This window comes from Mesorhizobium sp. M0633 (assembly GCF_040320645.1).
Taxonomy (GTDB): Bacteria; Pseudomonadota; Alphaproteobacteria; order Rhizobiales; family Rhizobiaceae; genus Mesorhizobium.
In genome coordinates this window covers 1-53,603 of record NZ_JAMYQC010000041.1, presented here as the reverse complement: position 1 = coordinate 53,603, position 53,603 = coordinate 1, and the positions used below count along the sequence as shown (strand labels likewise).

At 61.1% G+C, this 53,603-nt stretch carries 48 protein-coding genes and 2 pseudogenes; 27 read left to right on the top strand and 23 right to left on the bottom strand.

The features are described from left to right. The 10 genes and pseudogenes from NKI47_RS30180 to NKI47_RS30135 form a co-directional block, all read right to left on the bottom strand. Positions 1-115, bottom strand: a 115-nt coding sequence (locus tag NKI47_RS30180) for an FAD-dependent oxidoreductase (protein ID WP_352594353.1), incomplete at its 3' end; no start/stop codon positions are given. A 54-nt stretch (positions 116-169) separates the two neighbouring features. Beyond that, positions 170-1,219, bottom strand: a complete 1,050-nt coding sequence (fni, locus tag NKI47_RS30175; protein WP_352594709.1) for a type 2 isopentenyl-diphosphate Delta-isomerase — start codon at positions 1,217-1,219, stop codon at positions 170-172. Between the two features lie 85 nt (positions 1,220-1,304). Continuing rightward, the gene (locus tag NKI47_RS30170) at positions 1,305-2,207 is read right to left on the bottom strand and encodes a terpene synthase family protein (protein WP_352594707.1); all 903 of its coding nucleotides are present in this window, start codon (positions 2,205-2,207) and stop codon (positions 1,305-1,307) included. Further along, positions 2,204-3,754, bottom strand: coding sequence for a hypothetical protein (locus tag NKI47_RS30165; RefSeq protein ID WP_352594705.1), 1,551 nt, complete (start codon positions 3,752-3,754; stop codon positions 2,204-2,206). Before NKI47_RS30165 ends, NKI47_RS30170 begins: the two co-directional genes overlap by 4 nt. Before the next feature lie 149 nt (positions 3,755-3,903). Then, the gene (locus NKI47_RS30160; protein WP_352594721.1) at positions 3,904-4,902 is read right to left on the bottom strand and encodes a polyprenyl synthetase family protein; all 999 of its coding nucleotides are present in this window, start codon (positions 4,900-4,902) and stop codon (positions 3,904-3,906) included. Between the two features lie 154 nt (positions 4,903-5,056). Then, positions 5,057-6,400: a cytochrome P450 gene (locus NKI47_RS30155; protein ID WP_352594703.1), complete on the bottom strand. Its 1,344-nt coding sequence runs from the start codon at positions 6,398-6,400 to the stop codon at positions 5,057-5,059. Next, on the bottom strand, positions 6,400-7,242 hold the full coding sequence (locus NKI47_RS30150; protein WP_352594720.1) for an SDR family oxidoreductase: 843 nt from the start codon (positions 7,240-7,242) through the stop codon (positions 6,400-6,402). The genes NKI47_RS30155 and NKI47_RS30150 overlap by 1 nt, the downstream gene beginning before the upstream one ends. A 168-nt stretch (positions 7,243-7,410) precedes the next feature. After that, a pseudogene (locus tag NKI47_RS30145) lies at positions 7,411-7,536 on the bottom strand (ferredoxin); the annotation flags it as partial. Position 7,537: 1 nt separating this feature from the next. Continuing rightward, a complete protein-coding gene (locus tag NKI47_RS30140) occupies positions 7,538-8,827 on the bottom strand; it encodes a cytochrome P450 (RefSeq protein ID WP_352594702.1) in 1,290 nt (429 codons plus the stop codon). An 89-nt stretch (positions 8,828-8,916) separates the two neighbouring features. Continuing rightward, positions 8,917-10,119: a cytochrome P450 gene (locus NKI47_RS30135; protein ID WP_352594700.1), complete on the bottom strand. Its 1,203-nt coding sequence runs from the start codon at positions 10,117-10,119 to the stop codon at positions 8,917-8,919. Positions 10,120-10,321: 202 nt separating this feature from the next. Here NKI47_RS30135 and NKI47_RS30130 point away from each other — a divergent pair, with 202 nt between their 5' ends. The 4 genes from NKI47_RS30130 to NKI47_RS30115 all read left to right on the top strand — a co-directional run bounded on the left by NKI47_RS30130 (position 10,322) and on the right by NKI47_RS30115 (position 15,094). After that, a complete protein-coding gene (locus NKI47_RS30130; protein WP_352594698.1) occupies positions 10,322-10,621 on the top strand; it encodes a hypothetical protein in 300 nt (99 codons plus the stop codon). A gap of 1,158 nt (positions 10,622-11,779) precedes the next feature. Further along, positions 11,780-12,313 (top strand): peroxiredoxin, encoded by a 534-nt coding sequence (locus tag NKI47_RS30125; protein WP_352594696.1) that lies wholly within the window; start codon positions 11,780-11,782, stop codon positions 12,311-12,313. Positions 12,314-12,382: 69 nt separating this feature from the next. Then, positions 12,383-13,819 (top strand): RNA polymerase factor sigma-54, encoded by a 1,437-nt coding sequence (gene rpoN / locus NKI47_RS30120; protein WP_352594694.1) that lies wholly within the window; start codon positions 12,383-12,385, stop codon positions 13,817-13,819. Positions 13,820-13,876: 57 nt separating this feature from the next. Then, the gene (locus tag NKI47_RS30115; protein ID WP_352594692.1) at positions 13,877-15,094 is read left to right on the top strand and encodes an MFS transporter; all 1,218 of its coding nucleotides are present in this window, start codon (positions 13,877-13,879) and stop codon (positions 15,092-15,094) included. A 366-nt stretch (positions 15,095-15,460) separates the two neighbouring features. On the opposite strand, the gene NKI47_RS30105 is transcribed toward NKI47_RS30115, so the two are convergent. Continuing rightward, positions 15,461-16,003: a very short patch repair endonuclease gene (locus NKI47_RS30105; protein ID WP_352594718.1), complete on the bottom strand. Its 543-nt coding sequence runs from the start codon at positions 16,001-16,003 to the stop codon at positions 15,461-15,463. 279 nt (positions 16,004-16,282) lie between these two features. Here NKI47_RS30105 and NKI47_RS30100 point away from each other — a divergent pair, with 279 nt between their 5' ends. Together NKI47_RS30100 and NKI47_RS30095 are read left to right on the top strand one after the other, a co-directional pair. Next, positions 16,283-18,502, top strand: coding sequence for a DNA cytosine methyltransferase (locus NKI47_RS30100; protein WP_352594690.1), 2,220 nt, complete (start codon positions 16,283-16,285; stop codon positions 18,500-18,502). Then, a complete protein-coding gene (locus NKI47_RS30095; protein WP_352594689.1) occupies positions 18,499-19,653 on the top strand; it encodes a hypothetical protein in 1,155 nt (384 codons plus the stop codon). The genes NKI47_RS30100 and NKI47_RS30095 overlap by 4 nt, the downstream gene beginning before the upstream one ends. 410 nt (positions 19,654-20,063) lie before the next feature. On the opposite strand, the gene NKI47_RS30090 is transcribed toward NKI47_RS30095, so the two are convergent. The 7 genes and pseudogenes from NKI47_RS30090 to NKI47_RS30060 all read right to left on the bottom strand — a co-directional run bounded on the left by NKI47_RS30090 (position 20,064) and on the right by NKI47_RS30060 (position 28,168). Further along, positions 20,064-20,963: a DNA cytosine methyltransferase gene (locus tag NKI47_RS30090; protein ID WP_352594687.1), complete on the bottom strand. Its 900-nt coding sequence runs from the start codon at positions 20,961-20,963 to the stop codon at positions 20,064-20,066. A 908-nt stretch (positions 20,964-21,871) separates the two neighbouring features. Continuing rightward, a complete protein-coding gene (locus NKI47_RS30085) occupies positions 21,872-23,959 on the bottom strand; it encodes an AAA family ATPase (RefSeq protein WP_352594685.1) in 2,088 nt (695 codons plus the stop codon). Between the two features lie 210 nt (positions 23,960-24,169). After that, the gene (locus tag NKI47_RS30080; protein WP_352594684.1) at positions 24,170-24,403 is read right to left on the bottom strand and encodes a hypothetical protein; all 234 of its coding nucleotides are present in this window, start codon (positions 24,401-24,403) and stop codon (positions 24,170-24,172) included. Then, positions 24,381-24,992 (bottom strand): annotated as a pseudogene (locus NKI47_RS30075) (tyrosine-type recombinase/integrase); the annotation flags it as partial. The pseudogene NKI47_RS30075 and the gene NKI47_RS30080, both read right to left, overlap by 23 nt. Positions 24,993-25,730: 738 nt before the next feature. Next, entirely contained in the window at positions 25,731-26,351 is a 621-nt protein-coding gene (locus NKI47_RS30070; protein WP_502898102.1) for a nitrogen fixation protein NifQ, read from the bottom strand. A 367-nt stretch (positions 26,352-26,718) separates the two neighbouring features. After that, positions 26,719-26,910, bottom strand: coding sequence for a ferredoxin (locus NKI47_RS30065; protein ID WP_352594683.1), 192 nt, complete (start codon positions 26,908-26,910; stop codon positions 26,719-26,721). 40 nt (positions 26,911-26,950) lie between these two features. Further along, positions 26,951-28,168, bottom strand: a complete 1,218-nt coding sequence (locus tag NKI47_RS30060) for a cytochrome P450 (RefSeq protein WP_352594681.1) — start codon at positions 28,166-28,168, stop codon at positions 26,951-26,953. Positions 28,169-28,688: 520 nt separating this feature from the next. Between NKI47_RS30060 and NKI47_RS30055 the strand changes: the two genes are divergently transcribed. Together NKI47_RS30055 and NKI47_RS30050 are read left to right on the top strand one after the other, a co-directional pair. Beyond that, positions 28,689-28,901, top strand: a complete 213-nt coding sequence (locus tag NKI47_RS30055) for a hypothetical protein (protein ID WP_352594679.1) — start codon at positions 28,689-28,691, stop codon at positions 28,899-28,901. Between the two features lie 66 nt (positions 28,902-28,967). Then, positions 28,968-29,045: a hypothetical protein gene (locus NKI47_RS30050; RefSeq protein WP_352594714.1), complete on the top strand. Its 78-nt coding sequence runs from the start codon at positions 28,968-28,970 to the stop codon at positions 29,043-29,045. Here NKI47_RS30050 and NKI47_RS30045 read toward each other — a convergent pair. Together NKI47_RS30045 and hemP are read right to left on the bottom strand one after the other, a co-directional pair. After that, a complete protein-coding gene (locus NKI47_RS30045; protein ID WP_352594677.1) occupies positions 29,030-30,097 on the bottom strand; it encodes a hemin-degrading factor in 1,068 nt (355 codons plus the stop codon). The two genes, NKI47_RS30050 and NKI47_RS30045, sit on opposite strands and share 16 nt — an antisense overlap. 32 nt (positions 30,098-30,129) lie before the next feature. Beyond that, a complete protein-coding gene (hemP, locus tag NKI47_RS30040; protein WP_023678236.1) occupies positions 30,130-30,234 on the bottom strand; it encodes a hemin uptake protein HemP in 105 nt (34 codons plus the stop codon). 587 nt (positions 30,235-30,821) lie between these two features. On the opposite strand from hemP, the gene NKI47_RS30035 reads away from it, so the two are divergent. The 17 genes from NKI47_RS30035 (at position 30,822) to NKI47_RS29955 (ending at position 47,496) form a co-directional block, all read left to right on the top strand. Continuing rightward, complete coding sequence (locus tag NKI47_RS30035; RefSeq protein ID WP_023678237.1) at positions 30,822-31,142, top strand: HesB/IscA family protein; 321 nt, start codon at positions 30,822-30,824, stop codon at positions 31,140-31,142. A 264-nt stretch (positions 31,143-31,406) separates the two neighbouring features. Continuing rightward, complete coding sequence (locus tag NKI47_RS30030; protein WP_352472419.1) at positions 31,407-31,652, top strand: NifU family protein; 246 nt, start codon at positions 31,407-31,409, stop codon at positions 31,650-31,652. Then, positions 31,603-32,820, top strand: coding sequence for a cysteine desulfurase NifS (gene nifS, locus NKI47_RS30025; RefSeq protein ID WP_352594676.1), 1,218 nt, complete (start codon positions 31,603-31,605; stop codon positions 32,818-32,820). The genes NKI47_RS30030 and nifS overlap by 50 nt, the downstream gene beginning before the upstream one ends. Then, positions 32,817-34,025, top strand: coding sequence for a homocitrate synthase (gene nifV, locus NKI47_RS30020; RefSeq protein WP_352594674.1), 1,209 nt, complete (start codon positions 32,817-32,819; stop codon positions 34,023-34,025). The genes nifS and nifV overlap by 4 nt, the downstream gene beginning before the upstream one ends. Next, the gene (gene nifW, locus NKI47_RS30015; RefSeq protein ID WP_352480507.1) at positions 34,022-34,402 is read left to right on the top strand and encodes a nitrogenase stabilizing/protective protein NifW; all 381 of its coding nucleotides are present in this window, start codon (positions 34,022-34,024) and stop codon (positions 34,400-34,402) included. The genes nifV and nifW overlap by 4 nt, the downstream gene beginning before the upstream one ends. A gap of 188 nt (positions 34,403-34,590) precedes the next feature. After that, positions 34,591-35,442, top strand: coding sequence for an electron transfer flavoprotein subunit beta/FixA family protein (locus NKI47_RS30010; protein ID WP_352594673.1), 852 nt, complete (start codon positions 34,591-34,593; stop codon positions 35,440-35,442). Between the two features lie 18 nt (positions 35,443-35,460). After that, positions 35,461-36,570 carry an electron transfer flavoprotein subunit alpha/FixB family protein gene (locus NKI47_RS30005; protein ID WP_352594671.1) on the top strand — a complete coding sequence of 370 codons (1,110 nt, stop codon included), beginning with the start codon at positions 35,461-35,463 and terminating at the stop codon, positions 36,568-36,570. A 9-nt stretch (positions 36,571-36,579) separates the two neighbouring features. Next, positions 36,580-37,887 carry an FAD-binding protein gene (locus NKI47_RS30000; protein ID WP_352594712.1) on the top strand — a complete coding sequence of 436 codons (1,308 nt, stop codon included), beginning with the start codon at positions 36,580-36,582 and terminating at the stop codon, positions 37,885-37,887. Between the two features lie 11 nt (positions 37,888-37,898). Then, the gene (locus NKI47_RS29995) at positions 37,899-38,198 is read left to right on the top strand and encodes a ferredoxin family protein (RefSeq protein WP_352594669.1); all 300 of its coding nucleotides are present in this window, start codon (positions 37,899-37,901) and stop codon (positions 38,196-38,198) included. A 181-nt stretch (positions 38,199-38,379) separates the two neighbouring features. After that, the gene (gene nifA / locus NKI47_RS29990; RefSeq protein ID WP_352594668.1) at positions 38,380-40,143 is read left to right on the top strand and encodes a nif-specific transcriptional activator NifA; all 1,764 of its coding nucleotides are present in this window, start codon (positions 38,380-38,382) and stop codon (positions 40,141-40,143) included. A gap of 238 nt (positions 40,144-40,381) precedes the next feature. Beyond that, positions 40,382-41,860: a nitrogenase cofactor biosynthesis protein NifB gene (gene nifB, locus NKI47_RS29985; RefSeq protein ID WP_352594666.1), complete on the top strand. Its 1,479-nt coding sequence runs from the start codon at positions 40,382-40,384 to the stop codon at positions 41,858-41,860. A gap of 32 nt (positions 41,861-41,892) precedes the next feature. Further along, positions 41,893-42,087: a 4Fe-4S dicluster domain-containing protein gene (locus NKI47_RS29980; protein WP_023678248.1), complete on the top strand. Its 195-nt coding sequence runs from the start codon at positions 41,893-41,895 to the stop codon at positions 42,085-42,087. 98 nt (positions 42,088-42,185) lie between these two features. Then, on the top strand, positions 42,186-42,506 hold the full coding sequence (locus NKI47_RS29975; RefSeq protein WP_023678249.1) for a nitrogen fixation protein NifZ: 321 nt from the start codon (positions 42,186-42,188) through the stop codon (positions 42,504-42,506). Continuing rightward, positions 42,503-42,715, top strand: a complete 213-nt coding sequence (gene nifT, locus NKI47_RS29970; RefSeq protein ID WP_023678250.1) for a putative nitrogen fixation protein NifT — start codon at positions 42,503-42,505, stop codon at positions 42,713-42,715. The genes NKI47_RS29975 and nifT overlap by 4 nt, the downstream gene beginning before the upstream one ends. A gap of 38 nt (positions 42,716-42,753) precedes the next feature. Beyond that, the gene (locus tag NKI47_RS29965; protein WP_352594664.1) at positions 42,754-43,659 is read left to right on the top strand and encodes an SIR2 family NAD-dependent protein deacylase; all 906 of its coding nucleotides are present in this window, start codon (positions 42,754-42,756) and stop codon (positions 43,657-43,659) included. Between the two features lie 73 nt (positions 43,660-43,732). Next, complete coding sequence (locus NKI47_RS29960) at positions 43,733-45,601, top strand: ABC transporter ATP-binding protein (RefSeq protein ID WP_352594663.1); 1,869 nt, start codon at positions 43,733-43,735, stop codon at positions 45,599-45,601. Beyond that, a complete protein-coding gene (locus NKI47_RS29955) occupies positions 45,601-47,496 on the top strand; it encodes an ABC transporter ATP-binding protein (protein ID WP_352594661.1) in 1,896 nt (631 codons plus the stop codon). The genes NKI47_RS29960 and NKI47_RS29955 overlap by 1 nt, the downstream gene beginning before the upstream one ends. Positions 47,497-48,098: 602 nt before the next feature. On the opposite strand, the gene NKI47_RS29950 is transcribed toward NKI47_RS29955, so the two are convergent. The 3 genes from NKI47_RS29950 to nifA (NKI47_RS29940) form a co-directional block, all read right to left on the bottom strand. After that, the gene (locus tag NKI47_RS29950) at positions 48,099-49,139 is read right to left on the bottom strand and encodes an LLM class flavin-dependent oxidoreductase (protein ID WP_352594659.1); all 1,041 of its coding nucleotides are present in this window, start codon (positions 49,137-49,139) and stop codon (positions 48,099-48,101) included. 91 nt (positions 49,140-49,230) lie between these two features. After that, on the bottom strand, positions 49,231-50,370 hold the full coding sequence (gene hisC, locus NKI47_RS29945; RefSeq protein WP_352594657.1) for a histidinol-phosphate transaminase: 1,140 nt from the start codon (positions 50,368-50,370) through the stop codon (positions 49,231-49,233). A 235-nt stretch (positions 50,371-50,605) separates the two neighbouring features. Next, complete coding sequence (gene nifA / locus NKI47_RS29940) at positions 50,606-52,378, bottom strand: nif-specific transcriptional activator NifA (protein WP_352566037.1); 1,773 nt, start codon at positions 52,376-52,378, stop codon at positions 50,606-50,608. Positions 52,379-53,113: 735 nt separating this feature from the next. Here nifA (NKI47_RS29940) and NKI47_RS29935 point away from each other — a divergent pair. After that, on the top strand, positions 53,114-53,323 hold the full coding sequence (locus NKI47_RS29935) for a hypothetical protein (RefSeq protein WP_352594655.1): 210 nt from the start codon (positions 53,114-53,116) through the stop codon (positions 53,321-53,323). A gap of 54 nt (positions 53,324-53,377) precedes the next feature. Further along, positions 53,378-53,603 (top strand): cation:dicarboxylate symporter family transporter (locus tag NKI47_RS29930; protein WP_352594653.1); only part of this gene is annotated, 226 nt, incomplete at its 3' end.

The following is a 53,603-nucleotide window of genomic DNA, read 5'->3' as shown; positions in this document are numbered from 1 at the left end:
ATTGCGGGTCGCGCTCGACAAGCGCGATCGAGCCCGAAAACCCTTCCTCGCGCAGATAATAGGCGACCGAGGAGCCGACGATGGCTCCGCCGATGATGACGATGTCGTAGTGCACTTTTTCGCTTCTCCAGTTCTAGGCGCCCGCCGCCACGTGCGGGCGACGCCGGCATCAACCGGCGGGCAGATGCGCCGAGGGCAACAAGCGCGCCTGACGCAACGCCGCCAGATCAGCCGAGCCGGTGCAGAAGCAGGCGACGGCCAACTGGCGGATGACGATGTCGAAATGCGCGACAACCGCCTCGGCGGATACCGTAGCCGCGGGCAGCACGCCGGCCGCCTGCCCGGCGATATCCGCGCCCAGGCGGATGGCCTTGGCCACGTCGACACCGTCGCGGATCCCGCCCGACGCGATCAGCTTAACCGTTGGCAGCGCCCGACGTACCGCCTGCACGCTGGCCGGGGTCGGAATCCCCCAATCGGCGAACGCCATAGCCACTGCACGGTCGGCGGCATCGCGGGCGCGCTCGCCCTCCACCGCGGCCCAACTGGTGCCGCCGGCGCCGGCGACATCGATCACCGCCACGCCCGCTTCGACGAGCGCACAGGCCACCGAGGCGGACAGGCCCGACCCCACTTCCTTGGCCACGATCGGCACGCCCACGCTGCGCGCGGCGCGAGCGATCTGTGCCAGGACGCCGCGCCAGTCGCGGTCGCCCTCCGGCTGTACCGCTTCCTGCAGCGGATTGAGATGGACGATGAGTCCATCGGCCTCCAGCGCATCCACCGCCCGGCGCGCCGAGTCCAGGCCGTCGGCCTCGCGCAGTTGCGCGGCGCCGATATTGGCCAGCAAGGGAATGTCTGGGGCCAGGCGGCGCAGCGCGCGCGTCAGCCCCTGGGAGTTGCGGGATTGCAGGCTCACGCGCTGCGAACCGACACACATGGCGATCCCCAAGGCTTGCGCTGCCTCGCTCAGATGCCGGTTGATGGGCTCGGCGCGTGGCATCCCGCCGGTCATTGAGCTGATCAGCAGCGGCGCGCGCATGGTCTTGCCCAGCAGCGAGGCGCGCAGGTCGATCTGCGTCAGGTCCAACTCGGGCAATGCGCAGTGTTCGAACCGGATGTACTCCCAGCCGGCGGCGACCGTGGCCGGCGCCGTTCGCCGATCCAGCACGATGTCCAGATGGTCGTCCTTGCGCCGGCTCAGGGCGGTGTCGCTCATGCTCGCTCCATCCGTCGCATCGGGCGACGGCGTTGCGTCGGATCGGACCGACGGCAGCGCGCGCACGCCGCCGCCTCCCGTGCGTTCAGGCCGGCGCACGCTGGCCTCCCCCCGCAGCGTCGCTGCGGTAGCGGTTGGTCGAGGTCTGGTAGTAGTGCGCGCGGATGGCCGCCATGGCCTCGATCAACGGTCCCCACGGCGCGGGAAAGCGTTCTTCCGCCATCACCCGGTGCAGCATGCGCGTATGGCCGGCCAGCTCGTCGCTGAGGAACTCCACCACACGCATAGCCGGATAGCGCTGCAGCAGCAGGATTGCCGCGTTGTCGGCCTCGCCGGCCGACCTATCCTTTTCGCGTCCATGCAGATCGTTCTGCAGGCGCCCTATCGCGGAGATGAGCCGCAGGACGTGGCGAAACGCCGGACGCGCGCGCAAGGTCGCCATGTCCAGCCCCCACAGCAACGACAGGCAACAGAACACGTTCGTGTAGGCGATCGAATCGATGCCGTTGTGCAGGTACTCGGCGTAGGACCAGCGTTCCGCCCCTGCCGCCTGCGCGTGTCCGGCGCGCAGCGCCGCGCAGTAGCATCGGGTATCGTCGAGTAGCTGAGCATAGTCGCGACGATCGTAGGCGAGCGCGGCCAGCGAAGCGCGCAGCACAGCGCAGCCCTCGAATCCGGGGAGCGCGCACGGCACGCCCTGCCCCAGCGCCTGCTCCACCGCGGCGAGCTGCTCCGGCGCGATCAGGCCAAGGTCGTTGCAATCGTCGAGCCAGAACAGCAGCGCCAGTTCGCGATAGAACGCCACGATCAGCGTTTCGTCCTGCGGATCGCGGCCGGTGCGGGCGCTGGTGTCGCGCAGGCTCGGGTGGATGCGCTGCAGGATGTACTGGCCGCCCCTGACCGCTTCCACGGCATGCTCGTCGGCGAACCCGGCTAGGGAACGCCCCCACTCCAGCACCTGCTGCAGCGCGCGTTCGGTCTGGATCATGGCGCCGCTCCTGCTCTCTCGGCCAGGACGCGCCGCCCCCAACGAAGCGCCAGCCACAACCCGGCGAGTTCGGCCACGCGCACCACCCGGGTGGGGCAATACAGTTCCTTGCCGATCCACAGCGGCGTCTGCGGCCATGCATGCGCCGCATGGCGGGCGAGCATCCACTCCAGCGCACGCGCCACCGCCTGCGCGATGCGCCGGCGCCCTGTCGGCTCTTCGCTCCCGTCCATCACGTGCAACGCGAACAGCGCATAGGCGGTTTCCTCGAATGTGGACGCGCGACCAGCGCCCCAGCCGCCGTCGTCGCGCTGCGCCTGCATGAGCGCCGCGAGCGCGCGCTCGTCGCGCCACTGGGGCTTGCCTTGCGCCAGCGCAGCGACCGCATGCGCGGTGGGATACAGCCACGAAACGTGCCATTTCTCGTTGTCCCATAGACCGTGCGGGTTGCGATTGGCCTCGACGTAGGCGCTGGTGCCGGCGGCGGGCTTTCCCAACAGTCGCAACGCATGCAGGGCATGGATGTTGGTCGACACCGAGGGATTGCGCTCGCTGGGGAAGGTGACGAACAGCTCGCCGATTTCGAAATGGCGCAACGCATCGACCGCCGGGTCGCGGCCTGCAAGGCGCAGGACGCACAACGCAACGGCAGTGTCGTCCGCATCGGCCGCGAAGTGCAACGCCGGGCCCAGACCGCGCACGCCCAGGCGGGCGTCGAGCTGCGCGACGATCACTTGCACCGCCTCGGCGAGCGCGGGATGCGCGAACAGCCCGGCCAGATGCAGGGTGTACAGCGACCAGCATGGCTCGAACACATTGATCGGCCAGACGTTGGGAACGACACCTTCGATGCCGCTGCGCGTCGCCCGCGATGCCGCCTGCAGATACGCGTCGGCGCGCCCGACCTGCGGCGTGCTCCCCTGTGCCACGGCGTGCGCACGCCACGCGGCGGTGGCCGCCGGACTGATGCCGATGCTGCCGTCGTCATCCGGGCATGCGGTGGTCGGCGACGTCCCCCAGGCTTCCCAGGAGTGCAGCAACGGATGGCCGCTCGGCAACGTCGCCACCGCCCCCAGCTTGACCTGGCGCGCTTGCCGCAACGGCAACAGCGCCGGGTGGCGCGGAAACGCCACCCCGCCCAGCAAGGATGCGGCCTCGCCGCACAACAGCGGCAGTATCAGCTCCGCGCCGATCGGCGCGTCTTCCGGCACCGCATGCGCGTAGGGATCGGGCTGGCGCTCGAGGAACCGGGTTGCAGCCTGGACTGCGTCGGCAGCTCCGGGAAGAGGATCGGCACGCTGCAATGCCAGCAACGCCGCCCACGTGGGCGCATGGCGGAACAGCGGGAAGTCCGCACTTCCCCATCCGCCATCGGCCTGTTGCTGCGCGATGAGCCACGCGTATGCGTCCTGCCGACCGGTGACGTTGCCGTGGAACTGCAGAGCTCGCGCCGTGTCGTAGACGGACGGACCGACGCTGCCGCCGTCGCTCATCTCGCTCAGCAGGTGGCGCAATTCGGAAAGGATCTGTTCGGACAGCGCGTTCACGCGGGATGTTCCTTCTGCAGACGGTTGACGAGAACCAGGATCGGCAGACGCCGCGCACATCGCCGCGGACTCGGGCACAGTGCAGCATGCACCGCTGCCGCCGGCCGATCGCAGGTGGCACAGGGGCGACTCCATGTGGACGGGCGTGCTCATGCGCATGGCGCGTGCTTGAACAGATACCCGTTGGCCCGCTGCAGTATCTGCGCCAACCGTTCCGCACGCGGCCCCAGCGGGGCGATGGCTTCCCCAGCGTCGCGCAACAAATCCAGCGCGAACTGGCGCGCTGGCTGCAGCCCCATAATCGACGCGCAGGTCGGCTTCTGCGCCGCCGCGTCCTTGCCGGGGGTCTTGCCCAGCGTCGCGGTATCCGCTGTCGCGTCGAGAATGTCGTCGACCACCTGCAACGCCAGGCCGAAACAGGCGGTGTAGCGATCGAGCGCACAGTACAGCGCAGCGTGCGCGGCATCGTCCGCGATGGAGTATAGCGCGCCCATGCGAACGGACGCGCGCACTAGCGCTCCGCTCTTCTTCCGGTGCATCGCCACGATCCTGTCCAGCTCGGCGTGCTTTCCGACCAGCGACAGATCCATGGCCTGCCCGCCTGCGGCACCCTCGGCGGACACCGCCTGCGCCAGTTCGCGCACGAGCGCGATACGGTTGTCGCCCGGCGCATCCAGGCTCGCCAGGGTCAGGAAAGCGTGCGCCTGCAGCGCATCGCCGACCAGGATCGCAGTGGCTTCGCCGAACTTGACGTGCACGGTCGGAAGGCCGCGGCGAAGCACGTCGTCGTCCATCGCGGGCAGGTCGTCGTGGACCAGGGTACAGGCGTGCATCATCTCGATGGCGGCGCCGACGTCGTCGAGCATGTGCGCCGGCGTGTCGGCCAGTGCGCCGGCAGCCAGACAGAGCAAGGCGCGGGTGCGCTTCCCGCCATGCAAGGTGGCGTAGCGCATCGCCGACATCAGCTCGGTCTCACCGTCGTCTTCGGCGCAGAGAAGACGCGCCAGCGCCTGTTCGACCCGCTTTGCGCCGTCCTGCATCCAGATCTCTGGCAGCAGCCTGCCGGATGCGCCGCGCGCCTGCGCGCCCAATCCGCCGAGCGCGGAAACGCCAGTTCGGTCGTCGTGTAGCGTGGAACCGGTCTGCATGTTTTTCATGTCCTTGTACCTGACACGAGATGGCCACGGCGAGCGCCAAGCCGCTGCGGTGTTGCCGGCGTCGCACCGAGCGCGTGCGCTGAGTGCAGCAATGCCGCGCCTCGCCGGCGCCGCTGCCTCGCCACACGGGACATGCGATGCCAGCTCATGAGAAGCCTATGCGGATTGCCATGGACGGATGTGCGGTCGGGTAATAGCGCCGGCCTTTTTCGACCCCGCTCAGCAACCGCGGCCGCACCCCGGCCTTGTGCATGGTCAGCGCCAAGGCGATGCAGAACTGCACCATTTCCAGCCATACCAGGTGGTAGCCGATGCAGACGTGTGGGCCGGTACCGAACTGCAGCATGTCCACCGGCCGGATCGGCTCCGTGCGTTGCAGCCACCGCGCCAGGCGGAACTGATCAGGCGCCTCGTGCAGCAGCGCCGAGGTCGAGAAATGCAGCAGCGGGATGCACAGATGGGTGCCCGCGGGAATGCGCCGTTGGCCGAGTTGCAATTCCTGCAGGGCGCGACGCGGCAGGAGCGTGGTCGCCGGATGCAGGCGCAGCGTCTCCCGGAACAGCGCCTCGGCGACCGGACACTGCGCCAGGTCCGCGTGCCGGGTCGGCACCGCGCCCACGCGTTGCGCCTCCTCGACCAGGGCGTCCCACAGCACAGGCTGCCGCGCCAGCTCGATCACCATCCAGGCCATCGTCGAGGCAGTGGTGTCGTGACCGGCAAGCAGCAGCAAGCGGATATTGGCGACCAGGACGTCATCGGAAAGCGCATCGTCGCTGCGGTCGAAGGCGCTCACCATGTCGTTGATCAACCCGGTGCGCGCGGCATGCGCGCGCGCGTCGCGGACGAACTGGCGCAACTGCGCGTCGATCCAGTCTCGGGCGGCGCGGCCGCGCCGCAAGGGCAGTCCCGGCAGGTCGACCGGGGGCGCGACGATCAACTGCAGCAGTTGCCGGTACTTGCGATGCCATCCCGGCAGGTCCTGCGCGGGGATTCCCATCAGGCTGAAGATGAGCTTGAGCATCAGGTCGCCGGTTTCGCGCAGGATGGTCACGTCGCCGCGGTCGCGCCACGCCTGCACCCGCCCCCAGATGACGGGCGCGAACAGGTCGCCGATGCCGGCCTGGGTCAGCCCCTTGGGCAGGAACGCCGCCTTGATCGCATCGCGCGCCTGCCGGTGCGCGCCGCCGTCCTGGGCAACCAACGTTCCGCCAAGCAATTCGGGCGCGATCTCTTCGATCAGCGCCGAGGACACGTCCTTGTGCCGGAGCAGTGCGAACGCATCCGGATGCACGCAGGTCATCAGGTGTCCGGCAGGGCCGAAATCCAGCCAGAAGTGGCTGCCCAGCGTCCGTTCTGCGCGCTGCAGCAGGCGCGGCAGGTCGCAGACAATGGCGGGAAGATGCCCGACCAGGGGGAAAGCGCCAGGCATGACCGGGATGTCGCATCGCAGCCGGTGCCGACGGTTGAGTGGGTTGAGCAGCATGTCCATCAGCAGCGCGCCGCCGCCGCCGATTCGGTGTCGCCGGCAGGGCGCGCGGCGCAGCTGTTGCCACCGTCGGCGTATGTCGGCACATGCGCCAGCATGCCGCCATCGATGCACACGACCTGGCCTGTGATAAACGCAGCATCGTCGGAGAGCAGGAACGCCACGAGCGCGGCCACGTCCTCGGGGCGGCCGACGCGCTGCAGGAGCTGGTGCCGGCGCAGATGCCGTTGCATGCACTCGTCCAGCTTGGCGAGGAGACGCTCGGTCATGACGAGACCCGGCGCAACGGCGTTGCAGCGGATCTGCGCATGACCGTATTGGGTGGCGAGCGAAGCCGAGAGCATGTTCATCGCCGCCTTCGACGCGGCGTAGGACGTCTGCGCGGTGTCCCCGCTGAGCCCCTGGCACGACGACATGTTGACGATCGCGCCACCGCCGCGGGCGATCATCCGCGGGATGGCCTGCCGGCAGCAGAGCAGCGTGCCGCGCAGATTGGTCGCCATGGTCTGGTCCCAGACTGCCAGGTCCAGGTCGAGGATCGCGCGGTCGCGCGGGGTCAGATGCATGGCGCTCGCATTGTTCACCAGCAGGTCGACCCCACCGAAGTGCCGCTCCGCCGTCTCGAACAGCGCTGCCACCGCCTGCGCATCGGCGATATCCATGGCTATGGGCAGTGCGTGGCCTGCTTCGGCCGCGATCTGCGCGGTGCAGGCGATGGCCGCCGAGCCATCAATGTCGGCCACCACCACTCTGCCGCCCCCGCGCGCGATGGCGAGAGCGCATGCCTTGCCGATGCCGGCGCCGGCGCCGGTCACCACGGCCACCTTGCCTTCAAACCGTCCCATCGTGTCTCCTGAATTGTATTGGTCTTTCGCAGCATGCCGCTCGGCCTCCGCCGGAGAAGGCGCAGGGTCGGCGCTGGCGCGCTCGTCATGGCCAGCGTCGCTTTCGATGACCCGAATGGCGGCGACCGGGCACTGGTTGGCCGCAAGCCGCACGGCGGCGTGCAGCGCCTGCGGGACCGTCGCCACGCACACTTCGGCCACGCCGTCCGGTTCGCGCTGGCGAAAGGTGCCCGGCAGCGTCAGCACGCACTGCCCGGTAGTTCCGCACAGATCCTGATCGACCAGGACGCGCATCTCAGCCCCCCTGCCCATGCAGCCGCACCGGCAGCGCGCGGAACGTCCTAAGGAACGCGGAGGGCTCCCGGGTCGGCTGCTCGGCCAATGCCAGCGTGGGGAAGCGCGCCTGGATCCGCGGCAGGCTCTCGGCCAACTGCACTCGGGCCAGTTGCGCACCCAGGCAGAAGTGGATGCCGTGGCCGAAGGTCAGCATGATCTTCCCGTCGATCGACATGCCAGGACTGGTGCCGTAGAACCGCACGGGATCGAAGCGGTCGGGATCGGCGAAGGCGTCCGGGTCGCGATTGCCGGCCGCGATCAGCACGCGCACGTCCGCGTTCTTCGGGATCACCACGCCGCCCAGTTCGATGTCGCGCTGGGCGATACGCGGAATGGAGCTGAACATGGCGGGCGCGTCGTAGCGCAGGGCTTCTTCGACGAATGCCTTCACCCCCACGGCATCTCCCTTCAGCCAGTGCCGCTGTTCGGGATACGCCAGCATCGCCAGGACCGCATGGCCGATGGCCGCGGCAGTGGTGGCGAAGCCGCCCAGCAGCATGCCCCAGAGCATGCTGATCAATTCCGCATCCGACAGCATGTCGGCATCGTCGTCGTGTGCGCCGACCAGCATTGACACGATGTCGTGGCGGGGATCGGTGCGCTTGCGCTGTATGAGGTCGCCGAAGTAGGCCTGCACCCTGGCGCTGGCCGCGTCCGCCGCGGCGAGCTGGGGATCGCTGGCGTGCGGGCTCAGGCCTTCCAGAATGGCGCTGATGCCGGCGACGAGCCCGAACGTGTCGTCCTGGGGCATGCCGAACAGTTCGCCGAAAACCAGCATGGGCAAGGCCAGCGCGAATTCCTGATGCAGGTCCACCGCCTCCCCGCGCTCCAGCGCGGGCGCCATGCCGTCCAGGCGCGCTGCGACAATGCGAGCGATGGTCGGCCTCAGGTTGTCGATCTGGCCGATGGTGAAATCGCGCGAGATCAGCCGGCGCAGACGCGTATGCGTCGGTGGTTCCTTCATGGCTAGCGTGGACGCCAGCAGATTGAGTGACAGGCTGGTCGCCGCCCGCGGGAAATAGCGCGCCAGTTCGCCCGGCGTCGGTCCCCGAAAAGCATCGCCCGTGGCCTTGAGCGCCCAGTAGATGTCGGCGTGGCGGCTCAACAGAAAGAGGCCCGACGCCGCGCGATGCACCGGATCGTGCTCGCGCAACCACCGCATGAATGGATACGGGTCCTGAATGCACGCTGGCGACGCCAGTTCGGCGAAGGCGTCCCGGCATGCTGCCGTGGTTTCTTGCACATCCATTGGTCACCTGTTGGCTGGCTGATCTGATTGGCGCGCGGCAGGCGCCGGCGAATTCGGAGAACATCGCGGTTCCCGGTGGCGTCCGCGCATCACCAGAGCACCGGGAACTCCTCGAACCCGCCAGTGATGATCTCCTTGCGCAACTTCAGTTCGTCGGGCGCCACGGCCAGGCGCAGCGCGGGAAAGCGCTGGAAGATCGAACCGAACACCACCTTGAGTTCCAGCCTGGCCAGCGCCGCGCCGATGCAGTAGTGCGGCCCATGGGAGAACGCCAGGTGCGGGTTTTCGTCACGTCCAATGTCGAAGATTTCCGGGTCCTTGAAATGGCGCGGATCGAACGACGTCGCCGGCAGGCCGACCAGCACCTTGCTCTCCGCGGGAACATGCACGCCCGCGATAGTCACGTCGGTCCTCGGATAGCGCATGATGCCGTCCCAGCCCGCGCCCGGCGGGTACATGCGCAGGATTTCCTCCACCGCCTTGTCCACCAGGGATGGATCGCCGACCAGGCGTTCGCGCTGTTGCGGATGGCGGAACATGGCCAGCAGGCCGAATTCGATCTGCGCGACGGTGCTCTCGTGCCCCGCCACCAGCATGCCCGCCGCCAGGCCGATCGCCTCTTCCTCGGTCGCCTTGCCCTGGTCGACCGCCGCGAGCAGATCCGTCAGCAGGTTGTCGCCCGGATCCTGGCGCTTGTCCCGCATCTTGCCGCGAATGTAGGCACGCAGTTCTTCCCAGGCCAAGCGCGACGCGCTGCGCGGGCCGCTTTCATGCTGGTGCGTCATCACCTCGTCGGACAGCCCGGCGAAAAAGGCGTGATCCTCGTAGAGCACGCCCATCAGCGCGCTGATGACCATGGCCGGAAGCGGAAAGGAGAGGTGGCGCCGCAGGTCGGCGGGCTGGGGCTGGGCCGCCAGCGTCTCGAACAACTGCACGGCGATCGCCTTGACCTGTTGCGCGAGCAGCTTCACCCTGCCGTTGCTGAAGGCCGGCGCCACGATCGCACGTAACCGCGCATGCTCGCCCCCCTCGTGCGAGACCAGCCACCCCGGCGAACCGAGAATCACCGAATCCGGGGTGAATGCCGCCGGCGGCATTCCGGAGGGCCGGAACGCCGCGTCGGACAACACCGCCTTGGCCTCGTCGTAGCCTGTGACCCACCAGCCTTCGTGCCCGGACGGGAAGCGCACGCGGTGGATCGGACCGTTGGCGCGTAGTGCCAACATCTCGGGCGAGGGCTCAATGTGATCGACGCGCCACATCGGCAGCGTCCGCAAAGGTTGTTCGGGCATGGTGGCACTTCACTCTATAGCGATGAAAGGGCGGAAGGTGACCGGCGGGCGCTGCGGCAGCGAATGACCTAAGACGGCATACAGATGACGTCCTCCGACGGCCGGCCTGATTATCAAGACCGGCCAACGTGTAACTGTCTAGGCACACCGCGCGGCGAGATGCAGAACTTTATCCTGCACCATCGATTTCAGGATAAGGTCGGTGTGGTGGGCCTTTGAGCCGCCGCCGGCCAAGATTCCCTGCGCAAGGGTCGACAAGGGCGGCGAGCTGTTGGGTAAGGGCGGTTTCGCCGAGGACCCCCTGCCCATAGACGCTATCCGACGCGGATTTGACATTTTGCTTTTCTTTCTTCGTTCCATTCGTGCCATCCACGAAATGAAAGTCGGTCGGCGGCTCCCGGCCCGCAACGAAGGTGCTTCAAATCTCGTGCCAATTTGGCCGCAGCAGAAAAAGATTGTGGCAGCTTCTCAGCGGCTTAGCCTGAGGCCAGAGAAGAGCTAGGAGAAATAAGCCGGTGTCGCGGGCCAACAAAGGCGACGGAACAGTGTCGGACAGAACGCCTCGGGCGACCTTTAGGTCGGGCTTGCGACATTCTGGTCCAGTTTCGAACATAAGAGGGCGGCAAACAGACACGATTGTGGAATTCGATCCTCACGGAATCAGGGCGCTTGCCGAAGAGCGCGCGCTCATGGTTGCTGCGACAGGCGCGTGTTCGCGATAGCCGTGCCTCCGCACGCAAGAACACGCTAGTGGCACACGCTACGCAATCGCTGCAGTGCCCGCCGGTGTGAGGTAGTGCATCGGCTCGGCTTCCGGTTCGTCTTTGCCCAGCCGGGGCGGAAGCGCCGAATACCCGCACCATACAGCACCGTTGTTGCGTGTGGTGACGAGGCGGTTATAGCTCGCGCCCGATCTTCTAAGACACGGCCTCCGAGAAAAAGGGGGCGGTCCAAAAGCATCTCTATTTGAAATGGCACGCCGCTTGCTGCTCCTGGTCAGAGCCCATCAAAACACGATGAAAGCGACTTGCGCCATGCCCGACACGCGAAGCTCTAGACCGTGGCCTGAGGAGACGGTGCCCGTTCCCGTTGAACATCGGTACATCATCTCCTCCGGAGGTCCCTCCTCGGCGGCCGCTTTGCGCACGGCTGGTCCGATGCCGGCACGCCAACACATGGCGCTCGCGCAATTGCCGTTTACCGGTTCTGATCAGCATGTGAGTGCCCAAGAGCCCCGTCAAAGAGCCACCGAAGCCAAGGTCGGCGGGTCACTGGCAAATATCGACAATACGCCGAACCAGCTCAGTAACGCGGGTCTCTTGCGTGAAGTCACATTTGAGGCCTCCACACGCGTCCGATATTGGCTACTTCGGGCCCGCTATCACTTTGTCCCGGGCACGAGCGCGAGCGATGGATGCCGCTTCCGGCGCCATAGCCGTGGAAAGATTGCCCCAGCGGCTCGACAGCCTCCACTTGCTCAGATCGATGGCGTTCGGGTGACGAAGACCAGCAGCCAAGACGTTCCCCTACATCGGGATGGAAAAAGGAGGGTGCGAGCCGCGAGGGCCTCATTTCATGCCCGGCATACGAGCCTTTGCTCGGTATTGCGCCAGCCTCTGCCAGAATCCGGCGCGCCAGTTTTTTCCTGAGGAGCAAGTTGATGACCGTTCAAAAGAAGGTTCCCTTCGTCACCTTTCTCACGCGTGTTCGCGATGAGTCAGTCCAGGGCCCAAATCCATATCGCTGGGAAGAAAAGACATCTGACGACTACTTTGCCGGCAAGCGCGTCATCCTGTTCTCGCTGCCTGGCGCCTTCACTCCGATCTGCTCGACCTACCAACTGCCCAATTTCGAAGAGCTCTATGATGAGTTTGAGAAGGAGGGAATTGACGCGATTTACTGCGTCTCCGTCAACGATGCCTTCGTCATGAATGCGTGGGGGAAGTCCTTGGGCCTGCAGAAGGTCGAGCTCATCCCCGATGGCTCAGGCGAGTTCACACGCAAGATGGGCATGCTGGTCGCCAAGGACAATCTCGGCTTCGGGATGCGCTCCTGGCGCTACGCCGCCCTGATCAACAATGGCGTGGTGGAGCAGTGGTTTGAGGAGGAAGGTTTCTCCGACAACTACGAGGCCGACCCCTATGGCGTCTCATCCCCGCAAAACGTTCTCGAAACGCTGAAAGCCGCCGCATGACCTAGAAAACGTCTCACCGGTGCCATTGCCCGCCCCAAGAGGCTCCTCGACAGGATTATCGCGCTCGCCATGCAATCCTCAGCAAGCCTGCTTCAGCGCCAGAAGCAATCCATGGTCGCATCGCCTCAACTCATTGAGTCGATTCGCTTGCTGCAACTGGCGCATACTGAACTGCATCAATTCGTGGAGCGGGAAGTCGAGAAGAACCCGCTCTTGGAATCTGCGTCAAACGATGGCGGGCCTTTTGGCGATGTTTCGATTTCGGGAGCGGATCAGCCTATCGGCCCACGCGCAAACGCCGTTGACGGACCGACCGGGGCCGGGTCGCCTGAACGGCTCGGGCAATGGAAATCACTTCGCAACACGACCAACAACCCGCCGGGCAATGGCCCTTCCCTCGACGAGTTTGCCAGCCTCGCCGAGACATTGCACGACCATGTCGCTCGTCAGATCGCCCTCACTGCGTTCACACCACAGGAGCGGCTAATCGCTGGCCAGCTTGCCGCCGATCTGGAAGACACTGGCTATCTTCGGGCAAACCTTTTGGAGCTGGCCGAGAGCCTGAATGTCCGGGAAGGTGATGTGGAACGGGTTCTCGGAACCTTGCAGCACTTTGATCCACCGGGAATTTTTGCGCGAACTCTCGGAGAATGCCTCGAAATCCAGTTGCGCCAGCGAGACCGGTTCGACCCGGCAATGGCAGCTTTGGTTGCCAATCTTGAAATGCTTGCGCGACGCGATTTTCAGGCACTGAAGCAGCATTGCGGCGTCGATGAAGACGACCTTCTCGACATGATGCATGAGATTCGGGCGCTCGATCCCAAGCCTGGAAACCGATTCCAATCCGGTGCGTCTGAATCAATTATTCCCGACGTCTGGGTCACGCCCTCGCCGGAAGGCGGGTGGCAGATCGAACTTGATCCGGCCACACTGCCCAAGCTGCTGATCAACCAAACCTACTATGCCGAAGTCTCGCGTCAAACTGTCCAAAATTCGAAAGATCAAGCATTTCTCAACGAATGCTTGCAAAACGCGAACTGGCTAATCCGCAGCCTCGATCAGCGCGCCAAGACGATTGTTAAGGTTGCGGCTGAAATCGTGCGCCAGCAGGATGCCTTTTTGGAACATGGCGTCGCCCACCTGCGACCTCTCAATCTCAGAACCGTCGCTGACGCGATCGGCGTGCACGAGTCGACGGTAAGCCGGGTGACCTCGAACAAGTACATGCTTACCCCGCGGGGAGTCTTTGAACTGAAGTATTTTTTCACCGTGGCGATCGCGTCCTGCCAAGGCGGCGACGCGCACTCCGCCGAAGCTGTCCGCCATCGGATCAAAGCGATGATTGCCGCAGAATCTCCCGGCGACGTGCTTTCCGACGATGACATCGCTGTCCGGCTGAAGGAAACCGGCATCGATGTTGCGCGCCGCACCGTCACAAAATATCGCGAAGCAATGAACATCCCCTCCTCCGTGCAACGCCGCCGCGAAATGCGCTTGTGTCTTTAATGTGGGTCAAGGCAGCCAACCTCATGTTGCAGTGCATCCAAAGTGGAGACTTCGTTCATGACCCGATCCGCGGCAGGCGTCATGGACGCTGTTCTGCACGACCCAGAAAAGCCCGACCAACCGTCTGGTCCCAAATGGGGTGCGGTCATTTCGCTTTCCTTGGGCACCTTCGGGCTGGTGACGGCAGAGTTTCTGCCTGTCAGCCTCCTCACGCCCCTCGCGCATGATCTCGGTGTCACCGAGGGTGCGGCTGGACAGGCGATGACGGCGACCGCTATCGTCGGGGCGATCTCGGCGCCGACGGTGGCCATCATCACAAAGCGCCTGGACCGCAGGATCGTCATGTGGGCGATGACGCTGCTGCTGATCCTGTCGGACCTTCTGGCGGCCGGCGCGTGGTCGCTGGCGGTACTCCTGACGGCACGCGTCGTGCTCGGCATAGCGCTCGGAGGCTTCTGGTCGATGTCGGCAGCACTGGCGATGCGGCTCGTTCCAAGCCACCTCCTGCCGCGCGCCCTATCGATCATCCTCACCGGCGTTTCCGTCGCTACCGTTTGCGCAGCTCCAATCGGCGCTTATGTCGGCGATATCTGGGGATGGCGAAGCGCCTTCATGCTCGCCGCAGTCGTCGGCGCCGCTACACTGCTGGTGCAACTCATAACCATTCCGAGGCTGCCTCCGGTTGGAGTGGCTAGCTTCCGCAGCCTGCTGGACGTGGCCAAGATTCCGATGATCAAGGTCGCGCTTTTGGTCGTCCTGCTGGTCGCTTCCGGCCACTTCGCCGGCTTCACCTATATCCGCGCCTTCCTCGAGAAGGTTCCCGCGCTGGATGTCGAGACGATCTCGCTTGTGTTGCTTGCTTTTGGCATCGGCGGATTCTTCGGCAATTTGGCCGGCGGGCTGCTGGCCGAGTACAGTCTCAAGGCAGTCGCGGCCCTTGCACCGCTGCTCATAGCGATAGCCGCTGTTTCGCTGCTGACGGCGGGAGCATCGGCCTCGGCCTCGGCGGTTGCGGTTGCCGCGTGGGGCTTTGCCTTCGGCGCAGTGCCGGTGGGATTGCAGACGTGGATGGTGTGGCGCGCCGCTCCCGAGCAGGCCGAAAGCGCCGGTGTGCTGATGGTCGTAGCGTTCCAAGTGGCAATCGCAGGCGGCGCGATTTTCGGCGGACTATTGGTGGACAATGCCGGGATTAGCAGTGCCATTGCCTACAGTGCTGTTGTCACGTTCCTCGCCGCCCTGACAGTGTTCCTGCTCGGCCCGAAGCGCGAAACCTAGACCGCCTGACAGAAGAGGCCTCAGCAGCGCAGCGGGACGAGAGATGCAATCGCATGCACGGCGCGGCGCGATCCTCCATGGCGACCTTGGCCGCCAGACACGCGAACCTCTCCGGCACCGGTTTCCATTTGGCGACGATGAGCGCTGCCAGCGCGATGGAACCCTTGCTGGCGGTCATATCCTTTATGACAAGCCGGCATTCTGGGCGAGCGACAACTACGCGCCGGCCATGCCCGTCAGAACGCCGGTGAAGATGCCGCACGATAGTGCAGACAGGTCGCGAATGCCAGTGGTGAAGTAGCCTTGGGTCGCTGATCGGGCGGGAGAGGCCTTTCCACAGAAGGGTCAGCCAAGCCCGAGGTGCCTTCAGTCGCCGAGGAATTCTGCCAACTTCAGAGCCAAAGAGGGCCGATCCTTAGGTTGTGTTTGACATTCCCAGATGACGAGCACCTCCCATCCCGCTTGCAAAAGTGCTTGTTGCACCAGCTTATCCCGCTCGATATTTCGGGCGAACTTGTCTTCCCAGTACGATATCCTACTCTTAGGACGTGCGATTTTTGAACATCCTGGATGCCTGTGCCAGAAACACCCATGCACCATGATGATCTTGCGGCGTCCTGGGAACACCAAGTCTGGACTTCCCGGCAGATCACGACGATGGAGACGGAACCGATACCCGAGAGCATGAACTGTGCGGCGAACGCGCAATTCAGGGGCCGTGTTCTTCCCTTTTATCTTCGACATAAGGGCCGAACGGCGTTCTGGCGTAAGATGGTCCACTATATCGGTCGCTACTCGGCGGCTCCGGGGTTTCCGTAGGATTATCCCGCTAAACCACGCCTGATCCAAGCTCTGTTTTCTGCTCTCTGGATTGTTTGGCTTAAGCTGGGTAGAACATAAAGCGAACATTGACAACACTATGAGCGTGTGTCGTACATGCACACGTCGTGCATCCGCGAGGGGATTCGCAATGGAGGAAGTTGGCTTACGCATTCGCGTGGATAATGTCCTGCGTCGCGAATTCATCGCCACATGCAAGATGCGAGACACCACCGCAGCTCAGATCTTGAGAGCGTTTATGCGTTCATATGTGGAAACGAATGGACTGGCAGTGAGGCAGGGAGAGCTTTTTCAGGGCGAACCAGCCGTGCCTAGCATCTCCTCTCACCGAAAGCAGGCGAGCTAGTCATGCACGGAACAACTGGAAGAAAGAATCTGACGGCCGTCTCGCTATTCACCGGCGGCGGCGGTCTGACACTCGGCTTGGAAGAGGCGGGCTTTAACACGCTGTTCGCGACAGATATTGAGAAGGCATCGGCGGACACGTTCGCGCGAAACCATCCGGGTACTCCATTTTACCTGAAAGACGTTCAGCACTTCACCAAGGAAGAAATCCTAGCTGCTACGGGAGGCAAGACGGTCGACCTTGTCGTTGGAGGTCCCCCTTGCCAAGGATTCTCTACGCTTGGAGATCAGAATCCTGCTGACCCGAGGAATGGTTTGTTCTGGCGTTTCGTCCGCATCGTTGAATGGCTGGAGGCACCCTGCTTCCTGATGGAGAACGTTAACTACCTCCGGACGCAGTATGGGGGTCGATTTGAACGCGAGATCGTCGCTGCGTTCGAGCGTCGCGGGTTCCGTGTTTGGGTCGCGACCCTGAACGCGGCCGATTTCGGATGTCCGCAGGTGCGCAAGAGGGTGTTTTTCTTCGGAACCCGCAGCGGAGGCTCCTTCGACTGGCCCCTGCCCACACACGGACCTGGGCGCCTTCCATACGCAACGGTGTGGTCGGCCATTGCCGACCTTGCCTCACCACATTCAGATGCGCCAAACCATAGTCACCTGAGGCACAGCGAAAGGGTAATCGCGCGCTACAAGCTCGTACCGGAAGGAGGACGAATGCCGCCTCCATCCGAACTGCCAGCAGAGATCCGTCGCAAGAACTTCGGCAACACCTATAAGAGACTCCATCGCGATCGGCCGTCTCTCACGCTAGTTCCAGGGAACAACGCATTTCCGATCCACCCAACTCTGCATAGAAGCCTATCCGCACGGGAAGCTGCGCGTCTTCAAACCTTTCCTGACAGCTATGAGTTCGTTGGAAACCGGGCGGAGCAGTGTCGGCTTGTGGGCAATGCCGTCCCGGTCGCGCTTGCGCGCTCCATTGGCGAATCCATCAATGATTACCTGATGGCCGCTGACAAACCCCACGAGACTTCAAATATGCCTTTGAACCCTTGGGTCAAATCAAATGTGGGCCAGAGCGAAGACATGCATGTCATTCCGAAGCATACAGGCTTAAGCGCGGTCAGCTTGTTCACGGGCATTGGCGGTCTCACCCTCGGATTTAAGAATGCTGGTGTAGAAATACTCTCGTCCTATGACATGAAGAGCAGCGTATCGCGAAATTTCAAGACGAATTTTCCGTCCGTTAGTCACTATCAAGCTGATATTGCAAAACTGACACCCACGGAGATCGAAGGCCATTGCTCTGGTCGGGATATAGACATTGTCTTCGGCGGCCCTCCCTGCCAAGGATTTTCGATCTTCGGCCGCAGGAGATTTGTGAATACACGTGAGCACAAACCTGACCAGGACGAGAGAAACGAGCTTTCTTTGAAATTTATAGAGTTGGCGATTGGGTTGGCACCAAGAGCCATTCTTATGGAGAATGTGAAGGGATTTGTATCAACACCGCGCAAGGATTCCACCTATTTGGCGGAAGTGGAAAAGCGACTGCAAAGAGCGGGCTACGCATTTCAAAGTCGAGTGGTCAACTGTGCGTCATATGGGGTGCCGCAGAATCGAGAGCGCTTCGTATTGGTAGCATGGAAGATTGGGTCCACGTTCGTCTGGCCAGAGGCCAAGCACTTCGTTGAGCCTAAATCCTGGCAACGGCGGTTTGTCACCGTGGGTGACGTAATTTCCGACCTGGAAGACCCTTCCACTCACGGCGAAGAATTCAGTCACGTACCCATGAACCATAAGGAATTGGTCGTCGAGCGGTACAAGCTCATTCCAGAAGGTGGGCGCCTGCCCGAGGGAACGCTGCCGGAACATCTGCGAAAGGGCTATCGTTCGGATTCGGTAAAGAACTATAGCCACGTCTACAAGAGATTGTCGCGTTCGATGCCCGCCACGACGATGGTTCCTGGCCACAATGCGTTTCCGATCCATCCTGTACTAAATCGCACCCTCACCGTCAGGGAGGCGGCTCGTATCCAGACTTTTCCCGATTGGATGCGCTTCGAAGGCACCCGGCAGCAACAGTGTCTCCTTGTAGGCAACGCGGTCCCACCGCTTCTTGCGGAGATTTTCGCGACACAGATCGTGAAGATGCTAAACGGGAATTTCAGCAGCGACGGCTACAAGCGAGACGTTTACGATCTTGCGACCGCTGCCGAATGAATACGCATGACATACTCGCCTTCGCGATAGCTCAGGAAGCGATTCGTCGCGTCGCCACGTCTTCATCGCCATGGAACGGATTGTTCTCGGCGACCAGCTACATCACTTCTTCGCGGACATGGCCGGTTCCGGACTTCGTGATCGTCGATCCGACCAATGCCCTCACGATAGGAGCTGAGTTCAAGCCGCCGCAGCAGTCCAAGCGGGAGTATCTGACCGGGTTAGGCCAGGCCGTCGCGTACACCCGGGACTTCCACTACGGCATGCTGATAGTCCCCACAATTGCAGACGATGGCTATCCCATCGCCAGCCACGTGGCGAGCGTCCTGGCAGAGCCGCCCTTCGCCAACGCGCCAGTCGGCCTGTTGACCTACGATCCAGCGACTCTCTCTCCGATGTCACCCGGATTTCTCGAGTCTCGATTCTTCGTGCCACGGACTGGCGCGCCGACTTCGCCTGCGGCCCTGGATAAGAGCTTTTTTGCGAAATGGCGCGAAATGGGTCCAGAAGAAATGTTCTTGCTGCTTTCCTACAGCTACGACGAGATGCGCGTCAGCATTTCGGCGGCAGGCACCATTCGGGATCGCGCCTTCAATATGCTCTGGAATGCCATTCAAGCGGGCACGGTGCATCACTGGGCGGGGGGAACTCGAAACTATCAGAATTCTGCCTCCAACAAGGTGGCGGTTTCCAAGAACTACCGAAACTTCTTGTTTCATATCGGATGGACCGAGGCCGATGGGCGTCTGACGAGGGAGGGTCTGGAGGCACTTCACGTCGGAACCCTTTACGCATCAGGATCGCAGCCGTTCGTGGATTCGATCGCCAGCGCAGTCCTTTTGGCTGGAAAGCATTTGATCCTGTTCAATGCGATTCTGAGTTTTCAGGACACTATCGGGACAGTGCCTAGTGAGCCAGACTGGCTAACCCAGCTGGAAGATTATCTGGAGATGAAAGGGCTGCTCAAGAGAAACCCGGCCAGGCATGCCGCCGCCGTGGCCCTTTCGTCGCGGGCTTTCCTGAAGGCAGAGAAGCAACTGTGGAAAAACCTGGGTCTAATCATACCCAGGGGCAGCCGAGTGTTTCATCCGGGTCGGGGTTTTATCTTCGATTGGTCACGTATTACGACTTTGATTCAGAACGCAAGATAGAGCTCCTTCCGGTTTTCGGACGTTGCCCGCTGCTTCCTTCGTTGGACAACCCCAATATCCACCGCGCCCCTCGCGAGACACTCAATGGGCTTCTAGACGCGAAAGATTATTGCGCGAAAGCCAAAAACGGTCGGAATCCTCGCATTTCGGCAATGCCCGCCCTTTCTTCATATGGACTGCTCGTCGGGGTGTCGCGGTCCCGGTTTCCCGTTCCGGGCGCTATGCTGAACCTCCTACGACGCACCTGTTGAACCGAGCTCGCCGGCCGCGAATTTGCTCCGCCTCCCGTCCGACTTCTGTTCCCGTTCCGGACGTCCATGAGGCTTCGTTTTATACGCTGCTCTCTTGCATGGATGGGCAAATGTCGACATGAAAAAGGCGGCCCGAAGTCCGCCCTTTCCCTCGCACGGTCATCGCCTCCCGGCTGTACCGTAGGTCAATGGTGCCGTAGGCTTTCGCATGGCACAAGGCCCTTTCCCTTGCTCCGTATCCCGGGGGAGCCAAGCCCGACAGGGCGCGGCGGGGAAGAGCCCCATAAGCCTACGCCTACGCAGCCATCGTTCGAGATTCGAAGCATCCACTTTCGGCTTCCGCTTCGCCTTCGGCGGCTCCGCCTGCCATTCGCGATAAAGCCGCAACGCTGTCCGCAGATCGGAGCGCGTCCCGGTCGCGAGCGCCGCGAAAGCATCGACGGCATCAAGCGCCGCAAGCTCGGCCGCAGCGTCGGCGAAGGTCCGCCCGCCGAGCAGACGCCTCGCACGATTCACCCGAGACCTACAGTTTCGAACAGCAGCCTTGGAGAAGCCCCGCGACCGCCGTAGCAACTCACCGAAACGTCCTTGAATTTCAGGAATGGAGTCCCCGGCTTCGCGGGTTAGGATGATCCTCCCGATGGCCTCCGCGAGCGGCGCGGGGACCGCGTTCGCTATCATCTGGTCAACATCCCTCACAGCCGCAGCCGACCAATCCCAAGATGCCGGAAAACCCTGGAGCCTGGACACTTGTCCTTGCGTCAGGATCGCAGCAGCGGACGGATGTACCGCGTCGGCTGGGTGGGGGTGTTCCAGATGTGACTGCCGAGGCCGCTCCCGCGTTGTGCGGACGACCGCTGGCGCGGGCTCGTCCAGCGCCTGACCCCGCGCCCATCGTGGTATGGCCGCGTGAAGAAAGCCCCGGCCGCAACAAGCGCCGCATCGGCCGGGTGCGGCTGATAGCTCTCCGGCATTGGGCGCCGTGACGACCCCGCATAGTCGGCGCGGGTTCCGAGGTGCTCCACACCCCTCGCTTTCCCGGCATCCTTGGGTGGGCATAGAAAGCCTCGCCAAGGGCGCCGGGCGAGGCTACTGTAGCACCGCAGACCATCATCGACGGCAGCGTTCATGCAGGCCTGGACCTATCGCTTGGCGATCTTCGCGAGTGGCACATACTCCGCGCTTGGTGCAAAAACTGCTCGCATCATGCGCAGGTAAAGCCTGCTGGTCTAATCCGGCGCTACGGGAACGACGCGCTATTCAGCTCGGTCGAAAGGGCGCTTTTTTGCACGAGTTGGGACCGAGGCGGTCCAGTGAGACTGGAAATCCACAGGCCCCAAGGAATTGACGCTCGGGTGTCCTAAAGGCATCCCCTCATGTAAAATGATATTTCCCACATCGTCGACTTGTACACCCGCTAGCACTAGCCTCGCGTGGGCGGCGGCAATCGCCGCTTGGCTGAATTGATCCCTGTGCCTCAGCACGATGCCCTCGGCAGTGAGTTCCGGCATCCATAGTCCATAACCTCCGCAAAACCTTCGGTTTGCTTGGGGCGCAGTATTCGAGCGCGGCAATCTCGCCTTCCCTCTCAATCTTCGGGCGCATGCGATTCATGCGGCTCACTTTCCGTCCGTTGAGCCGACGCAGTTCCTCAACGGCGTGCACCATTGCCCAGCAATCGTGCTCAACTGTACCTGGGACGTGCGTTGCAGGTATCGTAGCCAGCCGACGGAGCGCCGCTTTCTCGACGATCTCTGACTTCCCACGGGCATTGATCGCTATCTGTCGCAGCGCGTCCGCATCGGTACTGCTCCGCAATTCGGGCGAGCGCCTTGGCTTCTTCTTCAGTCATCCCGACACCCAATCGCCCACCAAACGTATGTGATAACTACAGCCGCCGACATGGCCCCCGCAAGGAAGAGCTTGCTTCGGTTTCACCACGAGCGGCACCTTCGCAAGCGCACCGGCTATGCTGAGGTAAGAAGCTTCGTGCACTCATCGATCACATACTCAGGGACGCTTTCAAACTTGTGCGGATTCAACTGCATCACATACTCGTTCTCGATGTGGTAAGATTCGTTGATGAACTTCGTGATGATATCATCGTCATGCTCTCTAACAATGCGGAAGAGCTGAATCTTCTCATACCCAACGTCAGTCCTAAGAAATTTCGCTTTCATCGCCGCGATATTGTTAAGTTGTTTAACAAGATCATCGTAATCAAATTCCGCAATGTACACACGGATACTTGCTTGTGCCTCTTCCTTTTCTTCTGCACTCATGTCACGGTTCTCGGTGACAATTTTTACTGTCGGAGTAGCCCTCTTCTTAAAGAGGCTTGCCAATAGATTATACTCCAGACCCACATCGTCCGAAATCTCGTAATGGCGGCGTAAATAGATGGCCTTCACGATCGGGTCAGCGAGCTTAGCAATATTCTCTCTGCATATCTTGGTGAAAGTCTGGATGTCACCCCGTTGAATGGGCACCTCGTTCACCTTCCCATCCCTAGAAGAAAGGAATGCTGCCGACGGGCTTGACCCCTTAAAGACATCGATGGTGCTCTTAATCACATCAATGGCAGGCTCGATATCGTGCGTCAGCATGATAGTTGTGCGACCCCTAAGGCTACCCTTGCCTTGAAAAAGCTCGTGAAGTATCGCGAATTTCTTGTTCTTATCAAAAGAGGATATCGGATCGTCCAAAACAACGATATCCGGATTTTCGCTCAGAACTTGGTACATGAAGAGAACCAAGGCGAAAGCATTCTTCTCACCATAGCTGAGATGTTTGGCCGCAGACTCAACGTGCTCGTTCAGGTCATTGTGAATGAGTTTCATCTTGTATGAATCCGGCTCCGGGATGATCGCCACCGAGTACTTGTAGCCCGCCGATTTTAGGAAGCTATTGATGCTCGTTTGATTCTCCTTGATCGCCTTCTCAATTCGCGCCTTGTGCTTGTTGACGCTGCCCTTCAGGACTCCGACCTTCTCGATAAGCTCCTCGAGCTGGGCGTTGATCGGGTCCGTTACCTTTCGCGTTTCCACGGAATCGAGCTTGTCCATCATCGCAAGATCGATTTTCAGTTGTCCAATTTTCTCGCCAATTTCACCAACGTCCCGCAAAGTGAAGAAGGAGATTGTGCGAAGACCTTCTAGCTTTTCGATAAGAGCATCGGTGTCAGTCTTAAGGCCGCTTAGAAAGCCCTGCTCTTGAGCCGTCAGCTCGATCTTCGCCGTGGTTACTTTTTCCAGGTTCTCCCGACACTTGTCACTGAAGTACTTCCCCAACCTCCCTATGATTGCTTTCAGAACGTTAAGGTGACCAATGGCGGTTGCATCATACTCTTTCGCTACAGCGAGTGCGGTTTCCTTCTGCGGCCCTTCCGGCAACCCCGTTGAACAGTAGGGGCAGGTATCGCCGAGCTTAAGGAATTCATTCCCTTTGATCTGCCATGAAATCCACTTTGAAGGCTCCGGGCTCTTAATAAACGTCTCGAACGACTTTAGTGAGTCTGGCACGTTTTCAATCTTATTGCCTGTCCCAAAGGCTCTGTGAATCTTGCTGTTTTTTGGAATGGCGCCCGTTTTGGAGTTTCCGAAAGCCTCGCGCAGCTCCTTTAGGTCCTTGGTGGTTTGCTCAATCTCAACGCTGTCTGCGAAAGCTTTTCTAATGCCCGTAAAAAGATCTTCTATTTCCGCCATTGTGGTAACATACTCTGGCGTTTTAACAAATATATTGAAACTATTCTTAACAACCTCGTCTTGCTGAAAAGCGAACTGGTTCACATACTCTTCATCAAACACGAGCGCTGATTTTACGTCGTCGATGCCATCAACTTGCGGTTTTTTCGAACCAGCCTTGCCTCGATTTTTGAACGGAATAAGGGCATCAAGTGTGCCATCGCCGCGAGCCTGGCTTACGATCGCTCTGGCTATTGTGCTCTTGCCTATGCCGTTCGGTCCATACTTGATGTTGAGGCTGCCTTTTTCGATACGGATGGCCGCGAGGTCGATGCTGTTGCAGTTTCGGATAGATATTTCGTATGCAGCCATGGTGCCCCCCAAAGTTTCGGGCCCAGTCATAGGCGAGGTGTTCTGAGGCTGTAAAGGCGAAACCTACTTTTGCAACATTGCGCGAAGAAAGTTCTGCAACACTCCAAGGTCCGCTTCTGGCCATGGATTCGGTCGAGCGAGAAAGAGCTTCCGCTTGGGGTCGAAAGCGTAGCGGGTTTCCCAGTACAAGGAGCTATGACTTCGAGGCCGTCATTCGTCGCTCGATTTCCGGACAGCCGGGGACGCGGTTGCGATTTTTTCATTGCTTCTCTCGATTCCATCTCCTGATACCACAGCGGCGTTTGACTGCTGGCCTTTTTGGGGAACGCCATCGCCTTGGCCGAGAGACAGCACACGGCCAAGAGGCAGCACTTGGCGGAAGGCCTTGAAGGGCACGGGCCTATGCTTGGCCCATTCCTTATCAACAGCCTCGAATACGGCCATCGTCCACACTTCCATCGCCTCCCGCTTTAACTCGATCCGTTGGCTCGGTTGTAGGCCAGCCGTGTGACGTCCGCCCTCTGAATTCGACCTCCCCCGGCGTTCCGGATGAGTGGTCCAGCACGGCGGAGGCCGCGTCTGCGCGCACTTTCAGGTCCGTCAGGATCGTCGTGAGGCTGCGCCGAAGGCCGTGCGGGGAGAAATGCGGGATGCCTTCCAGCAGATCGACGGACTCCCGTTTCTTCCCGACCGTATCCTTTCCCCGAAGTCTCCGGATCATTAGGTTCACGGTCGTGTCATGGATGTGGAGCTCTTCGGTTTCCTCGCTACCCGGCCGACGGACCTTCTTCGACGGGAAGGCCGTTTTTGAATCCCTGTCGATCCCGATCCGCGCCCGTTCCAGCAGGAGCACCACGCGCGGGGGCAGCGGCAGCGCGTGATACCGTTTCGACTTCATGTCCTCCGCCGCGAACGCGGCGATCTTCCAGCCTCGCGCGTCCTTGTCGCCTACCACGCGGGAGGCCAGCAGGGACATGCTGGCGGTGGTCCGCTGGGCCGTCAGGACGATCCACCACAGGGCAGCTAGCGCCGTCTCGGTTGCCGGCTTGCTTGCAACCTGTCCGGTCCGTCCCGATGCTTCTCCGCGATGTAGAGAACGCGGGCAATCTGTTCGAGGTCAAGATACCTACCACGCGTCGGCGCAGGGGCAGTCTTCCCCGGGTTGGGTCGGAACGGCTCGTACGAGGCCGCGAACCGCGGCGACATTCCAACCATCCGCATCGGCCGCAAGATTGTCGTGCCCGTCGCGCCAATCGCTAACAAACTCGGGCTGCAGTTGACGTTACGGCGGGGGTGTAGCTGAACTCCGCCCACATGCCGTATTTCCATGCTTCGTCGGTTGCGACGCCGAAGACAATCCCGCCGCGATGGGTGATCCAGGCGAACCCGTGCACTAGCGCAAAAATCCACGGCGGTGGTTACGGCGGCGCCCAGGCCCAACCGGGCCGAGCCTGTAACCGCGGCCGCCGAGGCGCCGCAAAGGTGCCGGCCAGCATCTTGCGCTCGAGCCCGGTGTCGAAGACGACGGCCCGCTCCGATAGAGCCCGGCCAGGCAGGCGAGGAGCAACCGCCGGGGAGAACAGCAGTTGCGCGGCGGCGATTGGTGCGGGTCGGTCCTGCACTGCCATGATGACGGCCCGCCGAAGCGAGCATCGCGAGCAATCGGACGGCAGGCACAGCATTCAAATCCTCGAAGGCGTCCGTCGAGATCCGACAAGAGACCTATGGCGCGGCGCCAGCACTGGCGCTGTACGACTGACGAAAGCGGCTCTCAATCCGAGGCGATGCCGTTCTTGATCCGTGTGAGGCGGCTTTCGCCTTCCTCCGGGCCGAAGCAGCTTTCGAAATCATTGCATTCCCGGCAACTGGGCGCGCTGCACAGCGAAAAACCTTCGGCCTCGCAGAGCTTGCGGTAAAAGTATTTCTTCCATTTCATGTTTTGGGTGTTGCCGGCCGCCAGCGTCGGAAAATGCGAGGCGAGCAGGCGGCCGAGCTCGGTCCGATTAAAAAGGCCAAGCTCCTGCCAGAGGTGGTCATTGCGCATGGCACGCCGGGCGATGATCCTGGCGAAGCGGGCGCTCGTCGGGTCGTCAGGTCGGGCATGCGCCAGCAGCAGTCCGTGCAGAAGTTCTTCCTCCAGATCCGGCTCGGGCTCGCTCACCTCTTTCAAGGCAAACGCGTTGATAGGAATAGCAGGGAAACAGCGGGCCAGGACATCGCGCAGCTCGGCGCGCGAAAGTCCGGTTGCCTCCGTCGCGGTCGCCTCGCCGGCCTCGATCTCCTCGAGCGCACGTGAAAGCACACAGGCAAGCACATGCTGGTCGAACCTCCTCTCCAGCTCGATCTGGGGCCATTGGCCGGTGCTGAGCCGGGCATAATATTGGGCAAATATGGTGCGTTCTCCTGGTTTGTCCTATCAAATCATGCAGAGATCCGGCCTGCCGCAACATGGGTCGGGCAGTTCTTCGGGTATACGCAGTCGCGGATCGCCTCGCGGTCGAGTAGTTCGGCAATTTTCGTCTGGTCCATCGGATCTGTCGCAAATTCTGTGACTGGAAGAGGCGTTTCGCGAGCCCCCGCCCTGCCGTTTGCGCGTTTGCGCCTCATGGGGAGCACCTCCGCTCCGGAGATGCCCCCCGCGGAGTGGACGTGGACCGTGCTGGGACAGAGGTCGCGTGCCGTCCTTTCCAATGCGGCCACATGGTCGACCCCGTTCAAGTCCGCCAGACTCTCGGTTGAATGACGTCCGATTCAAAGCGTCAGCGGGTGAGTTCCAGCGCACGTTCAGGACAGGATCGCGCGCCTCGCGATGCAGACAGCTCCTCCCCTTTCGCAACTTCAATGTCACCGGGCAGGATGTAGCCCTCGTCATCAAGCTTGAAGATGTCCGGCGCTTGCGCCGCGCATCGCGCGTGACCCTGGCATTTGGCATTTTGGACGATGATGCGCATGGCGCTGCCTCCATTGTCTGTGCCCCGGCTCGGGGCAGGCCTAGGACCAGTCCAGGATCAAATTTTCGATCCCGAATACATGGCCGCCAGAGGTTATGGGTGCCGTACCCTGCTTGATCCTGAAAGCCGGGATGCGCGCCAGCCACTCCTCCAGGCCAACGACAATCTCCCGCCGGGCAAGGTGTGAGCCAAGGCAACGGTGGGGACCATAGCCAAACGCTGCGTGGCGGTTGTCCTCCCGCTCCAAATCGATCGTGTTGGGGCATTCGAATTCCGCCGGGTCACGATTGGCAATCATCGTGGCGCAGGAAACATAGTCCCCCTTCCGGATCGGCGCGCCTTCGAAGTCGATATCTTTCGTAGCCACGCGGATCAACTGAATGGGCGGATAGGCCCGCAGCAATTCTTCGGTTGCGAGCGGGATGCGGTCCGGTTCGCTCCGCAGCAATTGTTGATCTTTGAGGTTGCGCGCGAGGTACGCCAAGTCAAAGCCTATAGCTGCTGCGACCGTGTCGAGCCCAGCGACGAAGACAAGCACGCCGATGCCGCGGACTTGGGTGTCCGTCAGCCGGCGGCCCTCGACCTGTGCCTGCACGATAAAGGTCATGAAATCGTCAACCGCCTCCTGGCGGCGCATGGCTGCAAGTTCGCCGATGAATGCCACGATCGTCCGGGCAGCCACAGGTCGTTCCTTATCGTCGCCGTGGAGCAGATCTTTCCCCCAGCCGACGAATGTATCGAGTCGGTCATCGGGCAACCCCAGAAAGCGAAGAAAGGTGCTCACCGCGAAAGGAAAGGCAAAATCCTTCATCGCGTCGCAGCTTGTGCCCGACGCGACAATTCTATCGATCAGCATGATCGCTTGTTCGCGGACAGCCGGCTCCAAAGCCATCACCCGCTTTGGCGAAAGCAGCGGACTGAGCAGTGAGCGAAAGACGCCATGGGCCGGTGGATCGAGCTCAAGCGGGATCGTCGGCCAGTTTTCACCCAGTATGGAGGAGAAGATGCTGCGATGGCTGGAAAAAGTCTCTGCGTCCTGCAGCACCTTCCGCTGGTCCGCGGCACGGGTGATGACCCAGGTACCCCGGCCATCTTGCGTGTTGTAGCGGGAGTAAAAGATCGGAGGCCCGTCATGTACGCAAGCGACAGCTGCGTGTGGATCCCCGTTGGGTGTTGGTGGCATCCCTGGCGATGTAAACAGGCTGAAGTCCCTCACCATTTCGGGCGGGACATGATCTGGAACGGGCTTGGTCGCCATTTTGTTTTCTCTACATTGGCGTTCATGGCTCGATTGAGATTGCACCGCTGTTCATAAAGTCGATTTCCAGCATGGGCACGTCTCTTGTCGGGCGCCTTCTAGATTCTGTCGCCTGATACAGCCCACCTGCACCAGCGCGGATGAGATCGGTTGCGAAGTCGATCAGAAGGGGCATCTCCGCCGCGCTGCGGTCATGAAGCAAAGCCGCCGCTTATCCCCGTTAGGGTTGAGAGGCTGGTCAATCACATCTGAGCACCGTGACGCACTGCTGATGCCCTGCTGATCAAATTGTCGGAGCAAGTCGCGTGCCGGATAGGCGTACCCATGGCGCTGCACGAAGCAATGCCAGCCTGCACTGGGCCCGCCGCTGATGATCACCTGTCCATCATTCTTAGGACAACGTCCGACAACCGACATCCGTGGTCGGTTTTGTCGTGTCCGCGACATCGGGCTGTTCGGCTTGGCTGCTGCTGCACAGCCTTCCGGTCGACGAGCGAGGAGATCGCTCGCACGGCCCGGATTGAGCAACGACGCGATCCAGCGCAAGGATCGGGTGCGGTCCGACAAGACCCGTCGGCGCTTGCGCGCGATGATCGGAAATATCAACAAGGTCGAGCCGCGCTTCGGTTCGGTCCTGGAGGCGTATGGGTTTTATCGCTCGCAGGCGCTGCAAGGATTTTCGGTCAGACGGCGATGCACTCGTGCGCAGCAGTCCGGCCGGCGACGAGCTTGACTGTATCGATGCGGTCAATTCCGGCGTGCACCCTGACCGTCCGTATGCGTTACGACCTCGCAGCCGCTGTCGCAACGTGGTGCCGAGTCCTATGGCGGCCGGTTCAATCCGAGGGGCCTGTCGGCACTCTACACATCCCTGTAGGTCGGACCGGGAACACGTGGCAGACTCTCGGCCAGAAACCGCCAGTCGCTGCGCTCGCGTTCGCCTTCCTTGCGCGTGCCGAAGAACTGGACGATCATCTTGCCGTCGGCGCCATAGGCTTCAACGGACGTGACGTGACCGTCCCTCGTCGGCTTGCGCACGGCCCAGACCTCGCGGATGTGATGAGTCCTAAGATGGAGATGGAAGTTCTCGTCGAGCACATTGATCCGCGGCCCGATCTGCTTGACCGACTTGATCGGGCCGGAATGGATCTGGATGCAACCACGATTGCCGACAAAGCACATGATCGGCATCTCGTCTTCGGCCGCCTGTTGGAACAGGGCGCCAACGGCATCATTGTCGAGCAGCCAGGCGTAATCCTCGTCGGCCATACGCATCGCCTGGCAGCGGCTGAGCTTCAGGGTCTTCAACATATGGTAGAACTGATGCACGTCGCTCAGCCGGCTCCAGTGCTCGCGTAGGTCGTCGACCGTGGCGGCTTGGTCTGGACTCACTGCATTATCGAGCGCCCCGCTCGCCTCGACCGATATGATCGGCTCCTGGTCGGAGGATACAAGCTTTGCCGCCAGATTCTGATAGGCGTGCAGGTTCGAGGCGGGCCTGAGATGTACTTTGTGCATCGCCTCGCCGGTGGCATCAAAGAATTGCAGGCTGCGGCGGATCTCGGCTCCCTCGCGCTTCTCGACGGCGAAGCCATACGCCCACGCTTTCGGGAAGATGCGCAGGTCGATCTCGTCGCCGAGCACCATGGCATGCGGGTTGCCGGTGACCACTTTGTCGTAGACGCCGATCTTTTGGTGCACGGCACTTTGGTTGCGGGTGACCGCCATCACCTCGCCGACCGCTTCGAGGCCGGTCAGCAGATCATCGACGCGCGGCTCGATGCGCACCGCGCCGTGACCACAATGCGCCGCGACCAATTCGGCTTCCGAAATGCCCAATCGAGCGGCGAGATCATGCTCCCGGATTTTCGGATTGTCTTCGCACGCCCGCCGGATTTCGTCCGGCGACGGTTTCTCGCGCTGGTCCATGTCTTACCCCTGCTTCCACCTACGTGTGAGGATCAGCTGCCCTGCCGGTGAATCTTCAGCCGATAGGGCGCGCCGTAATGCTCGACCCTGATCTGCTGCTGGCCCGTGAACAAAGTGTCGCTGGACAGCGTGCGCACGTCGTCGCACCCGCCCGAAAACCGGGGGTGCTATCGGAGCGGCGAGACCCGAGTGACACGAGCAGGCACATGCCGATGGAATCTCATCGAGCCGGTCGGTGGCCACCGGGCGGTGGTGAGCGATTGTGGGTGTTGTCGCAATCGGCCAATCGGTCATTCGGATGCCACGGGCGGCGCTGCTTCGCCAAACAAAGCGTGTCTGACCCAGTCCTGACATGTTGCTCCCTTGCTTCGCCGCATCGATCGCGAGGGCACCCACGACACGATTGTGGATCGGCAGTCTCTTGCCGCCTCGCCAGTGGAGCTTCAAAAACCGTGCCAATTGCGCCGAAGCAAGCTCAGAAGGAGTCTTCTGTAATGGTCATTGGTTTAATGTGAGTTCAGCCAACAACTCAGGCCCAACATCCCGCGTGGCGGACCCGACAAACCCGACAGTACGTGTCGGTTGGCCGACACCTTCGCAGCAATGGACTCACAAGAACCACCGCAGGGTCAGAGATGCCGCGCTGTGTTGAAACGGTTTTCGCTTTGGCACGGTGCATGCAGCGTGATGCGCAAGCAGGTCCCGGACTGAGGAGAATGGAGCCATGATTACGCTCACCGACAACGCTGTTGCCGCCATCAAGACTGCTCTTTCCCGCGCCAGCGAGCCGGCGGAAGGCTTTCGCATCATGGTCCAGGCCGGCGGCTGCGCCGGCTTCAAATACTTAATGGGCCTGGAGAGCGTGTCGCGCGAGGGCGACGCGATCACCGAGACAGATGGGATCAAGCTGTTCGTGGACGCGGGCTCCCAACCGCATGTCGCCGGCATGACCGTCGACTTCCTCACCGGGCTCGAATCTTCCGGCTTTGTCTTCGATAACCCCAACGCGCGCGAGAAGTGCGGCTGCGGCAAGTCCTTCAGTTGATCGCCCGAAGCGCCTGTGCGGGTCCATGAAGCGATTGCCGCCGACGGACTCATATGCGGCAGAGGAGGCTTATATGGCCGGCACAACAGATGTCCCTGTCCTCAAGAACAAGGCAAGGTCGAAGCCGATCTTGGGACCGGCAATCGCTTCAGGTAGGACGCAAAGAACGTCGCCTCCCGAAACAGTTCGGTTCCTGGTGGCACCCAAGCTGCTGGCCGCCAAATCGCGCCGCTGCGCCAAATTCGGCTTATCGATAACGTTGTCGTGTTCGGGCGTCCTTACCTGCGGGCTGACGGCGGCGACTGCGGACTTGTCCATGTCGACGCCGATCCGGTCTACGTCAAACTCTCGGGCGTCTGCGCCGGCTGCCAGTTCGGCCCCATCATCATCAACGGCATACGCCAGAGGCTCAATGAGGCGGTCGCGCGCTCGCGTCATTCCGGTCAACTGAGGATCGCACATGAAACCTGTCTACCTCGACAACAACGCAACCACACGGGTCGATCCTGAGGTCGTGCAAGCGATGTTGCCGTTCTTTAGGGATCAATTCGGCAACCCTTCGTCGGCGCACGCTCTTGGCGCCTCAGTCAGTGCGGCGGTGAGAAAGGCGCGGAGGCAGTTGCAAGCTCTGATCGGCGCGGAGTTCGACGATGAGATCACCTTCACCTCGGGTGGGACAGAAAGCGACAATGCAGCGCTTCTTTCGGCGCTCGAGGCGGCGCCCAACCGAACCGAGATCGTGACGTCCGCGGTCGAGCATCCCGCCGTGCTGACGCTCTGCGCGCATCTTGAGAAGACCCGCCGCGTCAAGGTGCACAGGATCCCGGTGGATTGCCGTGGCCGGCTCGACCTCGACGCCTATATGGCCGCCCTCACCCCACAGGTGGCAATCGTCTCGATAATGTGGGCGAACAATGAGACTGGTGTGATCTTCCCCGTGGTCAGGCTTGCCGAGTTGGCCAAGGAAGTGGGCGCCCTTTTCCATACCGATGCTGTGCAGGCGGTCGGCAAGCTTCCGATGGACCTGAAGTCGGCCGCAATCGACATGCTGTCGCTCTCCGGCCACAAGCTGCACGGGCCGAAAGGGATCGGCGCGCTTTTCGTAAAACGTGGCGTCAATTTCCACTCGATGATCAAGGGGGGCCACCAAGAACACAACCGGCGTGCTGGCACCGAGAATACGCCCGGCATAGTCGGGCTCGGCATGGCGGCCGAACTCGCCTTGAAATTCATGGACGACGAGACCACACGGGTAAAGTCGCTCCGCGACCGTTTAGAGGACGGAATTCTCCAGCGCATCCCAAGCACCTGTGTCACTGGTGATCCCCTGGAACGGTTGCCCAACACCGCAAACATCTCCTTCGAACATGTCGAAAGTGATGGAATTCCACTTCTCCTCAGCCGCGTGGGCATCGCGTGTTCCTCCGGCTCCGCCTGCACCTCCGGCTCGCTGGAACCGAGCCATGTCCTGAGCGCGATGAAAACGCCACACGCGGCAGTCCGCTTCTCCTTGGCGCGGGACAACGGCGAAGCGGACGTCGACCGGGTGCTCGAGGTCATGCCGGCAATCGTGGAGAAGCTGCGTGGCTTTCCCAGTTCTGGGCCGGGTAAGCGAAGCTCCGAAGACGTTCAATCCGGTCTATGCCTGAGCGGCAGCAGAACAGGCTACCGTCCATGACCCGTCATGTCTTTCTCAACGATACGACCTTGCGCGATGGCGAGCAGGCGCCCGGCGTCGTCTTTACCACGACGGAAAAGCTGGAGATCGCCGAGTCTCTTGCGGCGGCCGGCGTCACAGAGATCGAGATCGGCACGCCGGTCATGGGCGCCGACGAGATCGAAACAATTCGCGCCGTGGTCGCGCGGTGTCTCCCGGTTCGGCTCATGGCCTGGTGCCGGATGACGTCGCTGGATCTCGATGCAGCGATCGAGAGCGGCGTCCACGCCGTCAATCTATCGCTGCCTGCGTCGGACATCCAACTTGCCGCCAAGCTCGGCCTCGATAAGGCGGGAGCGCTCCAGGTCATCGAACATATGGTCAGGCGCGCAGCCGCCGCCGGCTTCTTCGTCGCGGTGGGCTGCGAGGATGCCTCGCGGGCCAATCGGGATTATCTCGCCCGCGTCATCGAGACGGCTGCACGCGCCGGCGCAAGCCGCGTCAGGCTAGCCGACACAGTCGGCGTTCTCGACCCGTTTTCGACCTTCGAACTTGTCGCCCAGCTCGTGCCGCAGTCTCCAATCGACCTTGAATTTCATGCGCACAACGATCTCGGACTTGCTGCCGCCAACACGCTGGCCGCGATCCGCGCAGGCGCGCGCCATGCGTCCGTCACCGTCCTGGGGCTCGGCGAGCGTGCGGGCAATGCCGCGCTGGAAGAGGTGGCCGCCGCGATGGCGGTCCTCGACGGCGCGGATACCGGCATCGAGCTGACCGCATTGCCCGACCTCGCCGCCCAGGTGGCTTGGGCCGCCCGCCGGCAGACCGCGGCCATTAAACCGGTCGTCGGCGCCGATGTTTTCACGCACGAATCCGGCATTCACGTCGCAGGGCTGCTGAAGGACTCGCGTACTTATCAGGGGCTCGATCCGGCTCTCGTGGGCCGCTGCCGGCGTATCGTGATCGGCAAGCATTCCGGCGCCACTGCGATTGCCCATGTGCTGAGCGAAAGCGGCCGCGATCTCGACCCGGATCTGGCAGCCGCGATGGTGGCCCGCGCCCGGCGCGAGGCGGCCGAGACCAAATCGACCGTCACTGCAACTCAACTGGTCGAGCTCTACGATGGAATGTGCAGCGAGGCATCCCTCGCGGAGCTGTGCGGGTCCAGGTCAGCCGTGCGCGAGCGCACCGACACCACAGTTTTCCGACCAGGGAGAATGCAATGAATTGTTCCGCTGACAGCCGCCCTATCGATGTCACCGACATCCTCGCACGACTGAAGCGCCTGTCGGCTGCGGAGGAGTTCTTCGCAGTCCTTGGCGTCTCCTATGATCCGAAGGTGCTGAATGTCTCGCGGCTCCATATCATGAAGCGCGTGGGCCAATACCTTGCCGAAGAAGATTTCTCCGGTCTGCCCGACCAGGTGATTGCCGCGCGGGTGCGCGCGACGCTCGAACGCGCTTACGAAGACTTCGCGATTTCCTCGCCGCTCTCGCATCGGGTCTTCAAGGTGCTCAAAGACCACGATCCGAACAAACCTGCCACGCCGGGCCGCACCTTTGTCCCGTTCGACTCCGTACTGAAGCGGTTCGGACAGGAATGACCGCGACACGGGTTGCGACGCGACAATGTCGAGAAGCCGACAAATCCGTCATCACCACGGCGCCCTCGGAAGCAACCAAGCGAAGTTCTGAGGAATAGGGGGCAGCGCAAAACAGTTGGCACGATTGATGCGCTCCAAAGAGATAACCGCCAAGCCCGCATCCGGACAGGAGCCTAGAGAAACCGCCAATGCACATCGTAATCTGCATCAAGCAGGTGCCGGACTCGGCACAGATAAGGGTCCATCCGGTGACGAACACGATCATGCGCCAGGGTGTTCCGACTATCATCAACCCTTACGACCTGTTCGCCCTCGAAGAAGCCCTCAGGCTGCGCGACGCCTATGGTGGCGAAGTCACCGTGCTCACTATGGGTCCGCCCATGGCAGAGGACGCGCTGCGCAAGGCGCTCGGTTACGGCGCCGACCGAGCGGTGCTCTTGACCGACCGCTATTTTGCCGGCTCCGACACGCTGGCGACCTCGTTCGCCCTTTCCCAGGCAATCGCGAAGGTTGGCGAGACGTTCGGCACGCCAGACCTCGTCTTCACTGGCAAGCAGACGATCGATGGCGACACCGCCCAGGTCGGGCCCGGCATCGCCAAGCGCCTCGGACTCCTGCAACTGACCTATGTCGCGAAGATCGCCTCTATTGACCTTGCTGCACGCGAGATCAAGGTCGAGCGCCGCTCCGAAGGCGGCACACAGATGCTGAAGAGCAGGCTCCCTTGCCTCATCACCATGCTGGAAGGCACAAACGAGATCCGCCGGGGCTCGATCCAGGACGCCCTGTGCGCCGCGCGCAGCCTGGTCTTGAAATGGAGTGCGGCCGACGCCGGCATTGAGGATCTCACCAAATGCGGCCTGCGCGGTTCACCGACGGTGGTCAAGCGCGTTTTCGCGCCTCCTGCGCGAGCGGAAAAGGCGGCAAAAATCGACACCGCCGAGATGGCCTTGCGCGATGTCGCTGACGAACTCATCACGGCAATCTTCACCCGCCAGCCGGCATTGGAAAATGAGCTCGCCTTCAACGGCGGCGCGTGAGAGGGCAAGGATCAGACGATGTCGAACGCGAACCGAGAAACCCCTCGCCCTGCCGCCGGCCGTGCCGGCATAAAGAAGGAGCTGCCCGCGCATTTCAAGGACTACCGGCACGTTTGGGTTTTCATCGAGCTCGAACGCGGCCAGGTCCATCCCGTATCATTCGAACTGCTCGGCGAAGGCCGCAAGTTAGCAGACAAGCTTCAGGTCCAGCTTGCGGGCGTCGTGCTTGGACCGCCGGGAGAGGCCATCGGGAACGCCGTTGCCGAAGCGTTCGCTTATGGCGCCGACCTTGTCTACATCGTCGAGGCGCCGCTGCTCGCCGACTATCGGAACGAGCCATTCACCAAGGCGATGACGGATCTGGTCGATACCCACAAACCCGAGATCCTTCTTCTCGGTGCCACCACACTCGGCAGGGATCTTGCCGGCTCCGTGGCGACGACCTTGCAGACAGGGCTCACGGCCGACTGCACCGAACTCGATGTGGATACCGACGGTTCGCTCGCCGCCACCCGTCCGACTTTCGGCGGTTCCTTGTTGTGCACGATCTACACGCTCAATTTCCGACCCCAGATGGCGACAGTGCGACCGAGGGTCATGCCCATGCCGCAGCGGGCGGATAAACCGGTCGGGCGTGTCATCCGGCACAAGCTCTCGGCAGCCGAGGACGAGATCGTTACCAAAGTCCTGGGCTTCCTGCCGGATAGTCAGTCGGCAAAGGCAAATCTTGCCTATGCCGACGTCGTGGTTGCGGGAGGCCTCGGTCTTGGCGCGGCGGAAAACCTGCAGCTTGTGAAGAATCTCGCGCGAGCAATTGGTGCCGAGCATGGCTGTTCGCGCCCGTTGGTCCAGAAGAGCTGGATGTCGGCTGATCGGCAGATCGGCCAAACTGGCAAGACCATCCGGCCGAAGCTTTACATAGCGGCCGGGATTTCCGGCGCCGTCCAGCATCGGGTTGGCGTCGAGGGGGCGGATCTCATCGTGGCCATCAACACCGACCCGAACGCGCCGATTTTCGATTTCGCTCACCTCGGGATCGTCACCGACGCGATCCGCTTCCTGCCCGCACTGACGGAAGCCTTCACCCGGCGGCTGTCGCCCCACAGTCGCGACAAGCTTGCGAGCTAAGGGATGGACATGATTGAGGAACAATTCGACGCCATTGTTATTGGGGCCGGCATGTCCGGAAACGCAGCTGCTTACACCATGGCCAGCCACGGCCTGAAGGTGCTGCAGTTGGAGCGGGGTGAATATCCGGGCTCCAAGAATGTCCAAGGTGCCATCATGTACGCGAACATGCTGGAGAAGATCATCCCGGATTTCCGGGACGATGCGCCTCTCGAGCGGCATTTGGTTGAACAGCGGCTTTGGGTGATGGACGACACATCCCATACCGGGATTCACTATCGGTCGGACGACTTCAATGAGGCGAAGCCCAACCGCTACACGATCATCCGTGCCCAGTTCGATAAATGGTTTTCGCGTAAGGTGCGCGAGGCCGGCGCGACGGTTCTGTGCGAGACGACCGTGACGGAACTCATCCGTGACGCCAAGGACAGGGTGATCGGCGTCCGCACAGACCGGGCCGGCGGAGCCATCTACGCGGACGTGGTCGTTCTCGCAGAAGGTGTCTGCGGACTGCTTGGCACGCGAGCCGGCCTGCGCGAGATGCCGAAGCCGCAAACCGTGGCGCTCGCCGTCAAGGAAATGCATTTCCTGCCCGAAGAGGTCATTGAGCAGCGGTTCGGCCTCAAAGGCGATGAAGGCTGTGTGATCGAGGCGGTGGGCACGACCTCCCGCAGCATGGCCGGGCTCGGCTTCCTCTACACCAACAAGGAGTCGATCTCACTGGGCATTGGCTGCCTCGTCTCCGATTTCGCCGCGATGGTCGAGAGCCCTTACGTCCTCCTCGACGCCTTAAAAACCCATCCTTCGATCCGGCCGCTGATTGCCGGCTCGGAAGTGAAAGAATATTCCGCGCATCTCATTCCCGAAGGCGGCTACAAGGCTATTCCGCAGCTCTTTGGCGACGGTTGGGTCGTGGTCGGCGATGCCGCGCAACTGAACAACGCCATTCACCGCGAGGGTTCGAACCTCGCCATGACCTCCGGCCGCATCGCGGCTGAGGCAATCATCGAGGTCAGGAGCCGCAACGGTCCTATGACCAAACGGAATCTCGCCCTTTACAAAGCCATGCTGGACAAGTCCTTCGTGGTCAAGGACCTAAGGAAATACAAAGACATGCCGGCCTTGCTCCACACCAATTCCTGCAATTACTTCACGACTTATCCGCGGTTGATGTCGCAAGCCGCGCAGAACTTCATGCGTGTCGACGGCACGCCGAAGATCGAGAAGGAAAAGGCGACCACGGCGGCCTTCATCAAGGCCCGCTCGCGCTGGGGGCTGGTCAGCGACGCGGTCCGCCTTGCATTGGCGTGGCGCTGAGGGGAGACGAAATGACGATCGCAGTGACGAAGTCACGTGTCGAGGACAAGCTTTACCAGAACCGCTACTTGGTGGATTCCGGCCGTCCGCATATCAAAGTGCGACCGCACGAGAGGCCAAGCGCGAACTTGCTCGCGCTGACCCACGTCTGCCCCGCGAAATGCTACGAGTTGAACGACAAAGGTCAAGTGGAGATCACCCCCGACGGCTGCATGGAGTGCGGCACCTGCCGGATTTTGTGCGAGGCCAGTGGCGAGATCGAGTGGAACTATCCACGCGGCGGCTTCGGAGTCCTCTTCAAATTCGGATGACCGAGGCACGCACCGTGTCAACAGGGTCAATCTTGGTACAGCTGAGGTCGCGACCAACGCCAAGTCTATCTTTGCTGGAATCGCCTCGCAACGAGAGAAGCTCGTGAATACTGTGCTTTCAAAATTCAGACTCAGACACAAAAGGAGGAGCACTCTGGACGACAACCCCTGAGGTGTTTCCATGGCTCACGTACCGCAAGATCGGGTCGACGAGGTAGCACCTCGGGATACCCGCCCTGAACCGCCCATCAAAAGCATGCCCCAAGCAGATATCGCGCTCAGGGGACTCTACGAGATATCGAAGGTGCTGACCGCCCCCAGCGAGCTGGAGATTACGCTCGCCAATGTCGTGAACATCCTGCCTTCGTTTCTGCAGATGCGTCACGGAGCAATCGTCGTCCTGGACGCTGAAGGAGAGCCGGAGATTGCCGCAACTGCCGGCAATACCCACGCACCTCAATCAGGCACTCGCCGCGTCATACCACAGGCCATAACAGATCAAATCGTCGCTACGGGGACGCCGCTCTTCATACCGGACGTCCGCAAGTCCCAACTATTTCAGGCTGACCTTCAAACATCTTCGAGCAGCGGCACCATCCCAATTGCCTTTATCGGTATCCCGCTAAAGGCTGATCATAAAATCCTTGGGACATTGTCGATCGACCGCGCCGGAGACGGCGCCACCGACTTTCGCGACGACGAGGACACATACTTCCTGACGATGGTCGCCAACCTTGTCGGCCGGACGATCCGTCTCCATCGCATCCTGAGTACAGATCGTCAGCGGTCTGTCCATGAGCAATGGAGACCGGAGAAATCGCCCAACGAGGGGAGGACCTACGACCCTGCCCGGCATGCGGATGTCAAAACCGACGGGATCATCGGGGAAAGCCCCGCACTCAAGCAGGTGCTCGAAACCGTCTCGGTCGTAGCAGGGACCAATTCCACCGTGCTACTGCGGGGTGAAAGCGGCACCGGCAAGGAATTCTTTGCGCAAGCCATCCATAAGCTCTCACGTCGGAGGAAGAAGTCTTTCGTCAAATTGAACTGCGCCGCACTGTCTGAAAGCGTTCTGGAGTCAGAACTGTTTGGGCATGAAAAGGGCGCTTTCACGGGTGCTATCTCCCAGCGCGCCGGTCGTTTTGAATTGGCAAATGAGGGAACTCTGCTACTTGATGAAATCGGCGAGATTTCGCCGGCCTTTCAAGCCAAGCTGTTGCGTGTCTTGCAGGAAGGCGAGTTGGAGCGAGTCGGCGGCACCAAAACGCTACAGGTCGACGTGCGCCTCATATGCGCCACCAACAAGGACCTCGAGACGGCCGTCATAAAAGGGGAGTTCAGGGCCGACCTTTATTACCGCATCAATGTGGTGCCAATTATCCTGCCTCCGCTCAGAGAGCGACCCGGCGATATTCCACGCCTTGCGAACGCCTTCCTCAATCGATTCAACAAGGAGAACGATCGCGCACTCGCCTTCGCGCCGTCGGCGCTTGACCTGATCTCGCAATGCTACTTCCCTGGTAACGTCCGCGAGCTGGAGAACTGCGTCCAAAGGACGGCCACACTTGCGCGTTCAAGGACGATCACGCCATCCGATTTCGCCTGTAAGAAGAGCCAGTGCCTTTCCTGGCTCCTCTGGAAGCGAGCCGACCGCTCGAATGGCGGCAATACCATCGACGATCTCGCACGGGTCAACGCAGTGCCGGTCGGATTGCGGCTGCCGGCCAGTCGCATCGGTGCCTCCGCAGGCAACGTATCTCCCCTTGCGGCCGGCGATCCAAACGATCCCGCTTGTCCCCCGCGTCTGACGGAACGCGACCGGCTGATCGACGCGATGGACAAGGCCGGTTGGGTTCAGGCCAGGGCGGCTCGTATCCTCGGCCTCACGCCGCGGCAAATCGGCTACGCGCTGCGCCGATATGGCATCGAGGTGAAGAAATTCTAGACGTCGTGATGACGTCAAACGTAAGCCCGGAGTAGTCTCCCTCACACCCTTCGCGCCCAAGGCTGGTAGCCTTCGCGACCCGATTTGCTTGTCCACTGTCGGAAGCCCGACAAAGGTGTGTCGGAGCAATCCGACGGAATCCGACACGAAAGCTAATTCGTGAACCAAAACCGCTCTTTGAGCTGGCATAGCTCTTGCGGTTTGAACTGCGACATTCACCCAGCAACGGAGCCGTTCGATGTCCGCACCGGCAATTTCGCTTGAGAGCCTCAGCACGACATTCGGTGACCACTTGCTTGCCACCGTGAAAGCCGGTGGCTGCGCGTCTTCGTCCTGCGGCTCGTCGATAAAGCCGGACGACACGGATCCGGCTATCTGGGAGACGATCAAGGATCACCCCTGCTTTTCAGAAGAGGCGCACCACTATTTCGCGCGCATGCACGTCGCGGTCGCGCCCGGCTGCAATATCCAGTGCAACTACTGCAATCGCAAATATGACTGCGCCAACGAAAGCCGGCCTGGGGTGGTCTCCGAAAAGCTGACGCCCGACCAGGCGCTACGCAAGGTGGTCGCGGTCGCCAACGAGGTGCCGCAGCTCTCCGTGCTCGGCATCGCCGGACCGGGCGATGCCTGTTACGACTGGAAGAAGACGAAGGCAACGTTCGAACGAGTCGCCAGGGAAATCCCAGACATCAAGTTTTGCATCTCCACGAATGGGCTCGCGCTGCCGGACCATGTCGATGAGCTTGCCGACATGAATGTCGATCACGTGACGATCACCATCAACATGGTCGACCCTGAGGTCGGTGCAAAGATCTATCCTTGGATCTTTTACGACCATCGCCGCTACGTCGGCATCGAAGCCGCCCGGATCCTGCACGAGCGGCAGATGTTGGGTCTGGAGATGCTGACCGCGCGCGGCATCCTCACCAAAATCAATTCAGTGATGATCCCCGGCGTGAACGATGAGCATCTGATCAAGGTGAATAGATGGGTCAAGGAGCGAGGCGCGTTCCTGCACAACCTCATGCCGCTGATTTCGGACCCGGCGCACGGCACGCACTACGGACTGAGCGGGCAACGCGGCCCAAACGCAATGGAGATGAAGGCTCTTCAGGATCGTGTCGAAGGCGGCGCCCAGTTGATGCGCCACTGCCGGCAGTGCCGGGCAGATGCCGTCGGCCTGCTCGGTGAGGATCGTGGCCAGGAATTCACACTCGACCGGATTCCCGGCGAGGTCACCTACGATGCCAGCAATCGCAAGGCCTATCGGGAGCTGGTCGCGGAGGAGCGCCGTGATCACGTGGCGGCTAGGAGAGAAGCGATCGGATTGGTCAAGGCAGCGAGCCCCGGCAAGTCCCTTCTCTTCGCGGTGGCGACCAAGGGCGGCGGCCGCGTCAATGAACATTTCGGCCATGCGAAGGAATTCCAGGTTTATCAAGCCTCGCCGAGAGGGATCAGCTTTGTCGGGCATCGCAAGGTGGAGCAGTATTGCCTCGGCGGCTGGGGCGGAGAAGCCGCCCTCGATGGCGTCATCGCAGCGCTTGAAGGCATAGATATCGTGCTGTGCGCCAAGATCGGAAATTGCCCCGAGGATCAGCTCGCGGACGCTGGAATCCGAGCCACCGACGCTTATGCCCATGACTATATCGAGACCGCAATCAGCGCGATTTACGCGGCCGCGTCTGGGACCCCCGCACTCGCGGCGACAGCCTGAGCGCGTCTCATCCATTCGGACCAGGAGTTAAAATGGCTTTCAAGATCATCGCATCCCAATGCACCCAATGCGGCGCCTGCGAATTCGAGTGTCCCTCCGGCGCGATCAAGTTCAAAGGCGAGAGCTATGTGATCGAGCCGCAAAAGTGCACCGAATGCGAGGGGGTCTTCGATGCGCAGCAATGTGCCTCGGTATGCCCGGTGCCGAAGACCTGCGTTCCTGCGTGACGGACATTGGGCTGCCGACATGGTCGGGGCTGCCTGCGCAGGACGCCTGGAACGCCTTGTTCACAATCTGCAGCCTCAAGGGAAATCAGGGAACGGACATGTCGCTCGGACGCGAAGAGGAGGTCGAAATCCGCAGGCCTCCACGATTCATGCAGGGAGAGCGGGTACGTGCCACTCGCCATATAAAAAATGACGGCACCTATCCTGGCAGGGAGATCGGCGAAAATCTCGTGCGGAAGGGCGACGAGGGATATGTGCGCGACATTGGCACCTTTCTCCAGCAGTTCTTCATCTATGCGGTCGAATGGATCGACCGTGGCACCGTCGTCGGCATGCGAGCGCGTGAACTGATGAGCCTCGACAAAGCCGAGGCGCCCTGCAGTGCCGATAGCAATACCAATGAAGGGACGGCCAGATGAAAGTCATGATCCGCAGGACCGATGCTGGCTTGTCGGCGTATGTCCCGAAGAAGGACCTCGAAGAGCCGATCATCAAGCTCGAGAAGGAAGAGTTGTGGGGCGGAACTGTGACGCTCAGGAACGGGTGGCGGCTCCTCCTACCCGATCTTCCACGGGATACGCGTCTGCCGATCACCGTCGAGGCAAGGAAGGTTTCCGAAGAGGACTGATGCTGCCCGTTCATAAGGTGCGTCGCGAGGAAACGAGCATGAACACGATCCTGACATCGGGCCACCTGGTCATCGTGCGGGACAGTTTTGCCGAAAAGCTGCTTGACCTGGCGAACGAAGCGCTCGCCGCCGATCAGGTGATCCCCTATCTCGGTCCGGGTCTTCTTGGGTTCAACTGTGCGGAACCGCCTGTGCCGCATACGCCGGAGGTCGTTGCCGCGGCACTCAATGCACGGGCGCCAGCCCCTTCCAGGATCCGCACCAATATGTGGTCGGTTGCGCAGTTCATCGAACAGCGCCGGCATCGCCGAACGCTTCAAGCTTGGATGACCGACATATTCGCAGCGCCGGTGGCGCCGACCCTCCTCCACGCCTGGCTCGCAAGGCTGCCGCTCTCCCTCATCGTCGACAGCTGGTACGACGGCGCGATGCGCACGGCTCTCGTAGAGACCGGCCGAACGGACGTCGTTGAGATACAAGGCGTCACGCGGGCGAACGAAATCGGTAACATTTGGACGAAAACCTACGATTTGTCCGGGAGGGAACTCGACCCCCGATCGGGGGAAAAGACGGTTCTCTATACACCTCACGGGAGTATTAGGCCTGCGCAAAACTTTCTCGTCGCAGATTCCGACTATGTCGAAGTCCTGACCGAAATCGATATCCAGACACCGATCCCAGACGTGGTGAAGGAAGGGCGCATCACCCGTGGATTTTTCTTCGTTGGCTGCCGCTTCAACGATCAGATGCTGCGCACCTACGCCAGGCAGATCATGAAGCGCTCCCGAGGTCCACATTGCGCGGTAATGGACGCGGAAACGCTGACCAGAAACGAAGCGCGTTTCCTTGCGGCAAGCGGAATCACGGTGATCGACATGCCAGTAAGTGAAGCCGCGGCTCGGCTTATAGGAACGGGCACTGCTGCAGGTGGTGGACAGGATTAACAATGGCGGGCCCCTTTGATGATTGGTCCTTCGGCTTGCCTCGAAGGCGCAAAATGCAGTCGGGAATACACCCGTGAGCAGTGATGCTATCGGCAGCGCAACGAACGCTCTAAATTCGTTGACCCATGTGGAAGCGGCGCGCTGGGGCCGGGATTTGAGTACGCTGTTGCGCATCACGCGTATGAATTTGCGGCATCCCTGGCAGGTCGCCTTCGCTATGGGCTCGACGGTCCTGGCGGCAATCCTCCAGTTGCTCATTCCCCAGCTTCTCGGCCGGGCCGTCGACCTGACCCAGACAGCCATCGGGGGCGGTGTCGCGGGGACCGCGGCAGGACAAGCGCTCTGGATCCCGGCTCTCCTGCTGCTCGCCGTCAGCGCGCTACGCGGCCTTTTCACGATGGCGCAGAACTATTTTGCCGAAGCCGTCGGGCATCATGTCGCGTACGAACTGCGGCTCGCCTACTACGACAAGATCCAGCGTCTCAGCTTTTCCTTTCACGACCGGGTCCATTCAGGCGATCTGATCACCATCGGAATGCTCGATCTCCAAGGCGTGCGGATGTATTTTTCCACCGCGCTCGTTCGCGTGCTCCTGCTCAGCATGCTGATCGGGATCGGCGCCTACATGATGATCTCGACCGATCCCATGCTCGGCCTGATCGCGCTGAGCTTCGTGCCTTTTGTCGCCTGGCGCTCATCGGCCACACAGCTTAGGCTGCGCGCCACCTGGCTCGACCTGCATGAGCGGCTTTCGGTACTAAGCCGCGTGATGGAGGAAAATCTCGCAGGCATCCGCGTGGTCCGCGCTTTTGCGGCTCAAGCCTATGAGATGCTAAAGTTCGACGGCGCTTCCAAGAACGCGCTCGACCTCGCCCACGACCGAGTTGACATCTACGTGCCCAGCACGTCGGCGATGACCTTGTCCTTCTTTTTCGCAATGGGATTGGTGCTCTGGATCGGTGGCAGCAGGCTCGTCGCTGGCGAGATCAGCGTCGGAACGGTGGCGACCTTCCTGACCTTCATGACAATCCTGCAAATGCCAGTCCGCCAGATCGGCCTCATGGTCAATGCCTTTGCCCGCGCTTCTAGCTGCGGTTCGCGGCTTTTCGGTCTCCTCGACCAGGAGATCACAATCAGGGATGCTCTCGAGGCCAGACCGCTCGAGATAAGCGACGGCACTCTGCGCTTCCACAATGTCTCGTTTGCGTACCCCAGCGCCGAAAACTGCGCCATTCTGAAGAACCTCAGCTTTGAGGCCCGTAGAGGCGAGACGATCGCGATCGTCGGTCCGCCGGGTTCGGGCAAATCGACGATGGCTCATCTGGTCCCCCGCTTTTACGACGTGACCGGTGGCGCCATCACGCTGGACGGCCAGGACATACGTAATGTCACCCTCGCGACGCTTCGCAAGGCGGTCGCCGTCGTACAGCAGGATGCATTCCTATTCACCACCACGATCGAGAACAACATCGCTTATGGCGATCCCTGGGCGAAGAGACAGCGAATAGAACGCGCTGGCGAATTCGCCCAGCTCCACAACTACATCCTCGGGCTCCCAGCAGGCTACGAGACGGTCGTGGGCGAACGCGGCGTCTCTCTCTCTGGCGGCCAGCGCCAGCGTCTCACGATTGCTCGCACCATGATGCTGCGCCCCTCCGTCGTCGTTTTCGACGACTCAACGGCGGCGATCGATGCCGGCACCGAGCAGCGCATCCGCGCGGCGATGCGGCGCTTCGCCAAGGATCGGGTGACGATCATCATCGCGCACCGGCTGAGTGCGCTTATGCACGCCGATCAGATCCTTTTTGTCGATAACGGCGAAATCGTAGAACGCGGCACGCATCAAGAGCTTTTGGCGAAGCGGGGACGCTACAGGGCCCTTTACGATCTCCAGACGCGCCCGGGTGATGACATTATGACCCAGTATGGGGGCGCCCGCTGATGGCGCAGGGCCGCGCCGGCGAACTCGAAGCCGAACGTGACGACGGCAGACGCCCTCCGCGCGCCGTTGTCGGCTCGCACCGCATCGAGGAGGAGATGTTCGGCCGGGCTTTCGACAAGAGCATCCTCCGGCGCATCTGGACCTTCGTCCGTCCCTATCGGGCCAGGGTAGTTATCACGATTGCAGCAATGCTGATCTTCACCGGGACGCAGCTTCTCATCCCGTTGATCATCCGCTACGCGATCGACCAGGGCATGAACCCGGCAAGGACCGATCGCTCAGCCCAGCTTGCGGCCGTCGGCGCGTTCGTTTTGGCGATTTTGGTCAATTTCGCTGCCGGCTACATGCAGGAAACCGTGGTTGGGAAAGTGGCCGAAACTGTCCTGTTCGACATCCGCCGCGCCATGTTTGGCCATCTGCAGAAGGTGTCGCTCTCCTTCATGGACAAGACCGAGGTCGGACGCCTCATGTCGCGCCTGCAAGGCGACGTCAACTCCATACAGGAATTCCTCGAAACCTCGGTATATTCCGTAGGCGATGTTGCGCTTCTCTTCGGCATCGTTTTCGTAATGCTGTGGCTCGACTTCCGCCTCGGCCTCCTGACGCTCTCGGTTCTGCCGGTCCTGGTGATCGTCCGCATTGTCTGGCTGCCGCGTGCCCGCGCCGCCTTCATGGCTGCACACGAGACTAATTCCGTCGTCAACGGCGCGCTGGCCGAAGCCATTCACGGCGTGCGCACCGTCCAGTCCATGGACCGCCAGCAGGTGAATTTCATCCTTTTTGACGACAAGGCCCATGCCAACCTCAGGACCCACCTGATCGCTGCCAAATATGCACTGGTCATGGTGCCTATCGTCGATGGCCTCACCGGCCTCGCCATGGCCGCCGTTATTGTGGTCGGCGGCTCGATGGTCATGAATGGCCGCATAGATGTGGGCGTATTGGTTGCCTACCTATTTTACATCCAGCGCTTCTTTGACCCGATCCGCTCACTCACCCTGCAATATTCGGTCATGCAGCGCGCCATGGCCTCAGGCAAGCGCCTGACCGATGTGCTCGACGTCAAGATCGATGTTCAGGACAAACCCAATGCCGAGGTGCTTTCGCCCGAAATGGACGGCTCGGTCGAGTTCAGGGACGTCACCTTCGGGTACAATCCGAACCGTTCGGTGCTGAAAAATGTCTCCTTCCGGGTCAATCCCGGCGAGACGGTCGCACTGGTCGGGCCGAGCGGTTCCGGCAAATCGAGCGCGATGGCCCTGGTCCACCGCTTCTATGATGTTCAGCAGGGCCAAGTGCTGGTCGGCGGACATGATGTGCGCGATCTCACCCAGGAATCGCTCGGCCGCCAGGTCGCCATGGTGCTGCAGGAGCCATTCCTGTTCACCGGGACGGTCTTCGAGAACATTCGATACCACAAGACGGAAGCCACGCGCGACAAGGTGATCGAGGCCGCCAAGGCGGTCGGCGCCCACGACTTCATCATGAGCCTCGCCGACGGGTATGAGACCCAACTTGGCGAACGCGGCGACAACTTATCTCTCGGCCAGCGCCAGCTTATCAGTTTCGCCCGCGCCCTAGTCGCCGACGCCAAGATCCTCGTGCTCGACGAAGCTACCGCCAACATCGACAGCTACACGGAAATGCAGATTCAGAAGGCTCTGATAAAGCTGCTTGAAGGCCGCACTGGCCTCGTGATCGCCCACCGTCTTGCCACGACCCGGGGTGCCAACCGCATCATCGTGCTTCAGAATGGCCAAGTTGTTGCGACTGGCAACCACGATGAGCTAATAGGCATGGGCGGCCTGTATTCCAAACTCTACTATCTCAACTACGCCTCCTTCGACGACCTTCCCGAACACGATACGACCGTACAAGCCGGCTCCCAGACCTGACGTCTTGTCGGCCTTGTGGTACTGGCATTGACTTCGGGCGTGCCGGCGGACACTCAGGCCGCCGCAGACGAGGAAGCAGGCAGCATTCATGGAAAGCACTCGCGCACATCGTGAAGACCGGCTGCGAAGATTTCCTCCAGCATCGTTATCCGACCGCGGTGCACCCCGCGACATCGGGCGAACTCGCTCCAGGTGGTGTCGCTCGGCGTAGCAAAGCCGCTCGCGAGCGCGCCCTCAACAGCGCCGTAGCGAGTGACGGCTTTGCTACCGCGAGCCGCTGATGAAGCTGGATCTGGGCGGCGCACCGGCGCCGCCCCTGGCGAGAAGAACCTCTGCGGCGGGCTATGGGCAACGACTAGCGCGAGCGCGACGAGCAGACGCGCCCGCATCGTGACGCGCTCGGCTCCTTAGGATCGTGCAGGTTCACACGATGGCCCAGACGCCAGCCAACGCACAAACCTGGTAATCTGTGCCGCCGGCTCGTCGTCAGTTTGGCCTCCCTCCCGATTGCCCGCCCCCACCACGTGCACGCTCGAGCACGTGGATGTGAGGGAGCGCTGTTACTACGATTTAACCTTCAGATCAGACCGCGAATTTCATGGTCAGCCAAGTCGAGCCATGATTTCGGATTGAATGGTCGTCGCGGTGTACAGGGAAGCATCTAGCGGCAGATTTCCAAATGCCAGTTGACAAAGAAGGTAGTTAGCACCTGCCTCTTCCAACTGACTGAGCAGAGCTTCTCGCACAGACGCTGCTGATCCTACCACGCACAATTCACGCTCTATTGCCGCATCGAAGGTCAGCGGCAGGTTTGGTGGAGTCGGGATGGCATTAAGGTCGTAAAGGAATTGGAAGCTCTTGAGCCATCGATCGTAAGCAGGTGCCGCGATCGAATACGCGTCTGTTTCAGAACGCCCAACCACGACCATGCGGAGCAATCCAATAAATGGCGCTTGATCGCCCGCGCCAGCGTTGTCCTCTCGATAGGCGCGGAACGCATCAGTAGTTTTGCGAACAGAAGAGGAAGGTCCTACACACGCGATATTTGCTCCATTCGCAGCGGCCCAGGCTGCGGACTCGGGTCGATTGGCGGCGACCCATGTCGGCGGATGTGGACGCTGATGAGGTCTTAGCGTCAAAGGAACGTCATTGAGCTCAAAATGGCGGCCTTGATAGCACAGCGTGCCAACCTTCATGGCATTAACAAGTATTTCAACAAGAATTTCGCTGGCTTCCGCATAGCGGCCCGGCACCGCGTCCGCACCAATCCCGAAGTAACCCAATTCGATCGGGAGAGCACCGCGCCCTATGCCCAGTTCGAGCCTGCCACCGCTCAACTGGTCCAGCATACAGATCTCTTCGAACGCACGCAGCGGATGATAAAGCGCAAGCAGCATCACCAAGGGTCCGAGACGCAGGCGCCGGGTGCGCTGGGCGACGCTCGATAAGAACAGATTCGGCGATGGACCTCTCCCATGGGGGGTACAGTGGTGCTCTGCGAGATGATAGGCATAGAACCCTAGCTGATCGCACGCCTCTGCTAATATCAGGCGATCTTCGTACTGCCGGGCGATATCGAGGCCGTCCTCGTCCAGATGATCGAAGATGCCGAAGGCTAGGTTTGAAGGAAAGACGTTTGTCACTCGATATTGTCCCCGATTTTAAAGAAAAATGTTGTCGTGCTTGGGTGACCAAGCAAGTCTAAAGATAGCAATGTGTGATATCGGATTAGCGTCAGCGTACCGAACGAGCAGAGCCTGACGCTCCCCTGCCCGTGCTGCTTGGTATGTTTAAGCTTCCAACTATATCGCGAGCGGCAGCAAGAAATGCATCCAATTGCTCTTTTGTGCCGATGCTGACGCGGATGCAATGTTCCAAACCATTGTCCGGAAAGTAGGCAACGAGTATCTTTTGCCTTTCCAAGGCTGCTTGCCACCATGAGCCGTCCTGTCCCGCTGGTACACGGGCTAGCAAGAAATTTGCGTGGGAGGGCGTTACGGAAAATCCAAGTTGCGACAGTGCGGCTGTCACTCGCTGTCGTTCATGTCTGATGTGCTTGTGGTTCTCTGCGTAGGCGCCGCGATGCGCAAGCACGCTGATACCAACCGCATGCCCAATCACGTTCATGTTGAAGACGTTCTGGATGTTGCGCAGCCTGCCAATAATCTCAGGGTGACCGAAACCGAAACCGACGCGAATGCCGGCGGCGGCATAGCTCTTCGAAAATGTTCTCAAGATCAGAAGGTTCGAATAACGGTTGATGAGGCGCAGCCCGTGATCGGGTGCAAAGTCGACGTAGGCCTCATCAAGGACGACCAGGCGATCCGATTGTGCCACGAGGCGTTCGATATTGCTTATCGAGAGGAATGTTCCGGTCGGATTGTTTGGATTGGCCACCAGAATGAACTTGGCGTCTTTTGCCGGACCGGAAAGCAATTGCTCCATTGGCAGCGAATGAGTTTGACATCCGATCTCGAGAAACTCAGCACCATGCAACATGGCAAGTTTGCGGTTGAACGAAAACCCTGGCGATATCATCGCCACCTTGTCGCCAGGGGCGAGGAAAGCTCTGTAGATGAGTCCGAGCAGTTCAGACGACCCGTTGCCTGCGATGACCTGATCCGTGGATACGCCATAGGTATTGGACGCTGCTTCCCTCAAGCTGATGTTATCGTCGTCCGGATACAGATACTGGCGCTGGAGGGCCGCCACTGCACTTTGCATTATGATTGGCGGCAACGGAAACGGGTTCTCATTCGTATTCAGCTTGACAAAACTTTTGTCCGGCGCTGGTCCGTTGGACGGCAGAGCATCTAACTGTCGCGTCCCTTGCGGAAGAGACGAAAGCACAGCTTGCAGTTTTGCATCGGACATATTTTATCTCCGTTTCAGTCGCACAGGGGCATCCGTATGAGCTCGCAACGAGAGCAACATGGCGGACGGATTGACGATGGCAGCGTCGCCTTTCACAAGATGGTCGCAACGCCGGCTGCCACGGGAATTCGGCCAGGCTGTCCTCGGTCGGATCGACTTGACGCGGACGCGGATCTGCATCCCTGCGCGGGCCAAGCCGCTAAGCGGTCTCAGCTAATCCGCCTGAGTCAAGCTTTCACAGACGCTTGACCTCGATGCCGTATTTCCTCAGCACGTAGCCAATCTGGCGCGGGGTCAGTCCAAGCAGGCGCGCCGCCTTTGCCTGCACCCAGCCACATCTTTCCATGGCAGCAATGACGCGCTCGGCGTCGGTGGTCCTCGCGCCCAATGAGTGGGTTGCTCCGGCAGGCGGGACTGTGGTGGCGGCCGAACGAGCGGCCGCATCCGGCGGCGTGGCCGGATTCACTGCCTCTGGGAGGATTGGCGCTGGTTGCAGCGCGGCCTTGCCCGATCTGCTCTTCCGCAGCGCCTCGGCAAAGCATTGGTCGTGGGAGCACGCAAAGTCGTTTCTCCCGATTGATCGTCCCTCCGCCAGGATCGCTGTCCGGTGCACGCAATTTTCAAGCTCGCGAATGTTGCCGGGAAATTCACATTTCATCAGTACTTCAATCGCACGCGCATCGAAGGTCAGCGTACGGCCGTTCTCATCGTTGAAATTCTTGAGAAACTCAGCTGCGAGGAGCGGAATATCGCTGCGCCTTTGGCGTAATGCCGGCACCAGCAAGGGAACCACGTTGATGCGATAATATAGGTCGGCGCGGAACTCATTCCTTGCAACCGCCTCTTCAAGGTTCCTGTTCGTGGCGGCAATCACGCGAACGTCGACCTTGATGGTCTGGTTGCTGCCGACGCGCTCAAACTCCTGCTCCTGCAGCACGCGCAGTAGCTTTGCCTGGAAGGAGGCCGAGATCTCGCCGATCTCATCCAGAAACAACGTCCCCTTGTCGGCGAGCTCAAAGCGACCCTTGCGGGAATTGAACGCGCTTGTGAAGGCACCCTTCTCATGACCGAACAATTCGGATTCCAGGACTGTCTCTGGCAGCGCTGCACAATTGAGTTTGATGAAGGGCCGCTTGGCGCGCGGCGACAACTCGTGAATTGCCTTGGCGACCAGCTCCTTCCCGGTACCGGATTCGCCTCGCAACAGAACCGTGGTCTTTGCCTTAGCTACCACTGCGATCTTCTCGAGCAGCGCGCTTAGCGCCGGACTATCGCCAATCATCCCCTTGACGTGAACCTTCTTGCGCTGCGGTGCAGGGTGCTTGACATCAGAGAATTGCGTTTGCAGCCGATCTTCCACCTCTGTCGGTCGTTCGCGGTCGCCCGCGGAGAAGCGGTGCAACTTGACTGTCTGTCCCACCATGTTGGCGATCATCGTGAGCAGCCGGACATCATAATCGAGCCGATACGTTGACCTGCTGTCCAAGGCGCGGTCGATAGTCAGCGTGCCTACGGCGTTCCCATCAACACGAATGGGAACGCCGATGAAGGACACGGTGTCGGAGGCCCCAAGCACCTCTATGTCAGCGGCAGTGAAGGCCGAATGCACCGCTATGTTCTCGGCGACGAGCGGCGTGTCCGTCGTCACAATCAGATCGATTGCCTTGCGCGGCAGGCGCATCCGGGAGCGCTCATCGCTGTTCTCGTCGCAGCCGGTGACTACGGTGATGTCCAGTACGCCCTCAGCGTCGAAGAGAGCGATGATGCCGTGCCGCATCTGCACAAACGAGGGCAGGAGATCGACGACCTTGGCCAACGTGACTTCGAGCCGGGCGGGGTCGGTGAGTACTTTCGATATTTCGAAGATGCCGGTAAGCGCGTGCTCGTGCGATGGCACAAAAGGGACCGCGGTGTTCATCTCGGACTTTGGGTAAGCCCTTTTCGCATCCGGAAGCGAAATGCGGCACTCGCTGGCATTTTGTTCTGATTTGGGAATGTTGTGGTGCATATGATCCTCGATCTCGCGCCATGAAATGCATGCCGGCGGCATGTGCGCCCGCGACGTCGCGGGCAAGCGCGAAAATGCTCTGACGTGAACTCGTGCCACCGCCGTGTGGTCGAGTGCAAAGCGGGTCGACCCCTGACGCATCGCTTGGCTCTCCCTCCACGAAGCTTGGCCACGTTCTCGGCTTGCACGGGGGCAACCACACGTTGATTTTCAAAAGACTGGAGCGAGGCGGGATAGTCAATCGAGCTTTCTTTCATTCGTGAAAGGAAACCTCGCGGCCTATGATAGAATTCATCAGTTCTAATTTTGTCGGCGATGTTGAACGACAGAAATACGGCGCCGGCGATGCGGTGCCCGAGCGGCTGACCGCGCCGAGTTGCCGGGCCGTGCCAGTCACCAGCGCCTGCGAACCAGGGGCGGGAGCGATAATCACTGCCGACGACACGGATCGGTCGCGGCAACCGCCATTTCCTCGATATTGATGACGCAGATAAGGCGGCGGCGTCGCGTGTGAAGGCGCGAAGGTGGCGGTCGAGCGCGGCTTTCTCGGCGGTGCTCGGAACTTCTGAACCGCATCGTCGCGGTCAGCACCAGCGGCGTCAATCCCTACGTCTCGACGTCGCTTTCAAGCTGTCGCTGCAGCGGCAGCGCGGCAAAGAACACGGCAATTCTCCGCTCTGGTGCCAGCGATGCGGCCCCTTCCCAAAGTCGGCAAACCGAGGAGCCCACCACGATGTGCAGCAAAACCGCAAGCCAGAGAGATCGACCGGCAATCTGCCGGAGAACATCAAGCGCGTGCTGGACGGCGGCCTTGTCATTCCCGTCTTGTGCCACCGCATTCATCCCATCATTGGCGGGCCCAACGTCAGTTCAGGTCATGCGGATCCATTTGGCATGGGTATTGCGGCGGCGTTGGTGCAGCGTTCGACCGGAGCGCCGCTATAGGGAGAAGCCCGGGAGAAGTCACGCCACCTCGATCCGGTCAGGGAGAGAGAAACAGTGTCAGCTGCACAAGTCCGCGGCGCGAGTCCCGCGCCCCGCAAACCCTTCTATGCCAAGCTTTACGCGCAGGTGCTTGCCGCCATCGCCCTCGGCGTCGCAATTGGCTATTTCTATCCGGGAACCGGCGAGAGCCTGAAGCCGCTGGGTGATGCCTTCATCAAGCTGGTCAAGATGATCATCGCGCCTGTCATCTTCCTGACAATTGCGACCGGCATTGCCGGCA

Coding starts and splice junctions, on each gene's coding strand:
- fni (WP_352594709.1), bottom strand. CDS start 1,219: ATGAGCGACACCGCCCTGAGCCGGCGCAAGGACGACCATCTGGACATC.
- NKI47_RS30170 (WP_352594707.1), bottom strand. CDS start 2,207: ATGATCCAGACCGAACGCGCGCTGCAGCAGGTGCTGGAGTGGGGGCGT.
- NKI47_RS30160 (WP_352594721.1), bottom strand. CDS start 4,902: ATGCAGACCGGTTCCACGCTACACGACGACCGAACTGGCGTTTCCGCG.
- NKI47_RS30155 (WP_352594703.1), bottom strand. CDS start 6,400: ATGGACATGCTGCTCAACCCACTCAACCGTCGGCACCGGCTGCGATGC.
- NKI47_RS30150 (WP_352594720.1), bottom strand. CDS start 7,242: ATGGGACGGTTTGAAGGCAAGGTGGCCGTGGTGACCGGCGCCGGCGCC.
- NKI47_RS30140 (WP_352594702.1), bottom strand. CDS start 8,827: ATGGATGTGCAAGAAACCACGGCAGCATGCCGGGACGCCTTCGCCGAA.
- NKI47_RS30135 (WP_352594700.1), bottom strand. CDS start 10,119: ATGCCCGAACAACCTTTGCGGACGCTGCCGATGTGGCGCGTCGATCAC.
- NKI47_RS30125 (WP_352594696.1), top strand. CDS start 11,780: ATGACCGTTCAAAAGAAGGTTCCCTTCGTCACCTTTCTCACGCGTGTT.
- rpoN (WP_352594694.1), top strand. CDS start 12,383: ATGCAATCCTCAGCAAGCCTGCTTCAGCGCCAGAAGCAATCCATGGTC.
- NKI47_RS30115 (WP_352594692.1), top strand. CDS start 13,877: ATGACCCGATCCGCGGCAGGCGTCATGGACGCTGTTCTGCACGACCCA.
- NKI47_RS30105 (WP_352594718.1), bottom strand. CDS start 16,003: ATGTTCGCTTTATGTTCTACCCAGCTTAAGCCAAACAATCCAGAGAGC.
- NKI47_RS30100 (WP_352594690.1), top strand. CDS start 16,283: ATGCACGGAACAACTGGAAGAAAGAATCTGACGGCCGTCTCGCTATTC.
- NKI47_RS30095 (WP_352594689.1), top strand. CDS start 18,499: ATGAATACGCATGACATACTCGCCTTCGCGATAGCTCAGGAAGCGATT.
- NKI47_RS30090 (WP_352594687.1), bottom strand. CDS start 20,963: ATGCCCACCCAAGGATGCCGGGAAAGCGAGGGGTGTGGAGCACCTCGG.
- NKI47_RS30085 (WP_352594685.1), bottom strand. CDS start 23,959: ATGGCTGCATACGAAATATCTATCCGAAACTGCAACAGCATCGACCTC.
- NKI47_RS30080 (WP_352594684.1), bottom strand. CDS start 24,403: ATGGCCGTATTCGAGGCTGTTGATAAGGAATGGGCCAAGCATAGGCCC.
- NKI47_RS30065 (WP_352594683.1), bottom strand. CDS start 26,910: ATGCGCATCATCGTCCAAAATGCCAAATGCCAGGGTCACGCGCGATGC.
- NKI47_RS30060 (WP_352594681.1), bottom strand. CDS start 28,168: ATGGCGACCAAGCCCGTTCCAGATCATGTCCCGCCCGAAATGGTGAGG.
- NKI47_RS30045 (WP_352594677.1), bottom strand. CDS start 30,097: ATGGACCAGCGCGAGAAACCGTCGCCGGACGAAATCCGGCGGGCGTGC.
- NKI47_RS30035 (WP_023678237.1), top strand. CDS start 30,822: ATGATTACGCTCACCGACAACGCTGTTGCCGCCATCAAGACTGCTCTT.
- nifS (WP_352594676.1), top strand. CDS start 31,603: ATGAAACCTGTCTACCTCGACAACAACGCAACCACACGGGTCGATCCT.
- nifV (WP_352594674.1), top strand. CDS start 32,817: ATGACCCGTCATGTCTTTCTCAACGATACGACCTTGCGCGATGGCGAG.
- nifW (WP_352480507.1), top strand. CDS start 34,022: ATGAATTGTTCCGCTGACAGCCGCCCTATCGATGTCACCGACATCCTC.
- NKI47_RS30010 (WP_352594673.1), top strand. CDS start 34,591: ATGCACATCGTAATCTGCATCAAGCAGGTGCCGGACTCGGCACAGATA.
- NKI47_RS30005 (WP_352594671.1), top strand. CDS start 35,461: ATGTCGAACGCGAACCGAGAAACCCCTCGCCCTGCCGCCGGCCGTGCC.
- NKI47_RS30000 (WP_352594712.1), top strand. CDS start 36,580: ATGATTGAGGAACAATTCGACGCCATTGTTATTGGGGCCGGCATGTCC.
- NKI47_RS29995 (WP_352594669.1), top strand. CDS start 37,899: ATGACGATCGCAGTGACGAAGTCACGTGTCGAGGACAAGCTTTACCAG.
- nifA (WP_352594668.1), top strand. CDS start 38,380: ATGGCTCACGTACCGCAAGATCGGGTCGACGAGGTAGCACCTCGGGAT.
- nifB (WP_352594666.1), top strand. CDS start 40,382: ATGTCCGCACCGGCAATTTCGCTTGAGAGCCTCAGCACGACATTCGGT.
- NKI47_RS29980 (WP_023678248.1), top strand. CDS start 41,893: ATGGCTTTCAAGATCATCGCATCCCAATGCACCCAATGCGGCGCCTGC.
- NKI47_RS29975 (WP_023678249.1), top strand. CDS start 42,186: ATGTCGCTCGGACGCGAAGAGGAGGTCGAAATCCGCAGGCCTCCACGA.
- nifT (WP_023678250.1), top strand. CDS start 42,503: ATGAAAGTCATGATCCGCAGGACCGATGCTGGCTTGTCGGCGTATGTC.
- NKI47_RS29965 (WP_352594664.1), top strand. CDS start 42,754: ATGAACACGATCCTGACATCGGGCCACCTGGTCATCGTGCGGGACAGT.
- NKI47_RS29955 (WP_352594661.1), top strand. CDS start 45,601: ATGGCGCAGGGCCGCGCCGGCGAACTCGAAGCCGAACGTGACGACGGC.
- hisC (WP_352594657.1), bottom strand. CDS start 50,370: ATGTCCGATGCAAAACTGCAAGCTGTGCTTTCGTCTCTTCCGCAAGGG.
- nifA (WP_352566037.1), bottom strand. CDS start 52,378: ATGCACCACAACATTCCCAAATCAGAACAAAATGCCAGCGAGTGCCGC.